Source organism: Limnomicrobium aquaticum, assembly GCF_040545545.1.
Classification (GTDB): Bacteria; Pseudomonadota; Alphaproteobacteria; order Rhizobiales; family Rhizobiaceae; genus Ensifer_A; species Ensifer_A aquaticum.
Genome location: NZ_JBEPMB010000008.1, coordinates 113898 through 170877, shown reverse-complemented (window position 1 = coordinate 170877; position 56980 = coordinate 113898). Strand labels below are relative to the sequence as shown.

The following is a 56980-nucleotide window of genomic DNA, read 5'->3' as shown; positions in this document are numbered from 1 at the left end:
CAGGCGCAGGACGAGAAAAATTTTTCTCAAAGCTAAGGCCCGCTCTCGTTCCGTCGGGAACCGCGAAGGCTGGCTCCCGACCGTCAAGAATCGTTGTGTTGACAAAGCTCCCAAGAGGCTCAAGAGTGCCCCACGCAGACGGGCTGCATGAGGGGGAAAATCATGTCACAGCGCACGTTTACCAACATTTTCGCTATTCTTTTCATTGCCTTGCTGAACTTTAGCGGCGTTGCAAGCGCCGCCGATGCCAAGCGGCAGGTCGTCACGACCAAGGACAGCGACTATTTCGGCTTCGACCTGCGCACCGTGCAGAACGTGACGCTCGACCAGTGCAGCGCCGCCTGCATTGGCGACAAGTCCTGCCGCGCCTTCACCTATAACCCCAAGGTGAAATGGTGCTTCCTGAAATCCGACTTCAATCAGATGAACCCCTTCCCCGGCGCCATCGCCGGAAAGGTGGTCGAAATCTCTGCCGTAACGGAACCCGATATTGGAGCGGCCCCCGCGCTCGCCTTCCTCTCCGACACATTCGTCCAATCCGCCGCCGATCTGCGCAACGGTCTCACCGTCTCTGCCGAATTGAAGGACCAAGGCCTTGAGAGCGTGCTGGCGCTGGCCCGGCTTGATGCGACCTCCAACAATATTCCCCATGCGATGACTGCGTTTGAGACAGCGCTCACACTGGCGCCTGACTCCGCCGACCTCTGGATCGAAACGGCGCGCGCTGCCAACACCCAACCCAAGGACACGCAACTCGCTCTCCGCGCCGCTTATATCGCGCTCAACGGTTATCAGCTGACCCGCACCACCTCCGCCCGCGCCGACGCGCTCGCCGTTCTCGCAAAGTCGCTCGAAAACGCACAGAACTATCGTCAGGCGCTTAATGCCTACAAGGCGAGCGTAAACCTTGTCTCCTCAGCCGCGGTGCAAGCCGCCTATGCCGACCTTCGCGCCCGCAAGGGCTTTCGCGTCACCGGCGATACGCTCGACAACGACAATCCCCAGCCGCGCGCCTGCGTGCAGTTCTCCGAGAAGCTTTTGAAGAGCGGTGTCGACTACGCGAGTTTCGTGACCGTCAACGATGCCGCCGCCAAGGGTGTGGATGCCAAGGACAACCAGATTTGCGTCGAGGGTCTGGAATTCGGCCAGCATTACCGCATTTCGCTGCGCGCCGGCCTGCCCTCTTCCGTCGACGAGCCGCTTCTCGCGCAGGTCAATGTCGATGTCTACGTGAAGGACCGTACGGCCTCCGTTCACTTCACCGGCGACAATTTCGTCCTGCCCTCGACGGCACGGCGCGGTATTCCGCTCGTTTCCGTCAACGCGACCACGGCCAATCTGAAGCTCTATCGCATCGGCGACCGCAGCATCGCGCAGCTCTTGAACAATTCGCAGTTCCTGACGCAGGTCGACAAGTACAGCGCCGAGACGATCCGGGATACCAACGGCGAACTGGTCTGGCAGGGCTCCATCGACATCAAGCAGACGCTCAACAAGGACGTCATCACCAGCTTCCCCGTCGATGAGGCCGTGCCGGAGCGCAAGCCGGGCGTCTATGTGCTGACCGCCGTGGTGCCCAATAGCGGCGGGCAGGAATGGGACGCTCAGGCCACACAATGGTTTGTCGTTTCGGACATCGGCCTGACGACCTATGCCGGTACGGACGGGCTCAACGTCTTTGCCCGCGCGCTCGGCAGCGCCAAGCCCCTCGCCGGCGTCGATCTGCAATTGCTCGCTAAGAACAATGAAATCCTCGGCACGGTGAAGACCGACGCCAATGGCCGCGCCACGTTCAGCGCCGGTCTGATGCGCGGCACCGCCGGCATGACACCCGCCGTTCTCACCGCCCAGCAGAACGGCAAGGACTATGTGTTCCTGGACATGACCCGCGCCGGCTTCGACCTTTCGGATCGCGGCGTCGCAGGCCGCGTAGCGCCCGGCGCCATTGATCTCTATGCCTGGACAGAACGCGGCGTCTATCGCCCCGGAGAAACCGTCCACGCCGCAGCGCTCGCCCGCGACATTTCCGCGAAGTCCATCGACAGCCTGCCGCTCACCTTCGTCTTCCTGCGTCCAGATGGCGTGGAAGATCGCCGGATCGTCACCGAAGGCGGCAAGGCCGGCGGCTACACCGTCGATCTGCCGATCCTGACGAACGCCATGCGCGGCACCTGGACGATGAATATCTATGTCGATCCGAAGGGGGCCTCCATCGGCTCGCAGACCTTCATCGTCGACGATTTCGTGCCGGACCGCACGGAATTCGACATGAAGACCACGTCGAAGGAAATCGGCGTCGATGCCCCCGCCCATATTGAGGTCGATGGCCGCTATCTTTACGGCGCGCCAGCCGCAGGCCTCACGCTTGAAGGCGAAGTCGTGCTGAAGCCGACCCGCCTACGCGACGACTACAAGGGCTATTTCTTCGGTCTCGCCGACGAGGGCAATGGCAAGGCCGATGCGGTCGATGACGGCGAAGCCGCGGACAATGCCGGCGACAGCAATGCCCAGAACTCCAAGCTGACACTGGAAAATCTCGATCCGCTGGACGATCAGGGCAAGTCCGCCATCGACGTCGTGCTTTCGGAAATTCCCTCGACCACGCAGCTCATCAACGCCAACATCACGCTGCGCATGGTCGAAGCCGGCGGCCGCGCCGTCGAGCGCTCGCTGACCCTGCCGGTCAAGGCGGACGGTTCGCGCATCGGGATCAAGCCGGATTTCGAGGGCAATCTCGGCGAAAACGCCATGGCCGGTTTCCGGGTCATCGCCATCGATGGTAATGGCCAGAAGCAACCGATGAAGGGGCTGATCTGGAAGCTGCTGGCCGTCGAGCGGAACTATCAATGGTATCGCGACGGCAGCGCCTGGAAGTTCGAGCCGGTCATGTCTACCAAGCAGATAGCTGCCGGCGCGGTGGATGCGACACCGGAAGGCGGCGTCATCTCGGCCCCCGTCGCCTGGGGCCGCTATCGCCTTGAAGTTAGTTCTGCGGATCCGAACGGGCCGGAATCAAGCGTCGAATTCAACGCCGGCTGGTATGTCGCGGCGAAATCGACCGAGACGCCGGATGCGCTGGATATCGCGCTCGACAAGCCGAGTTACAAAATCGGCGAGTCGGCGAAGCTCAAGCTCACCTCGCGCTATGGCGGCCATGTCATGGTCATGGCGGGGTCCGAAACACTGCTGTCCGTCAATGAGGCGGACATCGCGGCCGGCGGCGGCGAAATCGCCGTGCCGGTCACGGCCGACTGGGGTGCCGGCACCTATCTGACCGCCACGCTCTTCCGCCCCGGCGACGCGCAGGACAGCCACATGCCGATGCGCGCCATCGGCGTGAAATGGGCCGCCGTCGATCCGGCCGAGCGCAAGCTCGCGATCAAGTTCGACGCGGTGCAGAAGACCCTGCCGCGCAAGCCGCTCGACATTGCTGTGCAAGTCGAAGGGGCCGGTGCGAAGGAAGAGGCTTATGTGACCATTGCCGCCGTCGATGTCGGCATTCTCAACCTCACGCGCTACCAGCCGCCCTCGCCGGATGGCTGGTATTATGGCCAGCGCATGCTGGGTCTTGAAATCCGCGACATTTATGGCCGCCTGATCGATGGTTCGCTCGGCGCGATGGGCGCGCTGCGAACCGGCGGCGATGGCGGCCAGGCGCATCTGCAGGCAAGTCCGCCGACGCAGAAGCTCGTAGCCTTCTTCTCCGGTCCGCTGAAGCTCGATGCGGATGGCAGGGCGCATGTCAGCTTCGACATCCCGCAATTCAATGGCACGGCGCGCATCATGGCGGTCGCCTGGTCGAAAACCGGCGTCGGGCATGCGACGCAGGATGTGGTCATCCGCGATCCGGTCGTCGTGACAGCGAGCCTGCCGAAATTCCTCGCCCCCGGAGACAAGGCCGATCTGAGGCTCGATCTCGCCAACACGGATGCCCCAGCCGGTGACTACACGCTATCCGTGACCGGCAATGCTTCGACCAAGCTTGACGAGGCCTCGGCCAGCAAGACGGTGCATCTCGACCCTGGTGGCAAATACAACATCACCCTGCCGCTGACCGGCGGTACGCCCGGCAATGGCACGGTCGCGATCCGGCTGGCCGGTGCTGGCGGGCTCTCGCTCGACCAGTCGGTCGAGGTTCCGGTCCGCCCCGCCCAGCTTCCCGTCACCGAACGGCGGCTGATCCCGCTGACAGCGGGCGCGAAGCTGACGGTGAATGCCGATCTGCTCGCCGACAGCGTTCTGCCGGGTGCCTCCGTCAGCATCAATGTCAGCCGCTCGAGTGCCTTTGACGTCCCCGCACTGCTGATGAGCCTCAGCCGCTATCCGTATGGCTGCGCCGAACAGACCGCATCCAGCGCATTGCCCCTGCTCTATTTCAGTGAACTGGCCGCCGCCAATGGCATCGCCAACGACGCCGAATTGCACCAGCGCGTGCAGGATGCGATCTATCGCGAACTGTTCTACCAGTCCTCCACCGGCAGTTTCGGCCTCTGGGGTCCGGGTTCGGGCGATACATGGCTCGATGCCTATGTCACCGACTTCCTGACCCGCGCCCGCGAAATGAAATTCGACGTGCCGGATCAGGCCATGGTTCAGGCTCTGGAAAACCTGCAGAATTCGCTGAGCGCCAACACCAATGTGAGCGAGCATGGCAGCGAGATCGCCTATGCGCTCTATGTTCTGGCGCGCAACAAGCGGGCCTCGATCAGCGACTTGCGCTACTACGCCGATACGCAGCTGGATCTCTTGACGAGCCCGCTTGCCAAGGCGCACCTGGCGGCGGCGCTCGCCCTCTATGGTGATGCCCAGCGTTCGCGCAACGTCTTCGTCGAAGCTTTGCAGGAAGCCCAAAAGCAGGCCGCACAACCCGTAAGTTTCTTGCGCAACGACTATGGCTCAACCTTGCGCGACGGTGCAGCCATCCTGGCGCTTGCGGCGGAAACCAGCCCGGTTCCGCCCATTGTTCCGGAACTTGCCTCGGTGGTGTCGAAGGACTGGCAGACGCGGCGCTATACGAGCACGCAGGAGCAGGCCTGGATGCTGCTTGCCGCCCGCGCGCTCCAGAATGGCGACGATGGGCTGACGTTGAACGTCAACGGCGCCACCCAGAAGGGCGCATACATGGCGACCGCCACGGGCGATGCGCTGGCCGGCCATCCGGTGACGGTCACCAACACCAGCAAGGATGCCCTGTCCGTCAACGTCACGACGGTCGCCGCCCCCGCCCAGCCGCTGCCCGCCGGCGGTGACGGCTTCACCATCGAGCGCCACTACTACACGCTGGCCGGCGAAGAGGTGAATGTCTCGCAGGCGAAGCAGAACGAGCGCTATGTCGTGGTTCTTCATGTCGTGGCGAATAACGACTGGCCGCAGCGCATTCTCGTGACCGATCTCCTGCCTGCGGGCCTCGAGATCGACAATCCGAGCATGGTCAGCAGCGCGCAGCTGACCAATTTCGACTGGCTGACGGATATCCAGCCGGCCCATGTCGAGTTTCGCTACGACCGCTTCGTCTCCGCCTTCGATCTGACCGGCGACGCTGAGCGCGATCTGACTTTTGCCTATGTCGTGCGCGCGGTGACGCCGGGCGTCTACGATCATCCGGCGGCAAGCGTCGAAGACATGTATCGTCCGCAATTCTCGGCCCGCACCGCCTTGGGCCGCATGGAAGTGATGCGCTGAGGCGGCAAAGGCCATGAGGACGCGCGCGAAGATCGGGATCGGACTGGCAGCCCTCGTCGGCATGGCAGGGCTTGCCGTGATGGGTCTGTTCGCCGCCGACCGCGCCTTTCCGCCGCCGCTTGAAAGCGCGCGGGTCGTGTCGCGAGAGGTGCGCGATGCCGACAATCAGTTGCTGCGCGCGTTCGCCACCCCGGAGGGCCGCTGGCGGCTGAAGACAACGGTCGCCGATGTCGATCCGCAATTCGTCCGCATGCTGATCGCCTATGAGGATCGACGTTTCTACGAGCATAGGGGCATCGATCCGCTCGCCTTCGGCCGCGCCTTTATTCAGCTGATCACCCATGGCCGCATTGTCTCGGGCGGCTCGACGCTCACCATGCAGGTCGCCCGCCTGATAGAGCCGCGGTCTGAACGCTCCGTTCCGGCCAAGCTCCTGCAGATGTTCCGCGCTTTCCAGATCGAGCGCCGGCTGAGCAAGACGGAGATCCTCAACCTCTATCTCACCCACGCCCCCTATGGTGGCAATCTCGAGGGCGTGCGGGCGGCAAGCCTTGCCTATTTCGGCCGCGAACCCTCTCGGCTCGATGTCGCGCAGACCGCACTTCTCGTCGCGCTGCCGCAGCTCCCGGAAAAGCGACGGCCGGATCGCAATGCTGAAGCCGCCACCAAGGTGCGCGCCCGTGTGCTGAACCGCGCCGCCGTTGCCGCCGTCGTTGGCGAAGGCGAGGCCGAGCGCGCAAGCCTGCAACCTGTTCCCACGGCGCGCCGGCAATTGCCGGCCTATGCCGCCCACCTCGCCGAACTTGCCGTGCGAAAACAGCCGGGCGCGACGGAGCACAAGACAACGCTGAAACGCGATATCCAGGCGGGTCTCGAATCCGCCGCCGCCAGCGCAGCCCAACGGCTTGGGCCAAAGGTGTCCGTGGCCATCGTCATGGCCGATATCCGCACCGGGGCCATCGTCGGAGAAGTCGGCTCGGCAGGTTATTTCGATTCCGCCCGCGCCGGCTGGGTGGACATGACCCGCGTCTTGCGCTCGCCCGGCTCGACGCTCAAGCCCTTCATCTACGGCCTCGCCTTCGAACAAGGTTATGTGGCGCAGCAGACGATCATCGAGGATCGGCCGGCCGATTTCTTCGGCTATCGGCCGCGCAATTTCGACATGTCCTATCAGGGCGATGTCAGCATACGCGAGGCCCTGCAGCTTTCCCTCAATGTCCCGGCTGTCCGGCTGCTCGACGCCGTTGGCCCGACCCGCCTGCTCGTGCGCTTCCGCCGCGCTGGCGTGAAGCCTGTGCTCCCGCCCAATGAAGCGCCGGGGCTGGCAATAGCGCTCGGCGGCATCGGCGTGACGCTGAAGGACCTCGTGCAGCTCTACGCCGGACTGGCGAGCCGTGGCCGGCTGGTGCAGATCGGCGACGGCGTGCTCGACCAGCCGGAAAAGCTCGAGGGCGAGCCGCTGATGGAACCGGTCGCCGCCTGGAACATCACCGACATCCTCTCCGACGTACTCGCACCGCGCGGCAGCCGGCAGCTCGGCATCGCCTACAAGACCGGCACCAGCTATGGCAACCGCGATGCCTGGTCGATCGGCTATGATGGCGCGCATGTGGTCGGTGTCTGGGTCGGACGGCCGGACAACGGCGCGGTTCCGGGGCTGACCGGATATCTTTCCGCCGCGCCCATCCTCTTTGACGCCTTCGTGAAATCGGGCGTCGCGATTACCCCCTTCCCGCCCGCGCCGCAAGGCGCCCGGCACATCGCGGCCGCCGATCTTCCCATGAGCCAGAAACGCTTTTCCATGACATCTTCGGGCCTTCTTGCCATGTCGGCGAAGGAACCCGCTCCGCAGATCGTCTATCCACCGGAAGGCGCGCGGGTGGATCTCGGCGTCAACGATGCCGCTGTGCAGCCGGAAGCGCTGTCGCTGAAACTGCAGGGCGGCCGCGCGCCCTTTCACTGGCTCGCCAACGGCAAGCCCCTGCCCGAGCTATCTCGCCGCCGCACCCTGCAATGGGTGCCGGAGGGCGCGGGCTATTCAACGCTGACTGTCATCGACGCCGCAGGCCGGGCGGCAAGCGTGCGGGTCTTTGTCGAGTGACCTCGGCATCAAAGCCCCCGGTTTTTCGAATTCCTATTGAAATTCCCGCTTCGGCGCAGCTTTCGCGGCCCGACTTTACGGGCTGTTAACCATAAATTGCGCAACACTTGGACATGTTCAACGCAGCCGATTTCAATCGCATGCGGGGCAGCACGAAGACGCACAGCGGGGGCAGTCATGGCCATCATTACATTCGCGAATACCAAGGGCGGAGCCGGCAAGACGACGGCGGTCGCGATCGTTGCTTGCGAACTCATCCGCATGGGCTTTTCGGTAAAAGTGCTCGATGCCGACCCGCAGCTCTGGTTCAGCAAGTGGCATGAGAAGCTGGGAACGAATGCGCCGAAGCGGCTCTCGGTCATCTCCTATGTGACCGCGGCAGGCCTCAACGCCCATATCGAACGTGCCAGGGAAGAAGTCGATTTCGTTCTGCTTGACTTGCCCGGCGCGCGCAGCCCGCTGCTCGCACAAGCCATCGGCCAGTCGCAATATGTCATCATCCCGATCCAGGGCTCGGCCATGGATGCCGAAGGCGGCGCGAATGTCATCGAGCTGATCCAATATCTCGCCGACCGCGCCAACATGCGCATTCCGCATTCCGTCGTGCTGACCCGCATCAACCCCATGGTCACGACGCGTTCGCTGCAGACGGTCAAGGACCTGCTCTCCAAACGCCGCGTCCATGTCTTCGCGACGCCGATCATCGAACGTGCCGCCTATCGCGACGTGTTCACCTCTGGCGAGACACTTTATACGGCCGATCCCGAGCGGATTTCCAACCTCGACAAGGCGCAGGAGAATGCACAGGCGCTAGGGCTCGAAGTTTTGCGGCGCGTTCTTCCCTACACGACCAAGCCGGTGCAGCGCGAAAATGCGGCCATGCGGATGGCCGGCTGACCGAGCACGATCGTCGAGCGTTTCCGATGAAAACCGGATCACCTGAAATGCTCTATCTCTTTGTTTTTTCGCGGTCCGGACGCAAAACCGCTGACGCACTTTTGGCTCGGACGTGCTCTAGTTTGAAACCGCTACTTTCCCGTCAATGAACGATATGCTTCGGAAGATGAAACCTGCCTACTCCGAAATGCCGGCAGGGCGGGTTCTCTCGTCGTCGCGCCATGCAGGCTCGCGCTTGACACGGCAGCAGGAAGGCTGCCATCAGAATCCCCGAACGGCAGGGGTAAGCCCCCCTGACCGGAACATGCGGAACGCGTTCTGCCTATCAAGATGGAGCCTACGATGAACCTCGTCTTTGCCGCCCCCATCACGCCGACGGTTGCCGTCCATGGCACAGAAGCGCGCTTTCCCGTTCGCCGCATCTTCTGCGTCGGACGCAACTACGCAGCCCATGCGCGCGAGATGGGCAAGGACCCGGATCGCGAACCCCCGTTTTTCTTCAGCAAACCTGCCGATGCCGTCGTCGATTCAGGGACGACGATCTCCTATCCGCCGCAGACCGAGAACTTTCACTACGAGGCCGAACTTGTCGTCGCCATTGGGACGGCTGGAGCCGATATCGCAGAACACGATGCGCTCAACCACGTCTGGGGCTATGCGATCGGCAACGACCTGACACGGCGTGACCTGCAACAGGTCGCCAAGGATCTCGCTCGACCCTGGGACTTCGCAAAAGCTTTCGACCGCTCTGCCGTCATCGGTCCGGTTCATCCGGTCGCGAAGGCCGGCCACCCCGAGACTGGCTCGATCCGTCTGACGGTCAACGGTGTGGTCAAGCAGGATGCCGATCTTGCCGAGATGATCTGGTCGACCCCGGAAATCATTTCCTACCTGTCCCACTCCATTGCCCTCGCGCCCGGCGACCTGATCATGACAGGAACGCCCGCAGGCGTCGGCCCGCTCGTACCGGGCGACGTCTGCGTCATTTCAATCGCGGGTCTGGGCGAAATCTCGACGACGATCGGCCCGAAGGCCTGAGAGACGAAGGTCAAATCTCGTAGCTGTGGCCGGCATTGAGCGAGGCGATGAACTTTTTCGTCCGCTCCTGTTCGGGTGCCTGGAAGATGTGGCTTGGCGCGCCATGTTCGACAATCAGGCCGCCGTCGAGGAACAGCACCTGATCGGCCACTCGCGAGGCCAGACGCAGATCATGGGTCGCCATGATCATGGTCGTGCCTTCACGCGCGAGCCGACTCAGGACTTCCACCACTTCTTCGGCCAGTTCCGGATCGAGTGCCGACGTCGGCTCGTCGCAGAGAAGCACGCGCGGCGATGGGGCGAGCGCCCGCGCGATTGCCACGCGTTGCTGCTGCCCGCCGGAAAGCGTCGCAGGCCAGGCATCCGCCTTGTGCGCCATGCCGACCTTCTGCAACAGTTCAAGCGCGTGCGCACGCGCCTTTTCCTTTGGCCATTTCAGGACGGTGACGAGACCTTCCATGACGTTCTCAAGCGCCGTCTGATGCGGAAACAGCTGAAAGTTCTGAAACACCATGCCGGTCTGGCGCCTCAGAGGCTGGATCGCATCCCAGCCGACCTTCCTGCCCGGCTGGAACGCGAGCGACTTGTCGCCAATGCGGATCGTACCGGCGGTCGGAACCTCCAGAAGGTTGATGCAGCGAAGCAGCGTGCTCTTGCCACCACCCGACGGCCCGACAAGTGTAGTCACGGTGCCTTCCGCGAGCGTGACGCTCACATCCTTGAGCACGACGTTGTCGCCAAAGCGCTTCTCGATGTGGGAAACTTCGATCATGTGCGCGCCTCCAGGAAGCCGCCATAGCGGGCAAAGCGCTTCTCCAGCCGCATCTGCAGGAGCGAAAGGACGGAGCTCATCGCCAGATAAAGCAGCGCCGCCTCGATATAGAGGATCAGCGGTTCATAGGTGGTTGCCACGATCCGCTGCGCGGTCTGGAACAGTTCCGGCACGGTGATCGCAGCCGCCAGCGATGTGTCCTTGACCAGCGAGATGAAGGTGTTGGAAAGCGGCGGCACCGCAACGCGCGTTGCCTGCGGCAGGATCGTGCGGCGCATGGCCTGGCTCCAGCTCATGCCGATCGAATAGGCAGCCTCCCACTGACCGCGCGGAACGGAGGAGATGGCGGCGCGAATGATCTCCGACGTGTAGGCGCCGACATTGAGCGTAAAACCAATGAGTGCCGCCGGGAAGGCGGAGAGAAGGATGCCGGCACTGGGCAGACCATAGAATATGACGAAAAGCTGCACCAGAAGCGGCGTTCCGCGGATCACCCAGACATAGAAGCGCGCCGCGTCCGCTACCGGCTTCGGGCCGAACAGACGTGCGATCGCCGTGACCAGCCCGAGAGAAAGACCGAGCACGAAGGACAGAAGCGTTAGCGGCACCGTGAAGATGAGGCCGGCCCACAGAAGTGACGGGAGCGAGTCCAGCATGAGTTGAAGCCAGGAAGGCAAGGCATATACCCCTGAAACACGATCCGCCCCGGCAGGCGGAGCGGATCGGACTATAGCGTTATGGCGGTTCCGGCGAAACCGGGTGACTTACTTCGAGACGTCCTGACCGAAATACTTCTTGGAGATGGCATCATAGGTGCCGTCAGCCTTGATGTCGGCCAGCGCCTTGTTGATCGCCGCCAGCAGTTCCGGCTCGCCCTTGCGGATGATGACGCCCGAATAGTCGGCATTGGCTTCCGTGGCAACAACCTTCACCGGCGCGTCAGGCTTGTGCTTCTTGAAGTCGAAGAAGGAAAGGCTGTCATTGATGGTGGCATCGGCACGGCCGGTCAGCACGAGCTGGATCGACTGGTCGAAGCCATCAGTACCGACCAGTTCGGCGCCATTGGATTCGGCGATCTTGCCGAAATTGCTGGTCAGCGACTGCGCGGACTTCTTGCCCTTGAGATCGGCGAAGGACTTGATCTTGTCATTGTCCTGCTTGACGATCAGCACGGCCTTGGAGGCGATGTAGGGTTCCGAGAAGTCATACTTCTTCTTGCGTGCGTCGGTGATGCCGACCTGGTTGATCACGGTGTCGTAGCGCTTGGCATCGAGACCGGCGATCAGACCATCCCACTTGCCTTCGACGAATTCCGGCTTCACACCGATCTTCTTGGCAATTGCTTCGCCGATCTCCACGTCGAAGCCGACCAGCTTGCCGGACGCATCGTGGAAGGTGAAGGGCGCGTAGGTGCCTTCCGTGCCAATCTTCAGCGTGTTCGCCTTCTTGACGTCGTCAAGATTGGAGCCTGCAAAAGCGGCGCCGGCAATGGCGATCTGGGCAAAGGTCGCGGCGGCGAGAAGGGTGCGGATCAGTTTCATGAGTGTGTCCAAACTTGTTATTGCGGGACGAATTCCCGATGGAGGGGACTATCGCACGCACCGCCGCGCCGGGCTGCGTACAGGACTTCAATTTGCAGCCATAACGGCGAAGGTTTTTCGTGGTTCCATCCCATATGTGGAATATTCGCCTTCAATTTAGGCAAATGGTCATTTCGCTCGCATCGTTCAGCTGTCGGTCCTCGTTGACACTCCGTCGGTTTGAAAACAGCATGCGGCGCGGTGCGCTGTAGACTTCGATTGACAGACCGGTTGCCGAGCGGCTCCGAACCGCTCCATGGAGGCTTCATCTTGAAAATGCCGCGCAGGGAAGGACGTCAGGTCGCCACCGGCAAACGCCTGCAGGTCGGGTTCGTGCTGGCGCGGTCCTTCACCCTCTCGGCCTTCGCCCTGTTCGTCGATACGCTGAGGCTCGCAAGCGACGAAGCCGATAGATCCGGCCGTGTACTGGCCGACTGGAAAGTCCTTGGCAGCACGCGCCATCTGATCGCCTCGAGCTGCGGCGTGCAGGTCGCTCCCACATCGGATTTCGTCGATCCGTCGGAATTCGACTATATTGCCGTTGTCGGGGGATTGCTCCGAAACGACCTGGCGGTGGATGACGAGACGCTCCGGTTCCTCAAGGTCACCGCAACGAAGAAAGTGCCGCTCATTGGCATCTGCACCGGCACGTTCATTCTGGCCGAAGCAGGCCTGATGCGGGAGCACGAGACCTGCGTCAGCTGGCTTCATTACCAGACCTTCCGGGAACGCTTTCCTGATCATCCCGTGCGGGCCGACCGGCTCTACAATCTGGACAATGAACGCGGCTCATGCGCCGGCGGCAGCAGCGCAGCTGACCTTGCGGCCTCCATCGTCCGGCGCCATGTGGGGCGCGCCGCCGAGCGCAACGCGCTCGAGGTGCTGCAGATCGACAAGGCCCGCACTGCGTTCGATATCCAGCCACGTCGTCCTCTCGAAATCGAAAGCGGCGACGACCGGCTGCGGGCGGCTCTGATCCTCATGGAAAGCCATCTGGAGAAAAAGATATCGATTCCTGAGATCGCGAAATCGGTTGGTCTCTCCCGACGGCAGCTGGAACGCATCTTTATCGAAAACACCGGCAGCACTCCTGCCGCGGTCTATCAGAAGGTGCGGATGGAACGGGCAAGACAGCTGGTCATGAAGACGAAGGCACCGCTGGTCGAGATCGCGGTCGAGTTGGGCTTCGCGGACGCCTCCTATTTCGCCAAGACCTTCAAGAAGGTCTTCGGCCAATCTCCCGGTGCACTCCGCAGCAAACGCGTGGCAGCGTCGACGCTCTTGCGCTAGGCTGGATCTGTCGAACGAAGCAGCTATCGACGGGAGGAAGTCATGGAACAATCGAATACATGGCGCCACATGAACAGCGCCCCCAAGGACGGAACTCGAGTTCTGGTGACCATCCGTTCGTCAGAACAGGGTTCCGCAGAGGTCGATGTCGCCTTCTGGGCGCCCGGCGACAGGCATGGCATCGAAGGCTGGCGCGCTTCGGATTCCGTTCCCGGCAGAGTGGTCGAATATGCGGAATCCGAGCTGAAATGCTGGATGCCGATGCCCTCCGCGAGCCTCGACCGCAGTCTCGCGCCCGCGCCCTGGGACGGCGATGACATGGACGAGCTGGACGGGTCCGGAATCTGATCGCCCGGCTGCAGAGAAGCCATAAAATGGCTATGCGGAGTCTCGGCTGACGGATGCAGCCAGCGTGCCCAACGTCGCCAGGGCGGCACTCGAATTGCTGCGCGCCCCTTGTATTTTAGGAAATTGCGCTACACTCTCCGCATGATGCGGGGGGATGAATGATATCAAGGTCTTCTCTGAAATTTCGTCTATTCCTGCTTTTGCTCGTGGCGATCATACCGCTCGCGGGCGCGCTTGTTGTCGTCCCTATCACCATGAAGGCCGCGCGGATCAGGCAGATCCACGATGAGGCGTATCGGACGGGGGAACTTGCCGCCCTCGAAATCAGCCGGCTGGTCATCGGTCTCGAAGATACGCTGGCCGCCGTTTCCGCAGCCTCCGCGCTGGATGGTGATGCGACGTCCATGTGCGGCGATTATCTAGCAAGGGTCGGCAGGCAGATGCCGCAATTTGCCGGGATTGCCGTTCTCGATGCACGCGGAACGGTGCGCTGCAGGCAGAGCCCAGGCGGGGAAGGCATTTCGCTGGCGGACAGGCCCTATATTCGCGAGGCCCTTGCGGGCAGGCGGGCCGTGGGAACCTATCTCGTGGGCCGCCTGAGCGATGCGAAAATCTTGCCAATTGCCGTGCCGATCATTGACGGGGGCGGCTCGGTCAAGGGCGTCGTTGCCGGATCGCTCAATCTCACCTGGCTGCAAACCCAGATCAAGGAACGCAATTTTGCACCGGGCGGCAATCTCACGATCGCGGATCGGGACGGAGTGATCCTGGCCCGCTTTCCCGATCCAGATCGTTTCGTTGGCACCCGCATTCCGGACGAATATCAGCGTCTGGTGCGAACGGACCAGCCCGGCACGCTCGAACTGACAAGCCAGGACGGCACACGTCGCATCCTCGCCTATTTTCCGCCGGACAGACAGACGCGCAGTCTGTATGTCAGCGCGGGACTTTCGACCGAGGAAGAATTTCGCGGCGTCACGCGGGCGACCTATGTGGGCATCGTGGTTATCCTCTTCACGTGCCTTTCGGTCTTCCTTGCGGCCGCCCTCACGGCACGACGATCCATACAATTGCCAGTCAACCGATTGCTCGAGACCGTGCAATCGTGGCGCAGCCAGGATGAAACTGCGCGGACGGGCATGCGTACGGAAGACGGTGAGTTTGGCCAATTGGGCCACGCCATCGACGCCTATATGGACGAGCTGGTCTCCGCGCGCCGCCAGCGCCGACGCGACGAAGAGCGGCAAAGGCTGTTGATGGGCGAACTGGATCACCGGGTGAAGAACCTGCTGGCAACAGTCCAGTCGGTGGCCAGACAAACCTTTCGGTCCGCCGGCACCGAACCTTCCGTCATCGAGACATTCAACCGGCGACTGGCGGCCATTGCCGAGGCCCACGCCCTCCTGATGCGGGGTGTCGAACAATCTGCCTCGCTGACAGAGCTTGTGGCGGTGGCGATCAAACCATTCGACCTGCACCAGCCGTCCCGCTTTTCGGTCGAAGGGCCAGACCTGGTTCTGAACTCGCGCGCCGCACTGGCGCTGGGAATGGCGCTCCATGAATTGTGCACCAATGCGGTCAAATACGGCGCACTCAGTTCGGATATCGGCCGCGTCCGGATTGTGTGGCATCTGGAGGAGGCCATGGATCACCCCATCCTCCATCTCTCTTGGCAAGAGATGGATGGCCCGCCTGTCCGCATGCCTGACCGTCAGGGGTTCGGCAGCCTGATGATCGAGCGCATCCTGTCCTCGCAAATCGAGGGGAAAGCGGAAATCCACTTCGCCGAGGACGGCCTGGTCGCCCGACTGCGGGCGCCCCTGCCCCCGGCGGGACTGAACGTCATATAAGCGCTCCTTCCCGGCTAATACCAAGGATCATATCCGGCCAGCCTTGCGCGACCGAGCCTTACGTGCACCCGCAGGACATGTCATAAGCAGCGGGCGCTTGAGACAAGTCATCCGGAGGGGTCATTTGAAATCGATCGATACGCGTTACGTGACTGCCAATATCCCGGCCTTCCTGATCCGAAGCCTTGTGGCAACGCTCAACGATCTTGAATGCGATACGTCCCGGCTGATGGTCGGCCTTGGCGTCACGATCACCGATCTGGCCGATCCCGGCTGCCGCATCTCCTTCCGGCAAGGCCGCGAAATCGTGTTGCGAGCACTTAGCATGACCAAGGGCCGCGCACTCGGGCTGGAAACCGGCATTCGCGAGAAGATCACGTCCGTCGGCCTGGTCGGCTACGCCATGTTGACGGCAGCAACCATAGGCGACGCGGTCAATATCGGTCTTGCCCTGCAGAAAGACACCGGCAGCATGCTGGAGTTCGACAAGAAGGACGTGGCCGAGGGCGTGGCCTATACCGCGGCCAGCCGCTTTCACGATCCGGACATTTATGCCTTCCTGATTGAGGAGGCCTTCGCCAGCTTCATGGGCATTGGCCGCGAACTGGCAGGCGAGGCCTTCCGGCCTTTGCGCATCGACCTCGCCTATCCGCCGCCGCCTTATGCGGCCGAATATGCACGCATTTTCTGCTGCGATGTCCGCTTCGGCCAATTGGAAAACGCCTTTATCTGCGACGCGCGGTGGTACGAGATGCCGATTGCGAGCGCCGATCCTTTCAGCCACCGGCAATTGCTCGAATTCCTCGCCTACACCCGCACACGGAACCGCGAGGCAGTCGAGATCATAGAGCAGGTGGAGCGCGCACTGAGGCAAAATCTCGCCGGGCGCAACAACATCGGCGATGTGGCGAAGGAATTGGGCATGAGCGAGCGGTCACTCCGCCGCCGGCTGGCCGAAAGCGGCGTTTCGTTCCAGACCCTGCTGGACGGTCTGCGTAAAGGGCGAGCGCTGGAGCTTCTGGCCAATCCGATGATGTCGATCGAACAGATTGCCCATGCCGTGGGCTTTACCGACCCCCATAATTTCCGCCGTGCCTTCCGGCGCTGGACCGGAACGACGCCCGGCGCCATCCGCGCGGATCTCGTTACAGATTGGCCGAAATAGACCCCATATCGGACACATCCGCCGCTTCATGACACCCCGTTTTCCCGCTAGATTTGTGACAAATGGGTGAAATGGCGCGGCCAAGCGCTGACCCGCGGGAACGTGCAATGACAGTGTTCGACCAATACATTCTGGCGATCGATCTGGGCACCAGCGGCTGCAAGGTGGGCCTGGTTTCGGGCAATGGCGATGTCGCGGCGTGGGCCTTTCGTCCCGTCGGATTGCAGGTTGTCGACGGCATCGGCGCAGAGCAACGGCCGGAAGACTGGTGGGCGGCTTTTCTGGAAGCCAGCCGGGAGGTCCTTTCCAGGACAACAGTCTCGCGCGGCCAGATCGCCGGCATCTGCGCCTCGACCCAAGGCGAGGGCACGATTGCGGTCGATCGAGACGGCCAGCCGCTGACCAACGGTATCACCTGGCTCGACATGCGCGGCGCGCGGAACTTGAAAAAGTCCATGCGGGGATCGCTGAAGGTCGCCGGTTACGACGCAATCAAGCTGCAGAAATGGCTGCGGCTCTGCGGCGGCGCCCCGGCCCTGTCCGGGAAAGACCCCGCGGGGCATATGCTCTTCGTGCGTGACGAATTGCCCGCGATTTACGAGAAGACCTACAAATTCCTCAACGTGTTGGACTTCTTCAATCTGCGCCTTACCGGCCGGTTCTGCGCCACCCAGGATTCCATTCTGACCTCTTGGGTCACAGATAATCGCAATGTCGACAATATCCGTTATGACGACGGTCTGATTGCCGCAAGCGGCATCGACAAATCAAAATTCCCCGATCTCGTGCGCTGCACCGATGTCATCGGCACGCTTCTGCCCGAGGTCGCCCAACAGCTCGGTCTGTCTCCCAGGATCCCAATCGTCGCTGGAGCGATCGACAATTCGGCCGCAGCCATCGGCGCCGGGGCCTATGAGGATTATGAAGCGCATCTTTACATGGGCTCGTCCTCGTGGATCGGCGCGCATGTGCCGTTCAAGAAGACGAGTATCTTCGACCAGATCGCCTCCGTTCCCTGCCCTGCCCCGTCGAAATATCTGATGATGGCAATGCAATCGAGCGGTGCCGCCAACATAGCGTTCCTGAAGGATCGCATCGTTTTTCACGATGACGGGCTCTATCGGGGTGAGCCGACGCCCGATGTCTACGCGGTGCTGGACGAGATATCAGCCCGCACGCCGGCCGGCGCGCAGGGCATGGTCTATCTGCCCTGGCTGTTCGGCGAACGGAGCCCTGTCGACGATGCATCGCTTCGCGCCGGCATTTTCAACATGAGCATGGAGCATAACCGCGAAACGCTGGTGCGCGCCGTTTTCGAAGGCGTGGCGCTCAACACGCGCTGGATGATGCGCCCGGTCAACAAGTTCCTCGACCGCAGAATAGAGGAACTGACCATCATCGGCGGCGGCGCAATGTCGAACTCCTGGTGCCAGATTTTCGCCGATGTGCTGAATGTCAGAATTCGGCAGCCGCGCGACCCGATGAAGGCCAATGCCCGCGGCGCAACCTTTATCGCGCTGCACGGATTGAAGATCATGGACATGCGCGAAGCGACGAAATCGGTCGTCATCGACCGCGTCTATGATCCACAGGCGGCAACCCGCCAGCTCTACGACGAACGCTTCGGCATTTTCACCGAACTGCACAAGCGCCTGGCTCCGCTTTACCGCCGCCTGAACGGCGCGAAAGGATGATGTGATGATCAGTTTCGCCAAGGAAAGACAGGATGTCGCCGACATGTGCCGCACACTCGCCGATGCCGGCTATTTTGCCGGCACGGGCGGCAATCTCGGTTTACGCCTCAATGACAAGCTGATGGCCGTGACACCGACTGCGCTCGATTACTACCTGATACATGCCGAGGACGTCGTCGTCCTCGATATCGACACGCTCACGGTTGTCGAAGGCGAAAGAACCCCAACGGTCGAGAAGGCGCTGCACGCCGCCATGCTGAAAGCGCATCCTGACCATGGCGTCAGCATCCACACCCACCAGCCGGTGGCTAGCGCGGTTGCGCTGTCACACGAGGTTCTGCCCTGGCCAGCCGGCACGGATCGAACCGGGCTCGGTCCCCATATCGCCGTCATCCCCTATCGTCCCTCGGGCACCGGCATGCTGGCAAAAGTCTTCCGCAAGAACCTGCGCTCCGACATCAACGCCTATCTGATGGCCAGCCATGGCGCGATCTGCTCGGCGCCGGACTTTCAGGCGGGGCTTGGCGTTATTCGCAAGATCGATGCGGCTGCAGCCGCCTTCCTTCGCGAGCGTCTGGAAAAGCGCGCCAACCTCGACAAACAGCTTCAGGCGAGCCTCCTGAACACCCTGAACAAAATTGAATTGATGGGAGCTTGAGACATGAACATGAGCGCAGACATCTCCACCAATGCCTATTCGATCAGCGCCTGGCCGGACTATCCCGACCTGATGGGCCGTCTCAATGCCCTGCTCAAGCAGCCTGTGCGCGGCATTGCGCGGCAGAACATGCCGCAGGTGCTCGACTACTTCGAGCAGAAGTGCAAGACCTCGAAGGCGCTGGCCGAACGTGCCAAGGAGGTCATTCCCGGCGGCGTTCAGCACAATCTCGCCTTCAACTATCCCTTCGCCATTGCCGCCGCCAAGGTGGACGGCGCCTATATGTGGGATGAGGACGGCAATCGCTATATCGATTTTCTCCAGGCCGGGGGCCCGACCATTCTGGGCTCCAACTATCAGCCGGTCCGGCAGAAGGTCCACGAGATCGTCGAAAGCTGTGGGCCCGTGACCGGCCTGCTGCATGAATACGAAATCAAACTCGCCGAGATCATCCGCAAATACATGCCCGGCATCGAAATGTTCCGCATGCTGGGTTCGGGCACGGAAGCCGTCATGGGCGCGATCCGCCTCGCCCGCGCCCATACCGGCAAGAAATGGGTCATCAAGGTCGGCGGCGATTATCACGGCTGGTCGGACCAGATGGTCTATGGCATGCGCGTGCCCGGCACCGGCCGCCGCGAGGCTCACGGCATTCCGAAGGGCTCAACGGCTTATACGCAGGAAGTCTTCCCGAACGAACTCGGGTCGCTGCGTCGCAAGCTGATGCTCAACAAGATCCGCGGCGGCACCGCAGCCGTCATCGTTGAACCGCTGGGCCCCGAAAGCGGTACGCGCCCGGTCACACCGGAATACAATCGCGAAGTCCGCAAGCTCTGCGACGAATTCGGCGCACTGCTGATCTTCGACGAAGTCGTCACCGGCTTCCGCGTCGGCATGGGCGGCGGCCAAGGCTATTTCAACGTAAAGCCTGATATCACCGTCTTCGGCAAGGCGATCACCGGCGGCTACCCCATGGCGGGCGGCATCGGCGGACGCAAGGAGATCATGATGACGCTCGCCGGCGGCATCGGCGGCAAGGGCGGCAAGCGCGCCTTTGTCGGCGGCACGCTCTCGGCGAACCCGCTTTCCTGCGTCGCCGGCTACTATGCCATCGAGGAAATGGCGCGCACGGGCGCACCGGTTCTCGCTGGCCGCGCCGGCGATCGCCTGACCGCAGGGCTCAAGGAGATCATGAACCGCCTCGGCCTGCCTTACGTCGTCTACAACATGGGCTCCATCGTCCATCTGCAAACGTCCGCGGTGCTGCTCATGAGCATGCGCAACCCGATCAAGCTGATGCGCGAAGCCGATGCCCGCAAGCATCTGATGGAAGAGATGGGCGCGGCCTATCTCTCGCGCGGCATCCTGACGCTCGCTGGCAGTCGCATCTACACGAGCATGGCCGATACGGATGATGTGATCGACGATGCGCTCAACCGTTTCGAAGATGTCTTCAAGCTGGTTTGAGACGATGAGCCTTGACCGCACTACCATTGAAGAAACGCTGGGCCTTGCCGCCGCAAGGCTTGCCGGAAAGGGCCTCCTGAAGCCGGGGGACACGCTCTCGCAGCGTATCCCGGAGCAGAACGCCATGGTCCTGACCGGTATCGTAGCCGGGCAGGACGTACCGGAGGATTTCGCGTGGTCGGACCTGATGGGCTCTTCATCCGACCTGCACCATGCCATCTACGCCGCCCGGCCGGATGTCGGTGCGATTGCCACAGGCCAGTTCACCTGGACCAGCATGCTGTCGCGCCTCGACCTCTCGCTGCCGCCGATCTTCGACGAACAGATCCGCCAGCTCGGCGTGGAAGCCCGCCGCGTTGCCCGCCGTTCGACCGAACCGGGCGCATTTCCGGCGCTTCACAACGGCGCGAACGGCTATTGCCTGGACAATCTCTCGATCTGTCTGGGCATGGGTCTGGAACGCCTGCTGCTGAACATCGAGATTCTCGAGAAGTCCGCCGAGAGCTTCGTTCTGGCGGCGAGCGCAGGTCTGAAGGTCAAGCGCATTCCGTGGCTGATCAAATATATCGCGAACGGTCGCCTGAGGAAGGACCAGAAGGATGCCGCCGCGCGACATCTGCGTGGCGAGCGCTCGATCATGAAGGCAGGCTACTAGGGGAAAGGCAGGCGAAGCCGAGAAGCGGTTTCGCGGCCTGAACTGCATAAAACATAGGGACAGACGATAGCTCGCGACCCCGCATGCACATGCACTTCCAGCTCAGGATACAACAAGGGGATCTACGCATATGGAAGAAACAGTTCTTGTCACCGGTGGGACCGGCTTCGTCGCCAGCCACATCATCCTTCAGCTTCTCGCCGATGGGACGACGGTTCATGCGACTATCCGCAGCCTCAAGAACAGAGCGAAGGTCCAGCCACTGCTCGACCTGCAGGCGCGCTATCCGGGCCGGCTGAAGCTGTTCGAGGCGGACCTGCTCAAGGAAGGTTCATTTGATGCCGCCATGGCCGGCTGCTCCATCGTCTACCACGTCGCCTCCCCGTTCAAGCTGCCGGAGAAAATCAAGGATGGGCAGACCGAAATGGTCGATCCCGCGCTCAAGGGCAGCCGTAACGTGCTGGCATCGGTGAACCGGACCGAAATCGTCACCCGCGTGGTCATGACATCGACAATCGGCGCCATATTTGGCGACTATATCGACGTTTACGCGATGAAGAACCGCACACTTTCGGAGGCGTATTTCAACACCACGAGCAATGTGAAAAACAATCCCTATCATTATTCCAAGGTTCTGGCCGAGAAGGAAGCCTGGAAGATGAACGCCGCTCAGAGCCGCTGGTCTCTGGTCACGATCAATCCCGGCATGGTGCTCGGCCCATCCATCACACCGGCCTCGGAATCCGGCTCGCTTTTCCTCCTGGACGAAATGTTCAAGGGCTATTTCTTCTACGGCATGCCGGATCTGTCGCTGGCCTGTGTAGACGTTCGTGAGGTTGCCGCCGCCCATATCCGGGCCGCGAGGAATCCGGATGCCCATGGCCGCTACATCGTAGCGGAGGATCACACCCGAACCTTTGTGGAACTTGCAGGTTATGCGCGACGGGTTCATGCCAGGCCATATATGCTGCCCTCCTGGCAGATCCCGAATGTCGTCGTCCGCGTCATCGGCCCGCTGTTCGGCCTCACACAGGAATACATGTCCAACCACCTCGGCATCCGCTTCGCGCTTGATAACAGCCGCAGCCGGACCGAACTTGGTATCGTCTACCGGCCGATCGCGGAAACCATCGAGGACCATTACCGCAGTTGGGCGGCGCAAAGACAAACGGCCGGCAGCGGCTGAGAGGCCTCGCATCTGCTGCGGCGCAGCCACAGATGCATCACACGTCCTGCCTCACGCTCGATAAAGACCGACATCGTCCGTACCGCTGCGAGACGAAATGCGTGACAACATCCTATCTTGTGCACCCCTGATATGTATGTATACATTGCGAGCCATCATGGATTGATCGCTGAAGGAAAGAGCTTGGAGGAGCGCCCTTCCCGTTACGGCCCTGCCGTCTGCGATCTGCGTGTCGAAACGACAAACGGGAGGAAATGCACATGATCACCAGACGTCATCTCATTGCCAGCACAGCCGCTATTGCCATGCTTTCGGGCGCAGCACCGTCATTTGCTGCGGATGCGGTCAAGATCGGCCTGATCCTGCCCATGACAGGCCCCTTCGCCTCGACCGGCCGGCAGGTTGAAGCTGGCGTTCGTGCATACATGGCGCTCAATGGTGACACAGCCGGCGGCAAGAAGATCGAGATCGTGCTGCGCGATGACGCCGGTACCGCCGACCAGACACGCCGCCTCGCGCAGGAACTGATCGTCAACGACAAGGTGTCGATGCTGATGGGCTTCGGCCTGACGCCGCTGGCGCTTTCGGTCGCTCCGGTTCTCATTCAGGCCAAGGTGCCAGCCATCATCACCTCGGCCACGACCTCGGCCATCATGTCGAAATCCGACTATTATGTGCGCACCTCCATGGCCGGTCCGCAATCGGCAGTTCCCGTCGCCACCTGGGCGGCGAAGAACGGGTTGAAGCGCGTCGTGACTTTGGTGACGGATTACGGCCCCGGCTACGATATCGAGAAGGGCTTTACCGACCAGTTCAAGAAGGACGGCGGCGAGATCGTCGAGGCGGTGCGCGTGCCGCTCCAGAACCCCGATTTTGCGCCCTTCCTCCAGCGGGTGCGCGATGCAAAGCCGGATGCGGTCTTCGTTTTCGTGCCGGCCGGCGTCGGCTCGCTGTTCATGAAGCAGTTTGTCGATCGCGGTCTGGCGGATGCCGGCATCAAGCTGATTGCCACGGGCGACGTGACCGATGACGATCTGCTCGGCGCCATCGGCGATCCGGCGCTCGGGGTCATCACCGGGCATTTTTATTCGGCAGACCATGACAGCCCGGAGAACAAGGCTTTCGTGAAGCAGGTGAAGGACGCCGCCAAGATGCGTCCCAACTTCATGGCGGTCGGCGGCTTTGACGCCATGCATCTTGCCTATGCGGCGCTCGACAAGACCAATGGCGACACGGACGGCACGAAGCTGATCACCGCGATGAAGGGCATGGAATGGACGAGCCCCCGTGGGCCTATCTCGATCGATCCCGCCACGCGCGACATCGTCCAGGACATCTATATTCGCAAGGTCGAGAAGAAGGACGGCGAACTCTACAACGTCGAGTTCGACACGTTCAAGAAAATCCACGATCCCTTCGTGGCGAAGTGATTAGCCAAGCTGTCTTAGTTCGGTGATCTCCAGTTACCGACATTTCCGAAACCGGCGGTGGGGCAGTCGCGCCCGCCGTTTAACCGGGAGAGACCATGCTCACGATCCTGTTCGACGGCATAGCCTATGGAATGCTGCTCTTCATTCTCGCCTGCGGATTGTCGATCACGCTCGGGCTGATGAACTTCGTCAATCTCGCTCATGGTGCCTTCGCCATGGCGGGCGGCTATGTCACCGTGATCCTGATGAACCGCTACGGCATCTCCTTTTACCTCTGCCTGCCGGCGGCCTTCCTTGTCACGGCGCTGATCGGCGCGGCGCTGGAGGTCACACTTTATCGCCGGCTTTACCGCGCATCGCATCTCGATCAGGTGCTTTTCTCCATCGGTCTCGTCTTCATGGCGATTGCGGCGGCAGACTATTTCATGGGCGGCCAGCAGCAGCTCATCAACCTGCCCGCTGAACTGCGTGGCCGCTTCGATCTCTTCGGGGTGGGCATCGGCCGCAGCCGGCTTTTCGTCATCGTCATCTGCGCCCTTCTCGCGGTCGCCCTCCAGCTTGCACTGACCCGCACCCGCTTCGGCAGCCAGCTCCGCGCCGCCGTGGATGACGGGCGCGTGGCGCGCGGTCTCGGCATCAATGTCTCGACCATTTTCGTGCTCACCTTCGCGCTCGGTTCCGGCCTTGCCGGCCTTGGCGGCGCGATCGGGGCGGACATGCTGGGTCTTGACCCGAATTTCCCGCTGAAATTCCTGATCTATTTCATGATTGTCGTCACCGTCGGCGGAACATCCTCGATCACCGGGCCGTTTGTCGCCGCCCTGCTTCTCGGCATCGCAGATGTGGGGGGCAAATATTACCTGCCGCAGGCGGGCGCCTTCATCATCTATGCAGTGATGATCCTCGTGTTAATCGTGCGGCCAAATGGCCTCTTTACGCGAGAGGGCGGCCGATGAGTCGTCAAACCGACGCCCTCACCCTGCTCAACGCCAAGCACCGCTGGCGCCTCTGGGAAATCGCGCTCTGGCTCATCGCCGTTGCCGCGATCTTCGTGCTGCCCTCGCAATTGCTGATCCTGACGGAAATCGCGATCCTCGCGCTCTTCGCCGTCTCTCTCGATCTCATCCTCGGTTATTCGGGCATTGTCTCGCTCGGCCACACCGCCTTTTTCGGGCTAGGGGCCTATGCGGCGGGCATTCTGGCGCGCGACTATATCGCCGAACCCGTCACCGGCCTCGTCTTCGCCGGTCTGATCAGCGGTCTCTTCGGGCTGGCGACCAGCTTTCTCGTGCTGCGCGGCTCGGACCTCACGCGGCTGATGACCACCTTCGGCGTCGCCATGCTGCTGGCAGAACTCGGCAATCAGGCCGCCTGGCTCACCGGCGGCGCGGACGGGCTCTCGGGCATATCCATGGGACCCATTCTCGGCCTCTTCGAATTCGATCTCTGGGGCCGCACCGGCTATGTCTATTGCCTCGCCGTACTGATCGCCCTCACCTATGTCGTCCGGCGGATCGTCAATTCGCCCTTCGGCCTGTCGCTGATGGCGATCAGGCGTAATCCGCGCCGTGCCGCGATGCTCGGCATTTCGCCCAAGCGGCGCATTGTCGTCATCTATGCTGTGTCTGCCGCCTATGCCGGCATGGCGGGAGCCCTGCTCGCGCAGACCACCAATTTCGTCTCGCCCGACGTGCTCGCGTTCCACCGCTCGGCCGATGTGCTGCTGGTCCTCGTCATCGGCGGCGCGGGCCATCTTTATGGGGGCATTTTCGGCGCAATCATCTTCACCATGCTGCGCGCCTGGCTCTCCGTCGCCACCCCGCAATACTGGATGTTCTGGATCGGCACCATCCTCGTCGCCATTGTCATGATCGGCCGCGAGCGGCTGACCGGCTGGCCCGCCCTGCTGGCCGCGCGGCTCAGGGGCAGGGAGGAAACACGATGACGGCGCTCGAAACGCGGCATCTCGTCAAGCGCTTCGGCGGCTTCACCGCCACGCATGACGTGTCGCTCTCTATTCGCAAAGGCGCGCGCCATGCGCTGATCGGGCCCAATGGCGCGGGCAAGACCACGCTGATCAATCTCTTCACGGGCGTCTTCGCGCCGACAAGCGGGCAGATTCTGCTCGACGGTGAGGACATCACGACGCTCCCCGCCCATGCCCGCGTGGCGCGTGGCCTGTCGCGCACCTTCCAGATCAACCAGCTTTTCGGCGACTTCACGCCGCTCGATTCCATGATGCTCGCCATCGGCGAGCGCAAGGGCCACGGCCGCCGCTTCTGGCGGCCCCTTGCGGCAGACCGTGACGTCGCCGAGGAGGCGGTAGCAACGCTGGAACAGTTCGGACTCGCTGACGCAATGTCAAATGAGACGAAATTGCTGCCATATGGCAAGCAAAGATTGCTCGAAATTGCCCTTGCCATCGCTGCGAAGCCGAAGGTCCTGTTGCTGGACGAGCCCGCGGCTGGCGTCCCGGAGGAGGAGCGCGAGGAGGTTCTGGCCATCGTTCGCGCCCTGCCCGAAGACGTGACCGTGGTGCTGATCGAGCACGACATGGACCTCGTCTTCTCCTTCGCCGACCGCATCTCGGTTCTCGCCGCCGGTGCCCTCTTTGCGGAAGGCACGGTCGAGGAGATCGCCCGCAACCCGCAGGTCAAGGCCATCTATCTCGGGGAGGATACATGATGACCGCGCTCCTCCACATCGAGAAACTGGTGGCCGGCTATGGCGAGGCGCGGGTTCTCTCGCATATCGATCTCACCGTCGAAGCCGGACGGTCGCTCGCGCTTCTCGGCCGCAACGGTGCCGGCAAGACGACGCTGGTCGACACGATTGCCGGCGTTACCACGCATCATGCCGGCGCGATCCATTTCGACGGCTGCGACATCGCCCGCCTGCGGCCCGAACAGCGCGCGCCGCACGGCATCGGCTGGGTGCCGCAGGAGCGCAACATCTTCCCTTCGCTGACCGTGGAGGAGAACCTGACCGCCACTGCCCGCCCCGGCCCGTGGTCGCTGGAGCGTGCTTATCAGATGTTCCCCCGCCTGAAGGAACGCCGGCGCAACATGGGCAACCAGCTTTCCGGCGGCGAACAGCAGATGCTTGCCGTCGCCCGCGCCCTCATGCTCAACCCGAAGCTGCTGCTTCTCGACGAGCCGCTGGAGGGCCTTGCCCCGATCATCGTCGATGAACTGCTGGCAGCACTCCGCCGCATCGTGCGGGACGAGGGCATGTCGGCGATCATCATCGAGCAGAAGGCGCGCAAGATATTGCCGCTGACGGACGAGGCCGTGGTTCTGGACCGCGGGGCGGTGAGCTATCAAGGCACATCGCAGGCGCTGTTGGACGATCCGGAAAGGCTGGAGGGGCTGCTCAGCGTTTCCTGAGATAAGCCAGAAACGAAAACACCGAAGGCAAGACTTGCCTTCGGTGTTTTCGTTTTATCAGTCGTTTCTCGATGAAAAGATCAGGCGCAGCGCTCGCGCACCGCGCCGGCTCCATGTCTCAGCGCTTGGTGCGCCAGCTTTCCGCATAATTCTCGCGGGCTTCGCGGGCATACGGCGTCGGCGAGACGCGGACGCGGATCTTGGCCTGCTTGTGGCGCTCGGTCGAGGTCTTGCCCGAACCGCCGTCCGGCTCGCCCCAGACGAGCGTCAGCACGTCGCCTTCGTTGATGTCCGGATCGACGATGCCCAGCGAAAGCAGGCAGCGCTCGTTATAGGAATAGCCGTTGAACATCGACATGCCGACGCGCTTGCCGCTCTGGTCGAGGATCAGGTCGGCGCTGGTCGAGGCATAGTTCGGCTGCGGGAAGTCGATCCACTTGTAGTGGTCCTCACCCGGCTTGAAGGCCGAGGCGATGACCTCGACAACATCTTCGGCGTTCCACTCGAAGGTCACCTTCTTGCGGTTCTTCTGCTCCTTCATCTTCGAGAGCGCCTGCTTGCCGATGAAGTCGTCCTTCTTCCAGCCGATATAGAAATCATAGCCGAGTTCGAACGGGTTGACGTAATAGTCCTCGATATTGTTCGAGACGTAGCTGCCGCCGATGGCACCCGTCGCTTCGTAAGAGTCAGCACCAAGCCACTCGCGATAGGCCTGCAACATGCCGTCGCCGGTATAGATGCCCGGCAGCGGAGACGGGATCCAGCCGGATTCCAGCGTGTTGGTCGAATAGGCGCGGCTGCCGCAGCGCACGAGATCGACATTGGCTTCCTTGGCGGCTTCGAGAATGCAGCTCAGGATATAGTTCTTGTCGTCATAGGGACCCCAGATTTCGAGACCCGGCGCGCCGGACATGCCGTGGCGCAGCGCCTGTACCTTCTTGGAGCCGACATTGATCTGGTCGACATGGAAGAACTTGATCTCCGGGATCGGGCCACGGTTCAGCTTTTCGAAGATCTTGTAGGCCTCGGGGCCCTGGATCTGGTAGCGGTAATGCGTGCGGAACACGCGCTCGCCTTCAGGGCGCGACGGTGAGCGCGGATCGTGCTTGATGCGTACATTCCATTTGCCATAGGCGGCGCAGAACATCAGCCAGTTGGAGGTCGGCGCGCGGCCGACGAGAATGAACTTGTCCTGGCGCTCACGGAAGATGATGTGGTCGCCGATGACATGGCCGTTCGGCGTGACCGGCACGAAATGCTTGGCGCGGTTGAGGCCGAAATTCGAGAAGGCGTTGATGCCGTGATAGGCAAGGAACGCCTCGGCATCAGGGCCTTCGACGATCAGTTCGTCCATGTGGTGCGACTGGTCGAAGAGAACCGCCGAATGGCGCCAGGCCGCCTGTTCGTCGCGCCAGTTGGCAAATTCCGGGGCAACGACCGGGTATACATACATCCCGATCTTGGAATTGCGCAGACGCCCGACGATGTCGGGATTTTCTTTCATGATGTCGGACAGACTGGACGCAGCCATCGTGGTTCCTCCCATTGGCAAAGCTGTTATGTATACATTCATGCCGATTGACGCGCAGAATGCAAGCTTCTTTTTCTGGGAGACTGTTGGGAAACGGCGATAGATGGATGACGGTTTCAGCACGCATCACGAGGAAAGCGTGCTGTTTTGCCGTATCTAGCGGTGGATCAGGGCTAGTCCGGGGATCTTGGCTAAGAGGTCGGGGTCTTTATTGAAAATGTATTCAATATTGTGCCGCGCGGTGCGCGCATGTTCGCGCGCCACGAATTCCGCGCGCGCGCCTTCGCGACCGACGATGGCATTGACGATCGCCTTGTGCTGCTCCTGCGCCGAGCGCAGCGAGCGGCGGAAGGCGGCGATTTCCATGCGATTGGGAAGAAATGCCGACGGCGAGGCGAAGGGCAGTGCCGAGGCGCGCTCCACCTCGCGGCGGATCATTTCGCTGCCGCAGAGCCCGGCCAGCTCGCGGTGAAAATCCTCGTTGAGATCGGAATAGGCATCGAAATCGACCGCATCGCCTTCCCCGAAACAGGCGTCGATCTTCTCGACAATCTCATGCAGCCGAGCCAGACCCTCCGGCGAAGCGCCCCGCTCGGCGGCAAGCCGCGCGGCCGTACCTTCCATGACCCCGCGCAGCTCGATGGAATCGATCACGTCCTCATAGCCAAAGCGGCGTACAACGAAGCCGCCATTGGGCAGACGATCCAGAAGACCCTCCTCCGCCAGCCGAGACAGAGCCTCACGCACCGGTGTGCGGGAAATCTCCAGCGTTTCGGCCAGCGACACTTCGAAAAGACGCATTCCGCCGGGCAATTCGCCACTGACGATCTTTTCGCGTAATTCGATCACGGCCCGGCGGCCATGGGTGGCCGCTTCACTGACTTTCATGGTTGGATTCCCCCATTCACGCAAACGCTATAGCACCCGCAGAGGCGACTGCGAAGCGCCTCAAGGGCGACTTGTATACACTGACGAACAGCGCCGCCTATTTGGCGAAGACGACCGTCTTGTGCTTGTTGAGCAGAACGCGATCCTCCAGATGCCACGTCACGGCGCGCGACAGAACCCGGCGCTCGATATCGCGCCCCTTGCCCACCAGTTCTTCCGGCGTGTCGGCATGGCTGACCGGCTCGACGTCCTGGCATATGATCGGTCCCTCATCGAGATCGCCAGTCACATAATGCGCCGTCGCGCCGATCATCTTCACGCCGCGCGCATGGGCCTGATGATAGGGCTTGGCGCCCTTGAAGCCGGGCAGGAAGGAGTGGTGGATGTTGATGCAGCGGCCGGAAAGAAACGTCGAAAGCCCATCGGAAAGTACCTGCATGTAGCGCGCCAGCACGACAAGCTCGGCCCCGCTCTTCTCCACAATGCGCCGCACGTCCGCCTCCTGTGCCGCCTTGGTCTCCTTCGTCACCGGCAGGTGATGATAGGGGATGCCCTCCATCAGCGTCAGGTTCAGCGCCCCGCGCGGGTGATTGCTGATAATGCCGACAGCCTCCATGTTCAACTCGCCGATCCGCATCCGGTAGAGCAGATCGCCGAGGCAATGGTCGAAGCGGGACACCATGAACAACACCTTACGCCGCGTTCCGGCAACGCGCAGCGTCAAGTCAAGGCCAAAGCGCTCCACCTCTTCGTCGATGCCGGCACGAAAGGCAGCTTCCGGCTCCGACATCGAAAACGCCACGCGCATGAAGAACATCCCGGTTTCCGGATCGTCGAACTGGTGCGCCTCGAAAATGTCGCCGCCATGGGTGGCGATCCGCACCGCAACAGCGGCTACGATACCGCTGCGATTGGCGCAGCGAAGCGTCAGAATATAGTCGGTCATGTCTCTCCTCCCTTGTGAAGGACTTGGAAGAGCGCTCCCACGTCCCCGTCAGTCCTTGCGTGCCACAAACCGGCTATGCGTACACATTTTCCAAGACCTTATCGCCAAATATCAACCATAAAGGTCATTTTCGTCCGCATATTGATTGTTTCGACAACCTTGATGTATACATAACAAGAGACATCGAGGAGGAGCAAGATGGCTTTTTTGAATTTCGGAAGTCGCACCGACGCCAAGGCATCAAGCCCCGATCTCGATGCGGAGGCCGCATCCTTCATCGACAACTGGTCCATTGAAGTCATGCCGCGCACGGCCGCGAAGGTCGAGAGCTTCCGCGCTCTGCTACCCGCCGGAACGCGGGTCTATATTGCCCATATCGCCGGAACGCCCTTCGAGGACATGCTGGCGACCGCGCGGCGACTGACGGAAGAAGGCTTCCCTGTGATGCCGCATTTTCCGGCCCGCATCATTCCCGATTTGACGACGCTGGAGACCTGGGTGCGGCGCTATCGCGAGGAAGCGGGCGTTACGCAGGCGCTGCTGCTCGGCGGCGGGCTGACAAAGCCTGAAGGCACTCTGGAAAGCGCCATCCAGCTGCTCGAAACCGGCCTTTTCGACCGCTACGGCTTCCGGCACCTGCATGTCGCCGGTCACCCCGAAGGCAATCGTGATATCGACTCGGATGGCACGACGGCGCAAGTCGATGCGGGCCTGCTATGGAAGCAGGACTTCTCCGCGCGGACCGACGCGCAGATGGCGATCGTCACCCAGTTCGCCTTCGACGCCGCAGCCGTCACAAACTGGGCCGAGCGCATCGCCGATCTCGGCGTCCGCCTTCCCATCCATATCGGCATTGCGGGACCTGCCAAGCTACAAACGCTGATCCAGTTTGCCCTCTCCTGCGGCGTCGGCCCGTCGCTGAAAGTCTTGCAGAAGCGTGCCATGGACGTGACCCGCCTGCTCGCGCCCTATGAGCCCACCGACGTCGTTAGCGGCCTTGCGCAATACAAGGCAAGCAACCCCGAGAGCCTCATTTCGCAGGTCCACGTCTTCCCCCTCGGCGGCATCCGCACCGCCGCCGACTGGATGAACCGGCAGCTGCCGGCAGAGCCCCAAGCGGCGATGGCGTGAGGATCGGCCGTTACGACGATCGCATCGCTGCCCGGGCTTCCTCATAATCAGCGCAGGAAAGCAATGTTGGCTAACTTGACAACGGTCTGAAGTGTTGGCATCTTAGACAACATGAAGGCCGAGAAGATCACGGAGCATAAGAGCGTTCCGGCCGACGGGAGCATCATCCAGTTCGTCGTCTGGAAAGCGCCAAAGTCTGTTCCACCCTACGCGCACGCTTTCAAATTCCGTCTGGCTTACATCCAGGACGGAGTGCGCATCGTGGGCTTCGACAACGAGCGCGGAAAGGGCGACCACATGCATCTGGATGGCGAGGAATTCCCCTATCGGTTCAACACAGTGGAACAATTGATCGAGGATTTTCTATCCGAAGTCGAAAAGCGGAGGCAGTCATGAGAGCATTGACCATCACCACGAATCCGGACTGGAAATCTGCCCTGCGTACTGCAGGACATCGCGCCGAAGCTGGTCTCAATTCCGATGAATATCAAGGCGAAACGCTGAATTTCGAAACGCCGGGCGCATTCTTTTCGCGTCTCACCGAGCGCCGTTGGCAACTGCTCGACGCACTCCTTGGGAGCGGCAAGGTCGGTGTGCGCGAGCTGGCGCGCAGACTAGGCAGGGACGTTAAACGTGTCCACGAAGATGCCGCCGCACTGGTCGAACTCGGGCTGATCGAGAAGGATGAGCGCGGTGCGCTGAACTGCCCGTTTGAGAACATCCACGTGGACATGGTGATGGGGTCTTCAAGAAAAGTCGCATGATGGCGCGGCGCATCAAATCGCCGGAAACACCCGCCCGTCGAAGAGCTTGCGGGCGGTGCGGATCGAGCCGGCACCTGTCACATTCCCCTCCCCGTCGAGATCGAGGAAGACTTCCATCGATCCCGTGGGATGCTCAATGTGATAGACGTTGCCCACAGGCAGCGCGGCAAGCGCTGCCGCTGGTCCCGACTTCAGCCGCGTAGCCGTCGCAACGGTGATTGCGGCGAAGACGCCGATAGAGGCGTGGACACGGTGGGGGATGAAGCTGCGCGTCGAGAGTACCCCGCCGGCACGGGGCCGCGAGACCAGCACTATCTTGGGCACCGAGGACTCTGTGACGTCACCGAGATTCATCAGTGGCCCCGCTTGCAGGCGGATGGCCTCGATCCGTGCCTTCAGGTCCGCGATTGCTTCAAGTTCCTCCCAGCTCTCCTCACCTGAAATTCCAAAATCGGAAGCGCGCAAGATAACACAGGGCATCCCGTTGTCGATCAACGTTGTCTCAATACTGTCAATTATGTCCACTAGATGGCCAGTTGGCAGCAACGCGCCGCACATCGAGCCTGCAATATTGGCAAAGAGCAGCGGCACGGCGGCATGTCTGCCCGGAACGCCGGCAATCTCCGTCTTGCCCCGATAGGTCACGCGGCCGCCCGGCGTTGCCACGCGCGCCACCGCCACCTCGCCCGTGTTGACCATATGGATGCGGACTTCGGTCTCCTCGTCCCGCGCTTTTACCAGCCCCCGCTCGATAGCCGCCGGGCCGACGCCCGCCAGAATATTGCCGCAGCCCTGCGCATCGCTCACCAGCGCCCTGTCGACGAAGACTTGCAGGAAGAGGTAGTCCACATCGGCATCCGCGCGGCCGGATTTCGACAGGACCGCAACCTTCGATGTCAGCGGATCTGCCCCGCCGATGCCGTCGATCTGGCGCGGATCGGGCGAGCCCATGATGGAGAGCAGCAGCCGGTCGCGTTCTGCGGGGTCGGAAGGCAGGTCGTCGGCGAGAAAATAGGCCCCCTTCGATGTGCCGCCGCGCATCCAGAGGCAGGGGATACCGTCCTCAGACATATTTCAGCCCCTTGGCGGCGAGCGCGCCGCGCATGTCGTACATGTCGAGGCCCAGTTCGCCCGAGGCCAGCCGCTTGCGCTTCATCTCCTCGTTTGCGAGCCGCCTTTCGGCCGCGTTCAGCACCAGTTCGGCTTCGGGGTAATGCACGACGCAGACGCCGTCGTCATCGGCGACGATCACGTCACCGGCCTCAACCAGTGCGCCGGCGCAGACAATGGGCACATTGACCGAGCCCAGCGTTTCCTTGACCGTGCCCTGCGCAGATATGGCCTTGGCCCAGACCGGGAAGCCCATGGCCGTCAGGTCACGGATATCGCGCACGCCCGCATCGATGATCAACCCGCGGCAGCCGCGCGCCTTGGCGGATGTAGCAAGCAGATCGCCGAAATAGCCGTTGTCACAGGGCAACGTCGGAGCAAGGACGAGAATATCGCCCTCGCGCACCTGTTCGATCGCCACATGCAGCATCCAATTGTCGCCGGGCGGCGCGGAGATGGTGACGGCGGACCCCGCAACCGAGGCTCCGGGATAGATCGGCCGCATATAGCTCGCCAGCATGCCCTTGCGCCCCTGCGCCTCATGCACGGTTGCGACACCGGCACGGGCGAGACCTTCGATTACCGCCGGATCCGCGCGGGGAATGTTCTGCACCACCACGCCCATGGTCAATGATCCTTCTTCACCACCGGCGGCGTGCCGTGGGTGTGGAAGGTCTCGATGGTCTTCAGGCCCCAGGCTTGGCCCTTCTTGCGCTCGGTCTCGGTCCAGCAGACGGGCTTCCAGTCGGGCGCGAGAATGAGGCGCGCGCCGGAATTGGCAAGTTCCACACGATTGCCCGCCGGCTCCCAGACATAGAGGAAGAATGTGCCCTGGATCGCATGCTTGTGCGGGCCGGTTTCGATATGGACGCCGTTTTCCAGGAAGATGTCAGCGGCGCGCAGGATGTCCTCGCGCGTGTCGGTCGCATAGGTCACATGGTGCAGCCGGCCCGACGCCCCGCCATGTTCCTCCGTGCAGGCGAGATCATAGGTCTTGTTGTTGATCGTGAACCAGCAGCCGCCGATCCGGCCATTGTCGAGCTGGATATATTCCGTCACCCGCGAGCCCAGACAGGTAATCATGAAGTCGCGGAACTTGCTGACGTCCTCGGCCAGCAGGTTCAGATGGTCCAGCCGGCGCGGATTGGCGCCGCGCCCGTGATAGCGCTGCGCGATGTTCTTCAGCGCCGGCCGCTCGCCCTCGGGCGCTTCGTAGCGCACCGTGTCCCAATAGATCTCGAAGACATGGCCGAAAGGGTCTTCGAAGCGGAAGGCGCGGCCGTGCCCCCTGTCGCCTTCGACCCAGCCGAGCACCTTGTAGCCGCTCGCCTCAATCGCCTTCACCCGCCGCTCCAGCGCTTCCGGCGAAGAGGCGCGATAGGCGATATGGCCGACGCCGGTCGTGTGATGGCGGGTGAGCTTCAGCGTATGGAACTCATAGTCGTCATAGGCGCGGAGATAAGCCGATGTCTCATTCTGACTAGACACGGTTAGTCCATAGACATTGACGAAGAAGGCGAGGCTTTCCTCGAACTTGTCCGTATACATCTCGACATGGGCGAGATGGGCGATATCGAAACAGGGTTCGGTCATAGCGTGTCCACCGTGCGTGGGAAAACGGATTGAAAGCCTTCGGCATATTGCGCGGCGCGCCCACCCGACTGGCCGCCGGAATTGCGCTGGAAATGGTTGGCGCGGTTCTGCGCGACCCGGGTGTAGAAATCCCAGAGGTGCTCCTGCCCTTCCATGCATTCGATCGCCGCGCGCTTCCTGTCCCAGACGGGCGTGATGTCGAGGAAGACATCGGGCTTCCAGCCCATCTGCTCCGTCTGATGTGGCTCGAACAGATAGAGCTGCGGCGCGCCCAGCACCTTTTCGCCCGGCTTGTGACCCCAGGCCTGCGCGATCATCCGCGCCTCCAGTGCCACCTGCGTGGCGTACATATGGTCGGTATTGTATGGATCGTATTGCGAATGGCTCATCATGAAAGCCGGCTGTACGGCCCGGATGACATCGACAAGGCGGAATTTGTCGTCGTCGGTGGGGCGCAACGGATAGTCGCCCAGATCGAACGAGATCAGGTCATGCACACCGAGCGCGACTGCCGCCTTCTCTGCCTCGGCGCGCCGCGCCGCCTTGACGCCTTCAAGCGTCATGTCCTTCTGCTTCCAGAGCTTGGCGGATTCGCCGCGCTCCCCAAAGGAGAGGCAGACCACCGTCACCTCGTAGCCCTGCGCCGCATGAAGCGCGATCGCGCCGCCACAGCGCCAGACGAAATCGGCTGCATGCGCGCTAATGACCAGCGCGGATTTCTTCTCTGCCATCATGTCCTCCCAGGACGATATCCTGAAGGCAATGTCTGCCCGAAAGCGGCATTTGCCAATTCCAAAGGGCGTCAGCATCCATAAGTTTTTGCTATAGGCTCTGGATTTGCAACGTGAAGCGGCGCATGTTTTCCTCTCGGGAATGAGTGGCGGAGGAGACATGCAGACCAACAGCTTCAAGCTCGCCGTCATCGGCTTTGGTGAGGCCGGCCGCGCTTTCGCTTCCGGGTGGGTAAGGCCGGAAGGCACCGAGATATCGGCCTACGATCTGAAGGCTGCGGATATGACCACCCGCGCTTCCTTCGAGATTGCGGCCGGTGCGGCAGAGGTAACGCTGACCGCCTCCAACAGCGATGCCGTCGAGCACGCCGATGCTATCTTCAGCCTTGTCACCGCCGACCGCGCACACGAGGCTGCGAGCGAGAGTGCGACGCATATCAAACCGGGCGCCTTCTTCTTTGATTGTAATTCCTGCTCGCCCGCCACCAAGACGAGGTCGGCGCAGGTGATTGAAAAAGCCGGCGGACGCTATGTCGATGTTGCCGTCATGGCCCCGGTTCATGCCAAACGGCATGAGACGGCGATCCTGTTGAGCGGGCCAGAGGCGCAATCCGCGCTCCCTCTCCTCACCAGCCTTGGAATGCTGCCGCGCTTGGCGGGGATGCGCGTCGGCGAGGCATCGGCGATCAAGATGCTACGCTCGGTGATGATCAAGGGGCTGGAGGCGCTGACGGCGGAAGCGATGCTTGCCGCGCGCAGGGCCGGCGTTGAGGCTGCGGTCATCGCCTCGCTGCAAGCTTCCGATCCGGGCATCGATTGGGAGACGCGCAGCGCCTACAATCTTGAACGCATGATGGTGCACGGCGAGCGCCGCGCCGCAGAAATGCGCGAAGTGGCCGCAACGCTGCGTGAACTTGGCCTGCCGGATCGCATGTCGAGCGCCATCGTTGACTGGCAGGCCGAGATTGCCGCGTTGAAGCTCGAAGGGGGTGAAGCATCTTTGGCCTCAAGGGTCGACCGCATTCTCGACGCGCTGAGCCCGCCGGCACAGGATCGAGATGCGTCATAATCTCAGGCATTTGCGCGTATTCCTGGCGGTCGCTGAGGCAGGGTCTGTCACGCGTGCGGCTGCATCCGCCCATTTATCGCAGCCCGCAGTCACGCAAGCCATTTCCAAGCTGGAGGCCGCCCTCGGCGTGGCGCTCTTTGATCGGTCTCCCCACGGCCTGTTCCCCACGCCGGCAGGAGAAACCTTCCGCCTGCGTGTACAGCGAGCCTTTGCCTTGCTGGATCGCGTTGTCGCCGAGATTGCGCCACGGCTGCAGTTGACGATCACTGCAGCACAGACTGAAGCGCTGATCGCCGTCAGCGATGCGGAGAATTTCACCCTGGCAGCCAAAAGGCTGGGACTGGCGCAACCCACCGTTCATCGCGCCATTACGCAGCTGGAACAGGACGCCCAGCGCAAGCTATTCGAACGAACAGCCCTTGGAACAGTCGCGACGCGGCTTGGCCACAGCCTTGCACAGGCCGCGCGTCTGGCTCTGGCCGAACTGTCGCAAGCTGAAGCGGAACTCGCGGAACTGCGCTCCGAGTCCGCCGGAAAGATCGTGATCGGCGCGATGCCGCTCTCGCGCTCGCACATCCTGCCCACGGCAATCGTAAAATTCCAACAGGAACGACAAGGTCAGACAATCCTGATCACGGAAGGCCCCTATGCGGAGCTTCTGTCCGGCCTTCGGCGTGGCGAAATCGATTTCCTCATCGGGGCGCTGCGGTATCCCGTGCCCATTGATGACGTCGAACAGAGAGAGCTATTCCAGGATACGGCCGTGATGATCGGACGTCCCGGCCACCCGATCTTCGGCAAGGGCCAAGCCGATCTGGCGCAGCTGGCGCAATATCCCTGGGTTGTCAGCCCCCCGGCAACGCCGATCCGGAACCACTTCGACCGGCTGTTCGGCGAACAGGGTCTGGTGCCGAGGCAACTGGTGGAGGCTGGGTCGCTGATCCTGATGCGCGAAATCCTGAACGAGACGGACTATCTGGGTTTTGCTTCCGGCGGGCAGGTCCGCGCGGAGATAGCGCGAGGACTCCTCCGGCGGATTGATTTTGACCTCACCGCCACGCGACGTCCGATCGGATTGACAACACGAAGCGGTTGGCTGCCGACACCCGCGCAGCGTCTTCTGATTCAGACGATCGAGAATGCCGCTTAGAGCCGTTGTTTTCATATTGTCGACATAAAATATACTGTTTGCAGCACGCCTCGTATTTCGCTACTTGTTTGCATTAGAAGCATGCAAACAACCGACGGGATGAGAGGCTTGAGCGTGGAAGAGGCAGAGAAGGTCACTCACCGGCGAGGCTATGGCGTCTCCACGGTCTACGAAACGCTGCGCAACGAGATCATCGAACTGAAGCTCGCACCGGGCAGCCCGATCGATGAGCAGCAGCTGTCTGACCGCTTTTCGCTTTCCCGCACGCCGATCCGCGAAGCGCTGGTGCGTCTGTCTGCCGACGGGCTCATCACCACGCTGACCAACCGCGCAACGATCGTTTCCAATATCGACTTTCTGGGCCTTTCCGAGTTTTTTGACGCGCTGACACTGATGTATCGCGTGACGACGCGACTGGGTGCACTCAACAGAACGACTGACGATATTGCCAGAATCCGGGACCTGCAGAAAGACTTCGCGCTAACCGTGGCCGAACGCGACGTGCTGGGCATGATCTCGACCAATCGCGACTTCCATGTGGCCATCGCCGCGGCAGGCAAGAACCGCTATTATGTGGATCTATTTACGCGGCTTCTCGACGAGGGTCGGCGCATTCTGCGGCTCTACTACTCGTCCTTCAACGACGTTCTGCCGCGCCAATATGTCAGCGAGCACGAGGATATGATCCAGGCGATCATCAATCGCGACGCCGAAACGGCGGATCGTCTGGCCACCGCTCACGCCGACCAGATCGTGCGGCAGATCCGCTCCTACATCGCCAGCGATGGTCGGCAGAGCACGGATATGAAGATTTAACCCGAAAGCAAGCGCCTGCGGGATCGCGCAAGTAGCTCCGGACAGCGTTTCCGGCACCGCCCTTTCAATCTTTGTGCCGTTGTATTTTATTTGTCGACAAAATCGCAGCGACCTGCTAGATACGAGAAAACTCGACGGACCGACCGGAAGCCGGCCGGCGTAATCCAAAGGAACCCGACATGACCACATCCGTATTCAAGGGCTGCATCCCGGCACTCATGACGCCCTGCAATCCCGACCGCACGCCGAACTTTGACGCGCTGGTGCGCAAGGGCCGCGAACTGATGGAGCTCGGCATGTCCGGCGTGGTCTATTGCGGCTCGATGGGCGACTGGCCGTTGCTGACGGATGCCGAGCGCCAGGAAGGCGTGCGACGTTTGGTCGAAGCCGGCATCCCCGTGGTCGTCGGCACCGGCGCTGTCAACACGAAAGCGGCCGCGGCGCATGCGGCACATGCGGCATCCGTCGGCGCAGCCGGCCTCATGGTCATCCCCCGCGTTCTGTCGCGCGGCACCTCGGTCAGCGCGCAGAAGCATCATTTCTCGGCAATCCTGGAAGCCGCCAACGGCCTTCCCGCCGTCATCTATAACAGCCCCTATTATGGCTTTGCCACACGCGCGGACCTGTTCTTCGAACTGCGCGCCAAGTATTCGAACCTCGTCGGCTTCAAAGAATTTGGCGGCAAGGCTGACATGACCTACGCAGCCGAGCACATCACGTCCGGCGATGACAGCCTCACGCTCATGGTCGGCGTCGACACCGGCGTCTACCACGGCTTCGTCAATTGCGGCGCCGGCGGCGCGATCACCGGGGTCGGCAATGCACTGCCGAAGGAAGTTCTGCACCTGGTCGATCTCTGCGAAAAGGCTGCGGCCGGCGACGCCAAGGCCCGCGCTGAAGCCCGCGAACTGGAAGAGGCGCTGATGGTGCTCTCGACCTATGACGAAGGCGCCGATCTGGTCCTGCACTACAAGTACATGATGGTGCTGAACGGCGACAAGGAATACGAGTTGCACTTCAACGAAACAGACAAGCTCAGCGCCTCGCAGCAGCGCCAGATCGAAAACCAGTACAAGCTGTTCAAGACCTGGTACCAGAACCGCTACGGCGCGTAATCTGCCCGCCTCGACAAATTGAGAGCCCGTCAGGTCCAGACCAGACCTGACGGGCTTTTGATTTTTATTTGGCTTGCCTGCCGAAGGGATCCCGAAGCAAGCTTTCGTGTGACGGCCTCTGCCTTTCACATCACCAGCAGCAGAAGCCGCCATCGACAAGAAGATCGACACCCGTCACGAAGCTCGCGGCGTCCGACAGCAGGAACACGGCGGGGCCGACCATCTCATCGACAGTCGCCATGCGCTGCATCGGCGTCTGCTCTTCGAAGAGCTTGGTCTGGTGAACCATTTCCGGCCGCGTGTTCATCGGCGTTGCCGTGTAGCCGGGGCTGATCGTGTTGACGCGCACACCGCGCGTGACCCATTCCATTGCCATCGACTTCGTCATGTGAATGACGCCGGCCTTCGACGCATTGTAGTGGCACTGGTTGAGGCCGCGATTGACGATCACACCGGACATCGAGGCGATGTTGACGATCGCGCCGCGACCGTGCTTCAGCATGGCGCGGGCTTCCGCCTGGCAGGACAGGAAGACACCCTTGAGGTTGATGTCCATCATCGTCTGGAACTGGCTCTCTTCCATCTCCTCCGCCGGATTGGCATTGGCGATGCCGGCGGCGTTGACGGCAAGCGACAGCGCGCCAAGCTCCTTCTCCGTGCGCGCAACAGCCTCATTGAGCGCCGCTCCGCTCGTCACGTCGGCGGCGATGCTGATGCTGCGGCGGCCGGCCTTCGCGATGAAGTCGGCGGTTACGGAGAGACCGTCATCGGTGCGGCGGTCGAGCAGCGCGACGTCCGCGCCGCACTGGGCAAGGCCCATGGCAATACGCTGGCCGATGCCGCTGCCGGCGCCCGTGACCAGCGCAATCTGGCCGGAGAGATCGAAAAGCTTCGGAGCGTTGAGCTTGATGTCAGACATGTTTTACCTGTTTTTCAAAGTGTCGCGAGTTCCATCACGGAGACGTCGTTGGCCTCCGAGCGATCCAGTATGCCGGCCTGTTTGCCCTGCGCCATGACCATGATGCGGTTGGAGACGCCAAGAACCTCTTCGAGGTCGGAGCTGACAACGATCACCGCAAGGCCTTCGCGCGCAAGATCCATGATGGTGTCATAGATGGATGAGCGCGCGCCGACATCGATGCCGCGCGTCGGCTCGTCCAGAACGACGACCCGCGGCTTGCGTGCCAGCCACTTGGCCAACACGACCTTCTGCTGGTTGCCGCCGGAGAGCTCGCCGGCATTCTGGCTGCCCCGGCCCTTGACGCCGAATTTGGAGATATAGCGGTCGGCAAACTGATGCAGCTTGCGCGAAGAGATGAAGCCGCCCGCCGAGATTTCCTTCAGGTTCGCATAGCCGATATTCTCGGCGATGGGATGATCCAGCACCACGCCCTGAAGCTTGCGATCTTCCGGCACCAACACCATACCGTTGCGGATGGCGTCCGCCGGCGAGCGCGGTGTCACGGTCTTGCCTTCGAGAACCACTTCGCCTGCCGATATCGGGTCTGCGCCGGTCAGCGCGCGAACGAGTTCCGTGCGGCCCGCGCCCACGAGCCCGGCAATACCGAACACCTCGCCCTTGCGAACGGAGAAATTGACGTCGCGGAAGCTGCCGCGCGGCGAGGCAAGCCCCTTGACCTCTAGCATGACGTGATCGGACGGTGCCGGCACCGCCGGGAACATGCGCTCCAGCGAACGGCCGACCATGGCCTCGACGATGGAGCGTATGGGGACGTCGCCGCTGTCGAATTCCTGCACCTTCGCCCCGTCGCGCATGACCACGATGCGGTCGGCGATCTGGCGGATCTCCTCGAGACGGTGGGAAATATAGATGATGCCGACGCCTTCCGATTTCAGGCGCTCGATCTGGCGGAAGAGCAATTGTGTCTCTTCACCGCCGAGCGCGGCTGTCGGCTCATCGAGAATGAGCAGCTTGGCATTGAGCGTCAGCGCCTTGGCAATCTCGATCAACTGCTGGTTTGCGGTCGACAGGCCTTCCACGATGCGCTTGGGAGAAATGTCGAGACCCAGACGCTGCAGCCCGGCCTGCGCGCGCTCTTCCATCGCCTTGCGGTCGATGCGACCGCCGGAGGTCAGGTAGCGGCCGACGAAGACGTTTTCGGCAATGGACAACTGCGGCAGGAGCTTGAGCTCCTGGTGGATCATGCCGACGCCGACATCCATGGCGGCGCGCGGATTGGCCGGGGCGTAAGCCGCCCCGAGCCATGTCATTTCGCCGGAACTGGGCTGGATGGCGCCGGAAATGATGTTCGACAGGGTCGATTTTCCAGCGCCGTTTTCACCGAGCAACGCCACGACTTCCCCTGCCCGGACGTCGAGATCGACGCCGTGGAGCACTTCCAGAGGTCCGTAGGATTTGCGGATCTGGCGGAGCGACAGGATCGGAGCTTTATCCGTGGAAGTCATGGCATTCACGTCCTTGACGATATCAGGGGTGTTCGGCGACGAACTTCGCAGCGTTTTCCGGCGTCGTCAGGAAGCCCGGAAGAAGCTGTTCGGCGGGGAGCTTTTCGCCACCAGCGAGCTTGATCGCGCTGTCGACAGCCAGACGGCCTATGCCGCGAACCTGCTGCGTGGCCGTAGCGTCGAAGCCCTTCTGTGCCAGGATCGGCAAGGCGGTGGTGTCACCGTCGAAGCCGCCGACATAGATGCGCTGCGAAGCGCCCGAAACCTTGACCGCCTGAGCAGCACCCAGCGCCAGACCGTCGGCCTGTGCGAAGATCAGGGTCGTGTCCGGATGAGCCTGGAGAAGGTTCTGGCCGATGTTGAGGCCTTCAGCCTGCGACCACTGCTCGCTCCACTGCTCGGCAACCAGCTTCACGCCGGCATTTTCGCCGATCGCCTTGTTGCAGCCCTTGGTGCGCTCGACTTCCGGCGTCGTGCCCTTCTGACCATGGATCATGATCATGTTGCCCTTGCCGCCGGCAAGGCCGATGATGTGCTTGCAGACTTCATAGGCCGACGTGGCATTGTCGGTGGCGATGAACGTGTCGCCGGGGGCTTCAGGCGCATTGCGGTCGACGTTGACGACCGGGATGCCAGCCTGCTTGGCAAGACGGGTCGGAACGGCGGCAGCGGCAGCGCCGGCCGGGATGTAGATGAAGGCGTCGATGCCCTGCGTCAGCAGATCCTGAACCTGGCTGATCTGGGTGGCCGAGTCGTTCTTCGCGTCAACGGTGATGACCTGGATGCCCTTTTGCTTGGCATAGGCTTCAACGCCGATCTTGATCTGGTTGAAATAGTCGGCCTGCAGGTTGGAGACGGCGAGGCCGATCTTCTTCACATCCTTGGCGGATGCGTTGAGCGGGCTGAAGACAGTGCTGGCGAGTGCAGCAGCGACCACGAGTGCAGTCTTGAATTTCATGATTATACTCCTCCGTTATGATGTCAGGACCGGCGCCTTTCGCCTGTCCGTCGTTGAAACCGGGCCAAAGCCTGGCATTCCCCCGGCAATATTGCCGTCTGTTTTGGCACGCGGCCAAATCACCTGATTTTCTTGAAAGACTCCGCAGCCACCGCCAGCGCGATCACCACGCCGATCACGACGGCCTGGGTGAACGGCGAGACGCCGAGAAGGTTGAGACCGTTGCGGAGCACCCCGATGATGAGCACGCCGACCAGTGTTCCGAAAATGCCGCCCTTGCCGCCCGTGAGGCTCGTGCCGCCGATCACGACGGCCGCAATCGTGTCGAGTTCATAGCCAACGCCGGCAGTCGGCTGCACCGAGTCCAGACGCATCGCCAGAACGACGCCGGCGAGACCGGCCAGAAGGCCGGACACGACATAGACGCCGGTGGTGAAGAGATTGACATTGATGCCGGCCAGGCGCGCCACTTCCGGATTGCCGCCGATTGCGTAGAGCGAACGACCACCCGAGGTGTAACGCAGATAGATCCAGCCAAAGATGAAGACGACGATCATGATCGCGACCGTCAGCGTCAGGAAGCCGCCAAAGCGCGTATAGGCAAGAAGGCTGAACCAGCTGGGAAAGCCGACGATCTGCTGGCCATCGGTGATCATGTTGGCGACGCCACGCGCAGCCGACATCATCGCAAGCGTGGCAATGAAGGCCGGCACCCGGAAAACCGTGATCAGAAGCCCGGAGACTGCACCTGCAACCGCTGCGACAATGAGTGCGACGGCGATGCCCACGCCCATGGGGTAGCCGTGAACATTGGCTACATAGCCCATGACCATCATGGCAAGCGCCAGAACCGAACCAACAGCCAGATCGATACCGCCGATCAGGATAACCAGCGTCATGCCGACGGCCATGATACCCAGCACGCTGATCTGGTCGAGGATATTCAGAAGATTGCGCACCGACATGAATTTGTCCGTGGCAAAAGCGAGGAACACGCAAAGCAGGACAAGCCCTATCAGGGGACCTGTCGCCCCCCTCAATGCCGAAAAGACATTGAAGCCCGCCTTCGGCTGCTGATCTGCCGCTATGCTCATCCAATCCTCCCAGCCCGGCCAACCGACGTTGGCGAGCATGCATAAATATTCTTGACTGTGTGTAAATTCGTAACGGACGGATTGCCGGGCTGTCAACACCGAATTTGTGTTACCGCTAGCAAAAATTTCGCGGCACCCAGCTTGACATTTGGCCGTCAATGGCAAGATTATTAGTCAACGCATATTTATGCATATAGAGGATTTCATGCAAATCAGCGATCTGGAACGTATCGCCAGGCAGATCCGCATCCGCGATCTCCAGGCGGTCTATGAGGCGAAGGCCGGTCACATCGGCGGAGAGATGTCGGCCATCGACATCATGACCGCGCTCTATTTCAAGGTTCTGAAGATTTGGCCGGACGAGCCGAAACATCCGGACCGCGACCGCTTTGTGCTCTCGAAGGGTCACACAGCCTGCGCGCTCTATGTGACGCTCGCCAAGCGAGGCTTCCTGCCGGAAGAGGAAATCTCCACCTTCCTCAAGCCGCTGTCGCGCCTCAACGGTCACCCGAACTGCAACAAGGTTCCGGGCGTCGAGACCAATACTGGGCCGCTCGGCCATGGTCTGCCGGTTGCCGTCGGCATGGCGAAGGCTGCCAAGCTGACGGGCGCGTCCTATCACACCTACGTCATGACCGGCGACGGCGAGATGCAGGAAGGCTCGAACTGGGAGGCGATCTCTTCGGCGGCGCAGTTCCAGCTCGACAACCTGACGCTCATCATCGACCACAACCGCTTCCAGCAGGGTGCGGCGCTGAGCGACACGAACAACCTCGCCCCCTTCCGCTCGAAGCTGGAAGCCTTCGGCTGGGACGTCACCGAGATCGACGGCAATTCCATGGCCGAAGTCGTGCCGGCGCTGGAGCGCCGCAGCTCCAATGGCCGCCCGCATGGCATCGTCGCACATACCAACAAGGGTCAAGGCATCTCGTTCATGCAGGACAAGGTCGACTGGCACCACAAGGTCCCCAACGAAGAGCAATACAAAATTGCCATGGCCGAACTGACGGAGGCGCTGTGATGAACGCGATCGACACGAAACCGAAACTGCACGACTGCCGCGACGCTTTCGTCGCCGTGCTGGAGCGTCTCGGCGCGGAAAACAGCAAGGTCGTCGCCGTCTGCAACGACTCGGTCGGCTCCTCCAAGCTCGGCGGCTTCAAGGCAAAGTGGCCGGAGCGTCTGGTCAATGTCGGCATTGCCGAACAGAACATGGTTGGCGTGGGTGCTGGCCTTGCCAATGGCGGCCTGTTGCCATTCGTCTGCGGCGCATCCTGCTTCCTCACCGGCCGTTCGCTGGAACAGGTGAAAGCGGACATCGCCTATTCGAACGCCAACGTGAAGCTGGTCGGTATTTCCTCCGGCATGGCCTATGGCGAGCTTGGCCCGACGCATCACTCGATCGAGGATTTCGCCTGGACGCGCGTCCTGCCGAACCTGCCCGTTATCGCGCCCTGCGACTCCATTGAAACGGCAGCTGCCGTCGAATGGGCCGCCGCCTATCAGGGGCCTGTGTTCCTGCGCCTGTCGCGCGTTGGCGTTCCGGACCTGCTCCCGGCCGGCCATAAATTCGAACTGGGCAAGGCCAACCTGCTGCGCGACGGCGACGCCGTGACGCTGATCGCCAACGGCACGCTGACCCATCGCATGATGAAAGCCGCCGACATTCTCGCCTCTCAAGGGATCGAAGCCCGCGTGCTCAATATGGCGACCGTCCGTCCCATCGACGTCGAGGCCGTCGTGAAGGCCGCGACCGAAACCGGCGCGATCCTGACGGCGGAAGAGCATTCCGTCTATGGCGGTCTCGGCTCTGCAATTGCAGAAGTTGTTGTCGCTGAAGCGCCGGTTCCGATGAAGATCCTCGGCGTGCCCGGCATCTTCGCACCGACCGGCTCGGCCGAATTCCTGCTCGACGAGTTCGGCATGGCGCCGGCCGCCGTTGCGGAAGCGGCCATCGCGCTCATCGCACGGAAAAAGACTCGCGCCTGAGCGGCCGAGCCTTAAGCTGACGGCGCGGCAGCTTTGTTGCAGCGCCTTTTCCCAACCAAGCTCGAGATCGCCATGCAGACCGCCATCCTCGCCGTTGACCAGGGAACCACCAATTCCAAGGCCGTCCTTGTTTCCACGGTGGGCGAGGTTCTGGCACGCGGCTCATCGCCCGTCGGCATCGAGCATCCGCAGCCCGGCTGGGTGGAGCAGGACCCGTTGCGCATCTGGCAATCGGTTCTTGAAGCCATCCAGCGCTGCCTTGCGGCGGGTCCGGCCGTCGAGATTGCGGGCATCGCCATCTCCAATCAGCGCGAATCCGTGACCGTCTGGGATGCGAAGAGCGGCAAGCCACTCGGGCCCGTCGTCAGCTGGCAGTGCCGGCGAACGGCCCCCGATTGCGCGCGCCTCAACGCGGCTGGTCATGTGGCCCGCGTACAGGCGTTGACGGGCCTGCCGATTGATCCCATGTTTCCGGGTCCGAAGATGAAATGGCTGCTCGACCGCGTTCCGGCCGGCCATGACGTCCGCCTCGGCACCATCGATTCCTGGCTGATCCACTGTTTCACCGGCGGTGCGGTTCATGCCTGCGACGCGGCCAATGCAGCCCGCAGCCAGCTTTACGATCTGAAGGCGCAGCGCTGGAGCGAGGAGCTTTGCTCTCTCTTCGGTGTGCCGGCGAGCTTCCTGCCGGAGGTGCGTAACAGCAGCGACCGCTTCGGCGTGACGAAATCCGTGCCGGGCTTGCCCGATGGCATTCCGATTGCAGCCGCTATCGGCGACAGCCATGCGGCACTCTTCGGCCACGGCGCCTTCAATCCGGGCGACGGCAAGGTGACATTCGGCACCGGCTCCTCTGTGATGACCACGCTGCCGCATCACATTGAGCCGGACCATGGCATCACGACCACCATCGCCTGGGCGCTGAACGGCAAACCGACCTATGCCTTCGAGGGCAATATTCTCGTCTCAGCGGCGGCACTTCCATGGATGGTCGAAATCCTCGGCTTGCCAGACGTGCAAGCGCTGACAGATCTTGCCGCCACCGCCGAGCCGGACGGGCCCGGTTTCGTCCCGGCCTTTGTCGGCCTCGGCGCGCCGCACTGGCATTCTGATGCCCGCGCGCTGTTCTCCAACATCAATTTCAGCACCAGCCGAGCCCAGATGGCACGCGCGGTCACCGACTCCATGGCCTTTCAGGTTCATGACGTCTTCATGGCTATGGCCTCGATCTCGCCAGCCCCTTTCGGCAATCTCTATGTCGATGGCGGGCCGAGCAAGAATACGTTCCTGATGCAATGCGTGGCTGACGCGCTCGACCACACGGTCATCCAGTGCGATACCCCAGAAGCCTCTGCGCTCGGAGCCGCCTATCTGGCCGGCCTTTCGCTTGGCATCTGGCCCGATCTCGCAGCAATTTCAGCGCTCCCCCGGCCACGGGTGCCGCTGGCGCCCCACCCCTCGGATGTAAAATCCCGGTTGAATGTCTGGAATGACGCAATCTACCGCTCGACGGCTCCCTCCCTTCCCTCTAAGAGTGAATAAAAATTCACTCCGGAGGGACTTATGGGGCGCATCAACGAGTTACGGCTGATTGCCCGCGTGGCGCAGATGTACCACGTCGAGGAGAAGCGGCAGTCTGAGATCGCCGAGATCCTGCGCATGTCGCAGGCAACCGTGTCGCGGATGCTGAAGCGCGCCGAACAGGAAGGCATCGTCCGCACGACGATCATCCCGCCGCCGGGCACGTTTGCGGACCTGGAAAATGAGCTGCGCAGCCGCTTCGGGTTGACGGAAGTCATCGTTGTCGACTGTTCCGAAGATCGCGACGGGGCGATCATGGCACGCATCGGCGAGGCGGCGGCGCATTTCATTGAAGTCACGCTGCAGCAGGACGAAATCATCGGCGTGTCGAGCTGGAGCCAGACGATCCTGAAAATGGTGGACAATATCCACCCGATGAAGGGCGCCAAGGCGAAATATGTCGTGCAGATCCTCGGCGGCATGGGTGATGCCTCGGTGCAGATGCATGCCACCCAGCTGACTGCGCGTCTGGCGAAACTGACGGGCGGCGAGCCTCGCCTGCTTCTGGTTCAGGGCATCACGTCGTCGCGGGAAGCGAAACTCGTGATGCTGGCCGACCCCGTTGTGCGTGAGACGATGGACCTTTTCGGCCGGCTGAGCCTTGCCATTATCGGTATCGGCGCAGTGGAACCATCGGAACTGCTGGCACGCTCCGGCAACACATTCTCGCGGCAGGAAATGGCGATGCTGCATGAGGCCGGCGCCGTGGGCGAGATTTCGTACCGCTTCTACGACGAGGACGGAAAGCCGGTCGAAACGCCGCTTAACGAGCGGGTCATCGGCCTGACGCTGGAGGAACTGCGCCGGACCGACCGCGTCATGGCGCTGGCCGGCGGCGAATCGAAGACCCAGGCCATCGCTGCCGCGCTGAAACTCGGCGTGATCGATGTTCTGGTGACCGACAAATTCACCGCAGCACGGCTTTTGAACTGACCGTTTCCGGTCCGTCTTAGCCCGCTGCGATCAACAGGAGGAACTGTCATGAATCGTTTTGTGGGCAAGACCGTCATCGTCACCGGCGGCAACAAGGGCATCGGCCGCGGCATCGCCAAGCGCTTTGCCGAAGAGGGCGCCAAGGTCGCCATCGCCGCCATCGACAAGGATACACCGGACGCAGCCGCAGCGCTCGCCGAAGAGACCGGCGCCATCGTGAAGGGCTATGTGCTCGACGTCACCGACGCCAAGGCCATCCGCGAGGTCTATGGCGAAGCGGAAGCAGCACTGGGGCCGCTCGCGGTCTCCATTCAGAACGCCGGGGTCATCACCATTGCCAAGGTCGAGGACCTGACCGAGAAGGAATGGGATTTCAATCTGGACGTGAACACCAAGGGTGTCTTCCTCTGCTGCCAGGAAGCGATCCGCCGCTTCCGCGCCTCGGGAACGAAAGGCAAGCTGGTCAACACGGCTTCCGGTCAGGCGCGGCAGGGCTTCATCTATACGCCGCATTACGCCGCCTCGAAATTCGGTGTCGTCGGCCTGACGCAGAGCCTCGCCAAGGAACTGGCCAAGGAAGGCATCACCGCCAACGCCATCTGCCCCGGCATCATCCACACCGAAATGTGGGACTATAACGACCGTGTCTGGGGCCAGATGCTTGGCGAATACCGCCCCGGCGAGTTGATGCAGGAATGGGTTGAAGGCATTCCGATGCAGCGCGCCGGCACGCCGGCCGAAGTCGGCGCGCTGGTCGCCTTCCTGGCCTCCAGCGACGCCGATTACATCACCGGCCAAACCATCAATGTCGATGGCGGGCTGATCATGTCGTGATCCACCGGGATCAGACTGGAGGGCCAGGGCCCAGATCAACGGGAGGCGTTGCGGAGCGCCTCCCGGTATTTTTCGACGGGCAGGCCGCCGATGCCCCAATGTTCCATTTCCACCTCGTCGATTACGACAACGGTCGTTGCGGGGTTCTTGTCCAGAACCTCGACGAGAAGATCGGTCACTCCCTTGATCAGTCTGGCCTTCTGTTCGGCGGTCGCGCCTTCGCGGGTAATCTTGATATTCACGTAGGGCATGGTCTCTCCTTCTTTGCCTATCGTTCGATGATCTGGAAGACCTTGGCGATGATCCGCCATTGGCCGTCCTCACGGATCAGCGTGAGGAAATCGACGAAATCCCGCTCACCAATCGAGCAGCGAACGCGGGCAAAAGCCGTGTTGTCACCCGCGAGATCGATGCAATCGATATGATCGCGCCGCGTCTCCTGACGCGACGCAGGGGACTGCCGGGCAGCGACCACAGGCACATACTCATCCATGGTGCGGAAGAGCGGCGGCGTTTCGTCCGCCGTGGCGTAGAGCGCACGTGGATGGAACACCCGCTCCAGTCGGACAGTGTCGCAAAAGTAGAGCGCGTCGAAATAGTCCCGGAGCACGAGGCCGATCTGGTGAAAGGCCGACGTCATGCCGCAGGCGCCTCGGACAGAAGTCCCTCCTGGCGCAGGGCTTCACGCGTTGCCGGCCGGGCTGCAACCCGCGCGAGATAGGCACCCACATGAGGCCACGGATCGAGCGAGAATCCGATAAAGCCCGTCCAGTTCAGCACCACGAACAGATAGGCATCCGCCACGGTGAAGGTATCTCCCATGATGAAGTTGCGGCCATCGGAAAGTCCTTGTTCGACATCGCCTATCCGACGCGCGAGATTCCGGTCCGCATGCTCCTTCTCGCCATCGGAGAGAGGTCGTCCGCTGAAATAGGGGCCGAACGCCTTGTGAAGTTCCGAAGACGTAAAGCTGAGCCACGCCTGTTCGCGTGCGCGGTGCAAAGGCCCGCGCGCACCGGCGAGCGCCGACCCCGGATGCGTTTCCGCGAGATACGGAAGGATGGCGGCGTTTTCGGTGAGGATCGATCCGTCGGCCAGCTCCAGCGCCGGCACGTAGCCTTTGGGATTGATTGCGCGATAATCCGCTCCCGTTTCGGTCTTACCGTTTTCAGTGTCGACCGCGATGGCGTCGAACGGCAGTCCGAGTTCAATCAGCACGATCCGCGATGACATCGAGCACGCGCCCGGTTTGAAGTAGAGTTTCATGCAAGCCTCCTGTTTGTTTGCACCCGGACGCTACTCAGCGAAGTTTCTCTTGCCAACCAAGTTTCTCTTGGTTACTTCATATTCAGGTTTCTCCGCAGTAACCGGGACCAGCCATGAGCCTCAAGATTCGCAAGAACCGCAGCACACCTCCCCCCGAAACCTGTATGTTGACCGAATGCATGGCAATCATTGCCGGCGCATGGGCTCCAAACGTGATCTGGCACCTGCGCGCCGGCCCGCGGCGCTTCAACGAACTGCGGCTCGACATTCCGCCGATCTCCGCAAAGGTCCTGTCGCAGCGCCTTCGGGAGCTGGAAGGCCGCAATGTCGTGACGAGAACAATCCAGCCCACAACTCCACCGTCAGTGGAATATGCGCTGACATCGCTGGGCCTGGAGCTGGTGCCTGCTCTGGAGGCAATCGTCGAGGTCGGGCACAAGCTCAAGAGGCCGGAAGCGGGGGCTTCCATTCGGGCGACATCCGACAGCATCGTGAATACGCCCTGAGCCCGCGAGCGGCGCTTCTTGCCGGACCTGTCGAACTTCAATAGGCTGCAGTGTGAAGAGAGGTCTGCGTAGTGGACGGTAGCTAGAATGGCGGAGGAACCCGACGGCAGGACGACCAATCTGGCGATGTTCGTGTCGGGCATTGGCCAGCAGTCGCAAAGCCTTGCCGGCGCCCTGCAGCATGTCGCGGACAGGCCGGAGGTCCTCGTGATCTCCGACCATTGGCCGCAGGTCAGGCTTCAGCGCGGTCGCGGCACGAAGCGGGCGGACACGCTCAAGCTGATGTCGTTTCGAGATGCCGGGTTTCTCGAAACGCCCATCTCCTTCAAGACGATACTCCAGCGCGTCACGGCATGGGTCGAGTCGGTGGAGCGGCGCGAACACTCCGTGCTGATCGTCGACATGAGCTGGACGCTTGCCACCAATTCGGCGGCGGCCAATTTCGAAACCTGGACGGAAATTGCCGAACGGCTGGCCGAGACGATAGGTTGTCCGCTGATCTCGCTCTACAATCGCAACCTGATGATCGACGAGCAATTGCTGACCGCCTTGCGCGGTCATCCGCAAATCCTCACCGAAACCGGTCTGCATGAGAACCCGCATTGGCTGCCGGCCAAGCTTCTGACGCGCGGGACGCTGCGCCAGCAGGTCGATTACTGGTTGAATGCGCTCTCGCCGGACCTCGCGCCCCCCTTGGGCGAGGGCGAAATTCACGCCGCCGAGGGCGCCGACCCGATGTGGTTGTTGCGCAAGACGGCAGAGGAGCCGGCCATCGGTGCCTTCGAAGCACGCGACCGCTGGAAGATTCGTTGTTTCGGGCGGCTGCGCATCTATCGCAATGACGGTTCGCAGATCATCTGGGACACGCCGGGTGGGGCGACGCGCAAGACGAAGACACTGTTTGCCTATCTTCTCCAGAAAGGCGGCGAAGGCGCCAGCGCCGACGAACTGACCGACCTTCTCTGGCCAGAGGCCGAAACGGCCGAAGCGGGACGCAACCGGCTCTATCATACGGTGCGTTATCTCAGGACCGCGCTCAGCCAGGACGGCGACAAGCAGGGCGCGACCTATCTCATCCGCGATTCCTCGCGCTATGTGCTCGTGCCGCCGGACAAGAGCTGGCTCGATATTTCCACCTTCGAACAGCTCTGCCGCCAGTCGATTACCCACATGAAGGCTGGCGCCCTGGACGAGGCAATGATCTGTCTTCAGGCCGCCGACCGGCTCTATACGGGCGACCTTTTCGCCGACATCCCGCCCGAATATGCCGACGACAACGAGCGCGACTGGTGCTGGTCTAAACGCTACTGGCTGCGCGAAATGTTCTTCAAGGTGCAGCGCAATGCCGCCAGCATCTACCGCCAACGGCAGGATTATTCGGCAGCGCTCGCCCATTGCCAGAAGGCGCTCAACATCGATCCCGTCTGCGAGATTGCGCACGAAGAGGCGATGCGGGTCTTTGCCGCGCAGGGGCGTCCGGAGGCCATCGACCGGCAATACAAGCTTTATCTCGGCTCGCTCAGCCATTTTGACGACCGGCCAAAGAGTGCGGCGGTCAAGGCCACCTATGATGCGCTGAAGGCGGGAAAGCAGGCCTGAAACACCACAAAATGCCGCCCTCCCCGGCCTAAAGATAAACCAAAGATGGCTGGCTATCGTCATCTTCATCACGGGGCTTCGAAGCCCCTCTGTCATGGGAGGAAACAATGACAGCGACATCGTCCGCGGCCGTAAAGTGCCTGTTCTCGAACGCATCCAGCGAGTTCGACCCGTTCGACATGCAGGACCCGTTCGCCTTCTACGAATGGGCCCGCGCCGAACATCCCGTCTTCTACTCAAACGACATCGGCTATCACGTCGTCACCCGCTATTCCGACATCAAGGCCGTCTTCGACAACTGGCAGGTCTTTGCTTCCGACAATGCGCAGGCGCCGGTTCGGCCGATGTGCGCGGAAGGCAAGGAGATCATGCGCCAGGGTGGGTTCACCGCCTATTCCGGCCTTTCGGCCCGTGTGCCGCCGGACCATACCCGCATTCGCAAGATCGCACAGACCTGCTTCGGCCCTCGCCGCTTCAAGGCCATCGAGCCGCAGATCCGCCAGATCGTGAACACGGCGATCGACGCTTTCGTCGACAAGGGTGAAACGGATTTCTTCTCGCAGTTCGCCTATGATGTGCCGGCGCTCGTTCTCTTCAAGCTGGTCGGCGTGCCCGACAGCGATGTGCCGCGCGTTAAAAGCTGGGCGCTGAGCCGCGCGCTGCTGACCTGGGCGAACCTCACGGATGAAGAACAGCTTCCCCATGCCCGCAACATGGTCGACTACTGGAATTACTGCCAGACGCTGGTGAAGGCACGCTACGAGACGCCGTCCGATGACTTGCCGGGCGATCTTGTCCGCCTCAAACAGGAAGGCGCGGACATCACTGACGCAGAGATTGCCGGGCTGCTCTATTCCGTGCTCTTCGCCGGCCATGAGACGACGACGACGCTCATGGCGAATGGTGTTCGCGAGCTTCTGACCTATCGGGAAAACTGGGAAGCACTGGTCGCCGATCCGTCGCTCATCCCCGGCGCGGTCGAGGAAAGCCTGCGCTTCAGCCCCTCGATTGTCGCCTGGCGGCGGCGCGCGACGCAGGATGCGGAGATTGGCGGCGTGCCGATCCCGGCCAATTCCAACATCCTGCTCATCATGGGCTCGGCCAATCGCGACGACAGCGTGTTCAGCGAGCCGGACCGGTTCGACATCCGCCGGGCGAATGCCCGAAATCACCTCTCCTTCGGCTATGGCATCCATTTCTGCCTCGGCCAGCAACTCGCCAAGCTCGAATTCGGGATCGCGCTGGAGGAACTGAGGCGCAGGCTGCCGGAGATGCGGCTGAAGCAGGGACAGAAGTTCGACTTCGTGCCCAACATTTCCTTCCGCGTGCCAACGGCCTTGCAGGTGGAGTGGCCGGTCGGCTGAGGAGCGACCGGTTGCTTTAGAAATAGCATGAACAAGAGGGATGGGCGGCAAACGCCTGTCCGGGAGAGAGATCAATGACAGCCGCAAACCATAATCACTACATCCTTGCCTTCGATCAGGCTTCGGAAGCCGATTTCCCCAAGATGGGCGGCAAGTGCGCCAGCCTCGCCCGCATGATCGCCGCTGGCGTCGCCGTTCCGGCCGGCTTTGCGGTGCTGACGGATGCCTATGCGGAATTCCTCGACATTTCCGGCGTGAAATCGGCGCTCGGCGCCATCATAGACAGTATCGAGATCGGCAATGTCGCCGACGAGGCGCTGAAGGCGGCCGCGATCCGCGAGAAGATCTGCTCGACGCCCTTGCCATCCTATATCGAAGCCGCGATCCGCAGCGCCTATCTCGACATGTCGCCGTCGAACGATCTGCCGGTGGCCGTGCGCTCATCCGCCACGGCCGAAGACCTGCCGGATGCCAGCTTCGCCGGCCAGCAGGACACCTATCTCTGGGTGACAAGCGCCGACGATGTCGTCAGGCAGGTGCGTGCCTGCTGGGCGAGCCTCTTCAATGCGCGGGCCATTTCCTATCGCGCCAAGAACAATCTCGGCCAGCTCGAAGTACTGATGAGCGTGGCCGTCCAGAAGATGGTCAATGCCAAGGCGGCAGGTGTCGCCATGACGCTCGACCCGATCAATGGCGACCGCACCAAGATCGTCATCGATGCCGCTTTCGGCCTCGGCGAGCCGGTCGTGTCCGGCGAGATCACGCCCGACAACTTCGTGGTCGAGAAGGTGATGATGCAGGTGACCAAGCGGCGTATCGCCGAGAAGGATCATGAACTCGTCGCCGACCGCGCGCTTCGCCGCACTGTCGATCGCGTCATCGAGCCGGAGCGGCGCACGCAGCCTTCACTCACAGATGGCGAGGTGATCGAGGTCGCCAGGCTCGCCAAGTCGCTGGAACGCAAGATGGGCTGCCCGCAGGACGTGGAATGGGCGATCGACGCCGATCTTCCCGATGGCGAAAACCTCGTGGCGCTGCAAAGCCGCCCGGAAACCGTCTGGAGCCAGAAGAAGGCGCAAGCGCCGGCCAAGACCTATGCGATGGGGATCGAAGGCGTTCTCGGAACGCTGATGTCGCCCCTGTCGGCCAAGAATTAAATCAAAGACATTGAACGCGGTTCAAGGAGGAGAGACCCGTGACAAGCCATATGAAATTCCCGAGCCCCTATGAATTGAAAGCGCCGAAGGGTGCCGAGGGCTGGGAGGAACTTTATCCCTATTACCTTCTGTTCAATGACAAGATCCGTGCCAAGGAGGAAGGCAAGTTCTGGTTCTGCGACAGCCAGCATTGGCCGAGCCCGTTCAAGCCCTTCGACACGATCACGGTGGAATTCGCCGTCAAGTGCCTCGGCCAATACAACACGCGCCATTATCTCATCCCGCCGGCCAATGGCGTCGATTATCGCATCCACAACGGCTATTGCTACATGTCGCCGCTGGCCGTTGCGCCCGAAAACATCGCGGCCCGCGTGCCGCAATTCATGGATCGCGCCGGCCACTATTTCCAGAACTGGGGCCCGCTGCTCGACAACTGGATGAAGAAGGTCAGGGCGAATATCGCCGACATGGAAGCGATCCATTTCGAAACGCTGCCGGAGGTGGTTCCGGTCGAATGGGTGAAGGAAGGCCTCGGCCTGGACAACACCTATTTCATGATGGAGAGCTATGACCGTGCCATCCAGCTTCTCTACAAGACCTGGCAATATCACTTCGAGTTCCTGAATCTCGGCTATGCCGCCTATCTCGACTTCTTCGGCTTCCTGAAGGAACAGTTCCCGACGATTCCCGATCAGGCCATTGCCAAGATGGTTCAGGGCGTCGAGGTCGATCTCTTCCGTCCGGATGACGAGCTGAAGAAACTCTCCAAGCTTGCCGTCAAGCTCGGCGTCGCCGATGCACTGAAGACCGGTTCGGCTGACGAGGCGCTGGCCCGCGTTGCCACCGTTGCCGGCGGCAAGGAATGGCTGGATGCCTGGAAGGCCGCGCAGGACCCGTGGTTCAACTTCACCTCGGGCAACGGCTTCTACTCGACCGACAAATACTGGATCGAGCATCTCGACATTCCGCTCGGCTATATCCGCGACTATATCGGCAAGCTCGAAAAGGGCGAGACCATCGACCGCCCGACCGAGAAGATCGCCGCCGAGCGCGACCGGATCACGGCCGAATATGCCGAGCTTCTGTCGGACGAGCTGCGCCCGGTCTTCGAAGGCAAGCTGGGCCTTGCCCGCGCTGTCTTCCCCTACGTGGAGAACCACAATTTCTACATCGAACATTGGTCGATGAGCGTCTTCTGGCGCAAGATGCGGGAGCTCAGCGCCATCCTG

The 56980-nt window shown here is 61.8% G+C and carries 52 protein-coding genes (1 of these 52 running past the window's edge); 35 read left to right on the top strand and 17 right to left on the bottom strand.

Annotated elements, in window-relative coordinates:
- Nucleotides 1-162: 162 nt before the first annotated feature.
- The 4 genes from ABID16_RS19960 to ABID16_RS19945 all read left to right on the top strand — a co-directional run bounded on the left by ABID16_RS19960 (nucleotide 163) and on the right by ABID16_RS19945 (nucleotide 9718).
- Entirely contained in the window at nucleotides 163-5682 is a 5520-nt protein-coding gene (locus tag ABID16_RS19960; RefSeq protein WP_354558118.1) for an alpha-2-macroglobulin family protein, read from the top strand.
- 13 nt (nucleotides 5683-5695) lie between these two features.
- A complete protein-coding gene (gene pbpC / locus ABID16_RS19955) occupies nucleotides 5696-7783 on the top strand; it encodes a penicillin-binding protein 1C (protein WP_354558117.1) in 2088 nt (695 codons plus the stop codon).
- Between the two features lie 177 nt (nucleotides 7784-7960).
- Nucleotides 7961-8680 (top strand): AAA family ATPase, encoded by a 720-nt coding sequence (locus tag ABID16_RS19950; protein WP_354558116.1) that lies wholly within the window; start codon nucleotides 7961-7963, stop codon nucleotides 8678-8680.
- Nucleotides 8681-9022: 342 nt separating this feature from the next.
- A complete protein-coding gene (locus ABID16_RS19945; RefSeq protein WP_354558115.1) occupies nucleotides 9023-9718 on the top strand; it encodes a fumarylacetoacetate hydrolase family protein in 696 nt (231 codons plus the stop codon).
- A gap of 10 nt (nucleotides 9719-9728) precedes the next feature.
- Here the strand turns inward: ABID16_RS19945 and ABID16_RS19940 are convergent, their stop codons facing one another.
- The 3 genes from ABID16_RS19940 to ABID16_RS19930 form a co-directional block, all read right to left on the bottom strand.
- Entirely contained in the window at nucleotides 9729-10490 is a 762-nt protein-coding gene (locus ABID16_RS19940) for an amino acid ABC transporter ATP-binding protein (RefSeq protein ID WP_354558114.1), read from the bottom strand.
- Nucleotides 10487-11167 carry an amino acid ABC transporter permease gene (locus ABID16_RS19935; protein ID WP_354558113.1) on the bottom strand — a complete coding sequence of 227 codons (681 nt, stop codon included), beginning with the start codon at nucleotides 11165-11167 and terminating at the stop codon, nucleotides 10487-10489. The genes ABID16_RS19940 and ABID16_RS19935 overlap by 4 nt, the downstream gene beginning before the upstream one ends.
- Nucleotides 11168-11254: 87 nt before the next feature.
- On the bottom strand, nucleotides 11255-12031 hold the full coding sequence (locus ABID16_RS19930) for an amino acid ABC transporter substrate-binding protein (RefSeq protein ID WP_354558112.1): 777 nt from the start codon (nucleotides 12029-12031) through the stop codon (nucleotides 11255-11257).
- A gap of 315 nt (nucleotides 12032-12346) precedes the next feature.
- Between ABID16_RS19930 and ABID16_RS19925 the strand changes: the two genes are divergently transcribed.
- The 14 genes from ABID16_RS19925 (at nucleotide 12347) to ABID16_RS19860 (ending at nucleotide 27199) form a co-directional block, all read left to right on the top strand.
- A complete protein-coding gene (locus ABID16_RS19925; protein ID WP_354558163.1) occupies nucleotides 12347-13360 on the top strand; it encodes a GlxA family transcriptional regulator in 1014 nt (337 codons plus the stop codon).
- A gap of 42 nt (nucleotides 13361-13402) precedes the next feature.
- Nucleotides 13403-13708 (top strand): hypothetical protein, encoded by a 306-nt coding sequence (locus ABID16_RS19920; protein WP_354558111.1) that lies wholly within the window; start codon nucleotides 13403-13405, stop codon nucleotides 13706-13708.
- Nucleotides 13709-13866: 158 nt separating this feature from the next.
- The gene (locus ABID16_RS19915; RefSeq protein WP_354558110.1) at nucleotides 13867-15558 is read left to right on the top strand and encodes an HWE histidine kinase domain-containing protein; all 1692 of its coding nucleotides are present in this window, start codon (nucleotides 13867-13869) and stop codon (nucleotides 15556-15558) included.
- Nucleotides 15559-15682: 124 nt separating this feature from the next.
- On the top strand, nucleotides 15683-16723 hold the full coding sequence (locus ABID16_RS19910; protein ID WP_354558109.1) for an AraC family transcriptional regulator: 1041 nt from the start codon (nucleotides 15683-15685) through the stop codon (nucleotides 16721-16723).
- 107 nt (nucleotides 16724-16830) lie between these two features.
- Entirely contained in the window at nucleotides 16831-18417 is a 1587-nt protein-coding gene (locus tag ABID16_RS19905) for a xylulokinase (protein ID WP_354558108.1), read from the top strand.
- A gap of 4 nt (nucleotides 18418-18421) precedes the next feature.
- The gene (locus ABID16_RS19900) at nucleotides 18422-19075 is read left to right on the top strand and encodes a class II aldolase/adducin family protein (RefSeq protein WP_354558107.1); all 654 of its coding nucleotides are present in this window, start codon (nucleotides 18422-18424) and stop codon (nucleotides 19073-19075) included.
- 3 nt (nucleotides 19076-19078) lie between these two features.
- Complete coding sequence (locus tag ABID16_RS19895) at nucleotides 19079-20542, top strand: aspartate aminotransferase family protein (RefSeq protein WP_354558106.1); 1464 nt, start codon at nucleotides 19079-19081, stop codon at nucleotides 20540-20542.
- Nucleotides 20543-20546: 4 nt separating this feature from the next.
- Complete coding sequence (locus ABID16_RS19890) at nucleotides 20547-21197, top strand: hypothetical protein (RefSeq protein ID WP_354558105.1); 651 nt, start codon at nucleotides 20547-20549, stop codon at nucleotides 21195-21197.
- 130 nt (nucleotides 21198-21327) lie between these two features.
- Entirely contained in the window at nucleotides 21328-22383 is a 1056-nt protein-coding gene (locus ABID16_RS19885) for an NAD-dependent epimerase/dehydratase family protein (RefSeq protein WP_354558104.1), read from the top strand.
- A gap of 260 nt (nucleotides 22384-22643) precedes the next feature.
- On the top strand, nucleotides 22644-23813 hold the full coding sequence (locus ABID16_RS19880) for an ABC transporter substrate-binding protein (protein WP_354558103.1): 1170 nt from the start codon (nucleotides 22644-22646) through the stop codon (nucleotides 23811-23813).
- 95 nt (nucleotides 23814-23908) lie between these two features.
- Nucleotides 23909-24769 (top strand): branched-chain amino acid ABC transporter permease, encoded by an 861-nt coding sequence (locus ABID16_RS19875; protein ID WP_354558102.1) that lies wholly within the window; start codon nucleotides 23909-23911, stop codon nucleotides 24767-24769.
- Entirely contained in the window at nucleotides 24766-25758 is a 993-nt protein-coding gene (locus ABID16_RS19870) for a branched-chain amino acid ABC transporter permease (protein ID WP_354558101.1), read from the top strand. Before ABID16_RS19875 ends, ABID16_RS19870 begins: the two co-directional genes overlap by 4 nt.
- Nucleotides 25755-26498, top strand: coding sequence for an ABC transporter ATP-binding protein (locus ABID16_RS19865; protein ID WP_354558100.1), 744 nt, complete (start codon nucleotides 25755-25757; stop codon nucleotides 26496-26498). Before ABID16_RS19870 ends, ABID16_RS19865 begins: the two co-directional genes overlap by 4 nt.
- Nucleotides 26498-27199, top strand: a complete 702-nt coding sequence (locus ABID16_RS19860; RefSeq protein ID WP_354558162.1) for an ABC transporter ATP-binding protein — start codon at nucleotides 26498-26500, stop codon at nucleotides 27197-27199. The genes ABID16_RS19865 and ABID16_RS19860 overlap by 1 nt, the downstream gene beginning before the upstream one ends.
- A gap of 118 nt (nucleotides 27200-27317) precedes the next feature.
- On the opposite strand, the gene ligM is transcribed toward ABID16_RS19860, so the two are convergent.
- The 3 genes from ligM to purU all read right to left on the bottom strand — a co-directional run bounded on the left by ligM (nucleotide 27318) and on the right by purU (nucleotide 30564).
- Nucleotides 27318-28730 (bottom strand): vanillate/3-O-methylgallate O-demethylase, encoded by a 1413-nt coding sequence (ligM, locus tag ABID16_RS19855; protein WP_354558099.1) that lies wholly within the window; start codon nucleotides 28728-28730, stop codon nucleotides 27318-27320.
- Between the two features lie 156 nt (nucleotides 28731-28886).
- Nucleotides 28887-29618 carry a GntR family transcriptional regulator gene (locus tag ABID16_RS19850; protein ID WP_354558098.1) on the bottom strand — a complete coding sequence of 244 codons (732 nt, stop codon included), beginning with the start codon at nucleotides 29616-29618 and terminating at the stop codon, nucleotides 28887-28889.
- Nucleotides 29619-29715: 97 nt separating this feature from the next.
- Nucleotides 29716-30564, bottom strand: coding sequence for a formyltetrahydrofolate deformylase (purU, locus tag ABID16_RS19845; protein WP_354558097.1), 849 nt, complete (start codon nucleotides 30562-30564; stop codon nucleotides 29716-29718).
- 198 nt (nucleotides 30565-30762) lie between these two features.
- Between purU and ABID16_RS19840 the strand changes: the two genes are divergently transcribed.
- The 3 genes from ABID16_RS19840 (at nucleotide 30763) to ABID16_RS19830 (ending at nucleotide 32459) form a co-directional block, all read left to right on the top strand.
- Entirely contained in the window at nucleotides 30763-31695 is a 933-nt protein-coding gene (locus ABID16_RS19840; protein WP_354558096.1) for a methylenetetrahydrofolate reductase, read from the top strand.
- 111 nt (nucleotides 31696-31806) lie between these two features.
- A complete protein-coding gene (locus tag ABID16_RS19835) occupies nucleotides 31807-32091 on the top strand; it encodes a toxin-antitoxin system TumE family protein (protein ID WP_354558095.1) in 285 nt (94 codons plus the stop codon).
- Nucleotides 32088-32459, top strand: coding sequence for an HVO_A0114 family putative DNA-binding protein (locus tag ABID16_RS19830; RefSeq protein WP_354558094.1), 372 nt, complete (start codon nucleotides 32088-32090; stop codon nucleotides 32457-32459). The genes ABID16_RS19835 and ABID16_RS19830 overlap by 4 nt, the downstream gene beginning before the upstream one ends.
- Nucleotides 32460-32471: 12 nt before the next feature.
- Here the strand turns inward: ABID16_RS19830 and ABID16_RS19825 are convergent, their stop codons facing one another.
- From ABID16_RS19825 to ABID16_RS19810, 4 genes are read right to left on the bottom strand one after another with little or no spacing between them, the layout of a single operon-like run.
- On the bottom strand, nucleotides 32472-33530 hold the full coding sequence (locus ABID16_RS19825; RefSeq protein ID WP_354558093.1) for a 4-oxalomesaconate tautomerase: 1059 nt from the start codon (nucleotides 33528-33530) through the stop codon (nucleotides 32472-32474).
- Nucleotides 33523-34194 (bottom strand): 4-carboxy-4-hydroxy-2-oxoadipate aldolase/oxaloacetate decarboxylase, encoded by a 672-nt coding sequence (locus ABID16_RS19820; RefSeq protein ID WP_354558161.1) that lies wholly within the window; start codon nucleotides 34192-34194, stop codon nucleotides 33523-33525. The genes ABID16_RS19825 and ABID16_RS19820 overlap by 8 nt, the downstream gene beginning before the upstream one ends.
- A gap of 2 nt (nucleotides 34195-34196) precedes the next feature.
- The gene (locus tag ABID16_RS19815) at nucleotides 34197-35162 is read right to left on the bottom strand and encodes a VOC family protein (RefSeq protein WP_354558092.1); all 966 of its coding nucleotides are present in this window, start codon (nucleotides 35160-35162) and stop codon (nucleotides 34197-34199) included.
- Nucleotides 35159-35893: a PIG-L deacetylase family protein gene (locus tag ABID16_RS19810; protein ID WP_354558091.1), complete on the bottom strand. Its 735-nt coding sequence runs from the start codon at nucleotides 35891-35893 to the stop codon at nucleotides 35159-35161. The genes ABID16_RS19815 and ABID16_RS19810 overlap by 4 nt, the downstream gene beginning before the upstream one ends.
- Before the next feature lie 160 nt (nucleotides 35894-36053).
- On the opposite strand from ABID16_RS19810, the gene ABID16_RS19805 reads away from it, so the two are divergent.
- The 4 genes from ABID16_RS19805 to ABID16_RS19790 all read left to right on the top strand — a co-directional run bounded on the left by ABID16_RS19805 (nucleotide 36054) and on the right by ABID16_RS19790 (nucleotide 40043).
- Nucleotides 36054-36962 carry an NAD(P)-dependent oxidoreductase gene (locus ABID16_RS19805; protein ID WP_354558090.1) on the top strand — a complete coding sequence of 303 codons (909 nt, stop codon included), beginning with the start codon at nucleotides 36054-36056 and terminating at the stop codon, nucleotides 36960-36962.
- Complete coding sequence (locus tag ABID16_RS19800; protein WP_354558089.1) at nucleotides 36952-38112, top strand: LysR family transcriptional regulator; 1161 nt, start codon at nucleotides 36952-36954, stop codon at nucleotides 38110-38112. Before ABID16_RS19805 ends, ABID16_RS19800 begins: the two co-directional genes overlap by 11 nt.
- 99 nt (nucleotides 38113-38211) lie before the next feature.
- A complete protein-coding gene (locus ABID16_RS19795) occupies nucleotides 38212-38928 on the top strand; it encodes a GntR family transcriptional regulator (RefSeq protein WP_435532453.1) in 717 nt (238 codons plus the stop codon).
- 179 nt (nucleotides 38929-39107) lie between these two features.
- Entirely contained in the window at nucleotides 39108-40043 is a 936-nt protein-coding gene (locus ABID16_RS19790; RefSeq protein ID WP_354558087.1) for a dihydrodipicolinate synthase family protein, read from the top strand.
- Nucleotides 40044-40173: 130 nt separating this feature from the next.
- Here the strand turns inward: ABID16_RS19790 and ABID16_RS19785 are convergent, their stop codons facing one another.
- The 4 genes from ABID16_RS19785 to ABID16_RS19770 form a co-directional block, all read right to left on the bottom strand.
- A complete protein-coding gene (locus ABID16_RS19785; RefSeq protein ID WP_354558086.1) occupies nucleotides 40174-40962 on the bottom strand; it encodes an SDR family oxidoreductase in 789 nt (262 codons plus the stop codon).
- 14 nt (nucleotides 40963-40976) lie between these two features.
- A complete protein-coding gene (locus ABID16_RS19780) occupies nucleotides 40977-42470 on the bottom strand; it encodes a sugar ABC transporter ATP-binding protein (RefSeq protein ID WP_354558085.1) in 1494 nt (497 codons plus the stop codon).
- 22 nt (nucleotides 42471-42492) lie between these two features.
- Entirely contained in the window at nucleotides 42493-43428 is a 936-nt protein-coding gene (locus tag ABID16_RS19775; RefSeq protein WP_354558084.1) for a substrate-binding domain-containing protein, read from the bottom strand.
- Nucleotides 43429-43547: 119 nt separating this feature from the next.
- Nucleotides 43548-44522, bottom strand: coding sequence for an ABC transporter permease (locus tag ABID16_RS19770; RefSeq protein WP_354558083.1), 975 nt, complete (start codon nucleotides 44520-44522; stop codon nucleotides 43548-43550).
- A 205-nt stretch (nucleotides 44523-44727) separates the two neighbouring features.
- Between ABID16_RS19770 and ABID16_RS19765 the strand changes: the two genes are divergently transcribed.
- The 5 genes from ABID16_RS19765 (at nucleotide 44728) to ABID16_RS19745 (ending at nucleotide 49859) form a co-directional block, all read left to right on the top strand.
- Nucleotides 44728-45543 (top strand): transketolase, encoded by an 816-nt coding sequence (locus ABID16_RS19765; RefSeq protein WP_354558082.1) that lies wholly within the window; start codon nucleotides 44728-44730, stop codon nucleotides 45541-45543.
- On the top strand, nucleotides 45543-46511 hold the full coding sequence (locus ABID16_RS19760) for a transketolase family protein (RefSeq protein ID WP_354558081.1): 969 nt from the start codon (nucleotides 45543-45545) through the stop codon (nucleotides 46509-46511). Before ABID16_RS19765 ends, ABID16_RS19760 begins: the two co-directional genes overlap by 1 nt.
- Nucleotides 46512-46583: 72 nt before the next feature.
- Nucleotides 46584-48053: an FGGY family carbohydrate kinase gene (locus ABID16_RS19755; RefSeq protein ID WP_354558080.1), complete on the top strand. Its 1470-nt coding sequence runs from the start codon at nucleotides 46584-46586 to the stop codon at nucleotides 48051-48053.
- Between the two features lie 21 nt (nucleotides 48054-48074).
- The gene (locus ABID16_RS19750) at nucleotides 48075-49025 is read left to right on the top strand and encodes a sugar-binding transcriptional regulator (protein WP_354558079.1); all 951 of its coding nucleotides are present in this window, start codon (nucleotides 48075-48077) and stop codon (nucleotides 49023-49025) included.
- A 48-nt stretch (nucleotides 49026-49073) separates the two neighbouring features.
- Entirely contained in the window at nucleotides 49074-49859 is a 786-nt protein-coding gene (locus ABID16_RS19745; RefSeq protein ID WP_354558078.1) for an SDR family oxidoreductase, read from the top strand.
- A 35-nt stretch (nucleotides 49860-49894) separates the two neighbouring features.
- Here ABID16_RS19745 and ABID16_RS19740 read toward each other — a convergent pair whose 3' ends face one another.
- The 3 genes from ABID16_RS19740 to ABID16_RS19730 are packed head-to-tail and all read right to left on the bottom strand — an operon-like array spanning nucleotide 49895 to nucleotide 51125.
- Nucleotides 49895-50110, bottom strand: a complete 216-nt coding sequence (locus ABID16_RS19740) for a tautomerase family protein (RefSeq protein WP_354558077.1) — start codon at nucleotides 50108-50110, stop codon at nucleotides 49895-49897.
- Between the two features lie 17 nt (nucleotides 50111-50127).
- Complete coding sequence (locus ABID16_RS19735) at nucleotides 50128-50499, bottom strand: nuclear transport factor 2 family protein (RefSeq protein WP_354558076.1); 372 nt, start codon at nucleotides 50497-50499, stop codon at nucleotides 50128-50130.
- Nucleotides 50496-51125 carry a glutathione S-transferase N-terminal domain-containing protein gene (locus tag ABID16_RS19730; RefSeq protein ID WP_354558075.1) on the bottom strand — a complete coding sequence of 210 codons (630 nt, stop codon included), beginning with the start codon at nucleotides 51123-51125 and terminating at the stop codon, nucleotides 50496-50498. Before ABID16_RS19730 ends, ABID16_RS19735 begins: the two co-directional genes overlap by 4 nt.
- 113 nt (nucleotides 51126-51238) lie before the next feature.
- Here ABID16_RS19730 and ABID16_RS19725 point away from each other — a divergent pair, with 113 nt between their 5' ends.
- The 5 genes from ABID16_RS19725 to ABID16_RS19705 all read left to right on the top strand — a co-directional run.
- Complete coding sequence (locus tag ABID16_RS19725) at nucleotides 51239-51631, top strand: winged helix-turn-helix transcriptional regulator (protein WP_354558074.1); 393 nt, start codon at nucleotides 51239-51241, stop codon at nucleotides 51629-51631.
- Nucleotides 51632-51718: 87 nt separating this feature from the next.
- Complete coding sequence (locus ABID16_RS19720) at nucleotides 51719-53230, top strand: AfsR/SARP family transcriptional regulator (RefSeq protein WP_354558073.1); 1512 nt, start codon at nucleotides 51719-51721, stop codon at nucleotides 53228-53230.
- A 107-nt stretch (nucleotides 53231-53337) separates the two neighbouring features.
- Nucleotides 53338-54594, top strand: coding sequence for a cytochrome P450 (locus ABID16_RS19715; protein WP_354558072.1), 1257 nt, complete (start codon nucleotides 53338-53340; stop codon nucleotides 54592-54594).
- Between the two features lie 74 nt (nucleotides 54595-54668).
- The gene (locus ABID16_RS19710) at nucleotides 54669-55751 is read left to right on the top strand and encodes a PEP/pyruvate-binding domain-containing protein (protein WP_354558071.1); all 1083 of its coding nucleotides are present in this window, start codon (nucleotides 54669-54671) and stop codon (nucleotides 55749-55751) included.
- 38 nt (nucleotides 55752-55789) lie between these two features.
- Nucleotides 55790-56980, top strand: partial view of a PEP-utilizing enzyme gene (locus tag ABID16_RS19705; protein WP_354558070.1) — the 5' portion only. It continues 618 nt past the right edge of the window; only the first 1191 of its 1809 coding nucleotides appear in the window; the start codon lies at nucleotides 55790-55792; its stop codon lies off the right edge, out of view.

Bases quoted from the DNA above. Each gene is read 5' to 3' on its own strand.
- ABID16_RS19860 (WP_354558162.1), top strand. From the start codon at position 26,498: ATGACCGCGCTCCTCCACATCGAGAAACTGGTGGCCGGCTATGGCGAG.
- ABID16_RS19895 (WP_354558106.1), top strand. From the start codon at position 19,079: ATGAACATGAGCGCAGACATCTCCACCAATGCCTATTCGATCAGCGCC.
- ABID16_RS19875 (WP_354558102.1), top strand. From the start codon at position 23,909: ATGCTCACGATCCTGTTCGACGGCATAGCCTATGGAATGCTGCTCTTC.
- ABID16_RS19710 (WP_354558071.1), top strand. From the start codon at position 54,669: ATGACAGCCGCAAACCATAATCACTACATCCTTGCCTTCGATCAGGCT.
- ABID16_RS19715 (WP_354558072.1), top strand. From the start codon at position 53,338: ATGACAGCGACATCGTCCGCGGCCGTAAAGTGCCTGTTCTCGAACGCA.
- ABID16_RS19960 (WP_354558118.1), top strand. From the start codon at position 163: ATGTCACAGCGCACGTTTACCAACATTTTCGCTATTCTTTTCATTGCC.
- ABID16_RS19770 (WP_354558083.1), bottom strand. From the start codon at position 44,522: ATGAGCATAGCGGCAGATCAGCAGCCGAAGGCGGGCTTCAATGTCTTT.
- ABID16_RS19835 (WP_354558095.1), top strand. From the start codon at position 31,807: ATGAAGGCCGAGAAGATCACGGAGCATAAGAGCGTTCCGGCCGACGGG.
- ABID16_RS19865 (WP_354558100.1), top strand. From the start codon at position 25,755: ATGACGGCGCTCGAAACGCGGCATCTCGTCAAGCGCTTCGGCGGCTTC.
- ABID16_RS19755 (WP_354558080.1), top strand. From the start codon at position 46,584: ATGCAGACCGCCATCCTCGCCGTTGACCAGGGAACCACCAATTCCAAG.
- ABID16_RS19880 (WP_354558103.1), top strand. From the start codon at position 22,644: ATGATCACCAGACGTCATCTCATTGCCAGCACAGCCGCTATTGCCATG.
- ABID16_RS19915 (WP_354558110.1), top strand. From the start codon at position 13,867: ATGATATCAAGGTCTTCTCTGAAATTTCGTCTATTCCTGCTTTTGCTC.
- ABID16_RS19800 (WP_354558089.1), top strand. From the start codon at position 36,952: ATGCGTCATAATCTCAGGCATTTGCGCGTATTCCTGGCGGTCGCTGAG.
- ABID16_RS19925 (WP_354558163.1), top strand. From the start codon at position 12,347: ATGCCGCGCAGGGAAGGACGTCAGGTCGCCACCGGCAAACGCCTGCAG.
- ABID16_RS19740 (WP_354558077.1), bottom strand. From the start codon at position 50,110: ATGCCCTACGTGAATATCAAGATTACCCGCGAAGGCGCGACCGCCGAA.
- ABID16_RS19920 (WP_354558111.1), top strand. From the start codon at position 13,403: ATGGAACAATCGAATACATGGCGCCACATGAACAGCGCCCCCAAGGAC.
- ABID16_RS19905 (WP_354558108.1), top strand. From the start codon at position 16,831: ATGACAGTGTTCGACCAATACATTCTGGCGATCGATCTGGGCACCAGC.
- ABID16_RS19840 (WP_354558096.1), top strand. From the start codon at position 30,763: ATGGCTTTTTTGAATTTCGGAAGTCGCACCGACGCCAAGGCATCAAGC.
- ABID16_RS19850 (WP_354558098.1), bottom strand. From the start codon at position 29,618: ATGAAAGTCAGTGAAGCGGCCACCCATGGCCGCCGGGCCGTGATCGAA.
- ABID16_RS19950 (WP_354558116.1), top strand. From the start codon at position 7,961: ATGGCCATCATTACATTCGCGAATACCAAGGGCGGAGCCGGCAAGACG.
- ABID16_RS19765 (WP_354558082.1), top strand. From the start codon at position 44,728: ATGCAAATCAGCGATCTGGAACGTATCGCCAGGCAGATCCGCATCCGC.
- ABID16_RS19780 (WP_354558085.1), bottom strand. From the start codon at position 42,470: ATGACTTCCACGGATAAAGCTCCGATCCTGTCGCTCCGCCAGATCCGC.
- ABID16_RS19720 (WP_354558073.1), top strand. From the start codon at position 51,719: ATGGCGGAGGAACCCGACGGCAGGACGACCAATCTGGCGATGTTCGTG.
- ABID16_RS19900 (WP_354558107.1), top strand. From the start codon at position 18,422: ATGATCAGTTTCGCCAAGGAAAGACAGGATGTCGCCGACATGTGCCGC.
- ABID16_RS19725 (WP_354558074.1), top strand. From the start codon at position 51,239: ATGAGCCTCAAGATTCGCAAGAACCGCAGCACACCTCCCCCCGAAACC.
- ABID16_RS19825 (WP_354558093.1), bottom strand. From the start codon at position 33,530: ATGTCTGAGGACGGTATCCCCTGCCTCTGGATGCGCGGCGGCACATCG.
- ABID16_RS19805 (WP_354558090.1), top strand. From the start codon at position 36,054: ATGCAGACCAACAGCTTCAAGCTCGCCGTCATCGGCTTTGGTGAGGCC.
- ABID16_RS19885 (WP_354558104.1), top strand. From the start codon at position 21,328: ATGGAAGAAACAGTTCTTGTCACCGGTGGGACCGGCTTCGTCGCCAGC.
- ABID16_RS19745 (WP_354558078.1), top strand. From the start codon at position 49,074: ATGAATCGTTTTGTGGGCAAGACCGTCATCGTCACCGGCGGCAACAAG.
- ABID16_RS19940 (WP_354558114.1), bottom strand. From the start codon at position 10,490: ATGATCGAAGTTTCCCACATCGAGAAGCGCTTTGGCGACAACGTCGTG.
- purU (WP_354558097.1), bottom strand. From the start codon at position 30,564: ATGACCGACTATATTCTGACGCTTCGCTGCGCCAATCGCAGCGGTATC.
- ABID16_RS19815 (WP_354558092.1), bottom strand. From the start codon at position 35,162: ATGACCGAACCCTGTTTCGATATCGCCCATCTCGCCCATGTCGAGATG.
- ABID16_RS19795 (WP_435532453.1), top strand. From the start codon at position 38,212: ATGAGAGGCTTGAGCGTGGAAGAGGCAGAGAAGGTCACTCACCGGCGA.
- ABID16_RS19820 (WP_354558161.1), bottom strand. From the start codon at position 34,194: ATGGGCGTGGTGGTGCAGAACATTCCCCGCGCGGATCCGGCGGTAATC.
- ligM (WP_354558099.1), bottom strand. From the start codon at position 28,730: ATGGCTGCGTCCAGTCTGTCCGACATCATGAAAGAAAATCCCGACATC.
- ABID16_RS19785 (WP_354558086.1), bottom strand. From the start codon at position 40,962: ATGTCTGACATCAAGCTCAACGCTCCGAAGCTTTTCGATCTCTCCGGC.
- ABID16_RS19890 (WP_354558105.1), top strand. From the start codon at position 20,547: ATGAGCCTTGACCGCACTACCATTGAAGAAACGCTGGGCCTTGCCGCC.
- ABID16_RS19775 (WP_354558084.1), bottom strand. From the start codon at position 43,428: ATGAAATTCAAGACTGCACTCGTGGTCGCTGCTGCACTCGCCAGCACT.
- ABID16_RS19870 (WP_354558101.1), top strand. From the start codon at position 24,766: ATGAGTCGTCAAACCGACGCCCTCACCCTGCTCAACGCCAAGCACCGC.
- ABID16_RS19830 (WP_354558094.1), top strand. From the start codon at position 32,088: ATGAGAGCATTGACCATCACCACGAATCCGGACTGGAAATCTGCCCTG.
- pbpC (WP_354558117.1), top strand. From the start codon at position 5,696: ATGAGGACGCGCGCGAAGATCGGGATCGGACTGGCAGCCCTCGTCGGC.
- ABID16_RS19810 (WP_354558091.1), bottom strand. From the start codon at position 35,893: ATGGCAGAGAAGAAATCCGCGCTGGTCATTAGCGCGCATGCAGCCGAT.
- ABID16_RS19735 (WP_354558076.1), bottom strand. From the start codon at position 50,499: ATGACGTCGGCCTTTCACCAGATCGGCCTCGTGCTCCGGGACTATTTC.
- ABID16_RS19945 (WP_354558115.1), top strand. From the start codon at position 9,023: ATGAACCTCGTCTTTGCCGCCCCCATCACGCCGACGGTTGCCGTCCAT.
- ABID16_RS19760 (WP_354558081.1), top strand. From the start codon at position 45,543: ATGAACGCGATCGACACGAAACCGAAACTGCACGACTGCCGCGACGCT.
- ABID16_RS19730 (WP_354558075.1), bottom strand. From the start codon at position 51,125: ATGAAACTCTACTTCAAACCGGGCGCGTGCTCGATGTCATCGCGGATC.
- ABID16_RS19750 (WP_354558079.1), top strand. From the start codon at position 48,075: ATGGGGCGCATCAACGAGTTACGGCTGATTGCCCGCGTGGCGCAGATG.
- ABID16_RS19790 (WP_354558087.1), top strand. From the start codon at position 39,108: ATGACCACATCCGTATTCAAGGGCTGCATCCCGGCACTCATGACGCCC.
- ABID16_RS19930 (WP_354558112.1), bottom strand. From the start codon at position 12,031: ATGAAACTGATCCGCACCCTTCTCGCCGCCGCGACCTTTGCCCAGATC.